Source organism: Clostridium sp. HGF2 (genome assembly GCF_964240115.1).
Classification (GTDB): Bacteria; Bacillota_I; Bacilli_A; order Erysipelotrichales; family Erysipelotrichaceae; genus Clostridium_AQ; species Clostridium_AQ innocuum.
Genome location: NZ_CAXSSO010000002.1, coordinates 115,343 through 173,013 on the forward strand (window position 1 = coordinate 115,343; position 57,671 = coordinate 173,013).

Below are 57,671 nucleotides of genomic sequence, written 5' to 3' on the forward strand. Positions count from 1 at the left end.
AAATTTCTTCTCAAAGATGTTTTAAATTCAGAGGGGCAGAGAAAAGCTGCCTCTTTTTTCACACAGAAACTTATTGTAGAAACCAGGTGTGTACAGTATAATGGGTACAGTTGCATTCACAGGAGGATACATGAAGGTCATAGAACACAAACACGTGATACCGATTATACGAAATACATTAAATGCACTGGATGCGCGGCTGGTGGATCATGGCTACCGTGTGGCTTTTTTGATGGAACAGACATTGCGTCATGCAGGACTCTTTAAAGGAAAGGAATTGCGGGATATTGTCATGACCTGCTTTCTTCATGATATAGGTGCTTATAAGACAGAGGAAATCGAGCAGCTGATTCAGTTTGAAACATGGGATATCTACCAGCATTCCGTATACGGCTATCTTTTCCTTAGAAATCTGTCCCCGCTCGGCCCGTATGCGGATATCATTCTATATCATCACATATATTACAGAAAGCTCAGAGATCATGATATTCCCTACCTTCTTGTGTCACAGCTTCTCAGCCTCTGTGATCGCCTGGATGTCTATCAGCTTGAGAAACCGCTTCAAAATGTGGAAGCCTTTCTTCGCCAGTTCGAGGAGGATTATTTCAGTAAGGAGGCGATTGATCTGTTCCTTTCCGCAGATGCACAATGCCACATGCTGGATCAGCTTTATGTGCAGCATCAGGAGGTAAAGGTAGCGGTCTTCGATGAAATACCGTTTACGGAATCAGAAGGAAAGGCATATCTGCATATGCTCAGCTATGCAATAGATTTCCGCAGTGAATATATGGTAGCACATACCATTACAACGACAAGTGTTTCCACAACACTTGCGGCGCTATGTGATTATCATCCGACAGAAATAGAAAAGGTGTATTACGGAGCCCTGCTGCATGATATCGGTAAGGTTGCCATACCGGTGACGATTCTTGACTTCCCGGGCAGACTCAGTCCGCAGGACATGGCAGTTATGCAGTCACATGTGACATATTCCATGAAAATTCTGCATGGTGTTGTCGATGAGGAAATCGAGCATATCGCTGTCCGTCATCATGAAAAGCTGAACGGCAAAGGCTATCCTCTGGGGCTGAAGGAGGAAGCTTTAACGACATCCGAACGCATTGTAGCAATTGCGGATATCATCAGCGCTCTCATAGGAAAGCGCAGCTATAAGGAAGCATATGACTTGGAGAAAATCAAAGAAATTTTACAGGACATGGCTGAGGGGCAGTATCTTGACGATAGGATTGTACAGATCGCCTGTGACAATCTTCCTCACATCCTGCAGACGGTGAAGCGCGATTGTACACCGGTAATCGCAATGTACCAGGAAATACGTCGTGATTATGAGCATAGGATAGCACAGCTTGACAGGTAAGCAGTACATAAATGTGACTGCATAGTTCAATAATTACAGCCACACAGAGCTGCTGCATATGGCTATGCCAGGAAGAAATGCGGAAATTAAGCAAATAATCTTATAAAAATTTCTTTTTGATTCTGTACATAAGGAAGAAAAGATGGTATAATAATCGCGGTCTCAGGGAAACGGTTCGTGAGAAAGCTATTTCCTTATTCTGCCGGAGTGGCTCAATGGTAGAGCAACGCACTCGTAACGCGTAGGTTGGGTGTTCGATTCACCTCTCCGGCACCATATGATATATTCAGGTTGTGTTCATTTCGCCGTATGGCAAAGACCTTAGAAAAGGGTTTGAAATGCATGACCTTTTTTTCTTGTATTTTGTATGTCCTCGTGCTGTGGAAGATGCTTTTTCTAAAGCGTTGTATATGTCGAAGGGATACGCTAAAACAAGAATAGATAAAGAGGATAGTTCCTTTTGAATATCATCAGCAACAAGAAAAAAAGAATCAATGCATCATTAAAGCGATGTACTTGATTCCTTTTAGCTTTCATGGGTAAAAGCTCTACCCATCTCTGATGAAACGAAACCGGAAGACTATTCTTTTTTTTGCTTGTGAAAGATACCCTGTGCTTATTCTCTAACATTGATAGAAGGGAAACCTGTATGTTTTTTTATGAGAAGAGGCAGCATGCATGTAAATACCCAATAAAAGCCTTTGGCTGATGAAACAGCCGAGGTATCGGGATAGGGAATTGTTGCTTACAGGTGCGAGCACAGCTCATAGGCATCCCAGATGCCCTCCATGATATCCTTTGGATGAGAGCTGTCACCGATATTATAAATATCCTTTGCCTTCAACAAAATCTGATCATACAGAGAACGATTGCTGCGATAGCCAAGGGCAAGGATCGTGCAGTCACTTGCCAGCTCCTGTATAGCGCCCTGTGTCTCAACCACGATTTCATGCTCGCGGATTTCCTGCAGCTTTGTCTGTAAGCGGATCTCAACCTGATGGTGCTCCAGTAATTCCAGTATCATCTGCTTGTTCATATCGGCAGGAGCTCCGGTAGACATCAGCGTATCCGCCATTTCAATGATGCGCACGCTTTTTCCATGCTGGGAGAGCCAGATGGCCAGCTCACAGCCAACAAGACCACCGCCGATAATCGTAGCTTCCTTCTTCGCGGTTACCGCTCCCTTTAATACATCGACAGCAGTTACGCCATATTCAATTCCCTTGATTGGCGGCAGGAAAGCGTGGCTTCCGGTGGCACAGATTACGACATCTGCGGCTTCGATTCGTGGATCCTGCGCCTGTACGTCACTGTTCAGCTCAACCTGTACCTTCAGACGCTCCATCTGATGCTCATACCAGGAAATCAGCAGCTTTCCATCATCCTTGAATTCCGGAACACTTGCCCAGCGATACATGCCACCAAGCTGCTTTTCTTTTTCTGCAAGTGTTACCGTGTGTCCGCGTAGTGCCAGAACTCTTGCGGCCTCCATACCGGCAGGACCTCCACCGATGACAAGACAGCTTTTCGTATGCTCTGCCTTACAGAAGGCAGCCTCTTTTTCACGGTTGCATTGCGGATTGACGGCACAGGACATCAGACGCATGGAGTGTGCCCGGTTAAAGCAGCCATCATGACAGGACAGACATGGGCGGATATCCTGAATATTGCCCTGGCGCATTTTATTAACAAATTCCGGATCTGCAAGCAGTGGTCTTCCCAATACCACTATGTCGCACTTTCCTTCCTGCAATGCCTCGGCGGCAAGCTGCGGATAGCCCATGCGCCCGGCTGTCAGCACCGGTACCTTTACAACCTTCTTTACCTTTTCGGCAAATGGCAGATACAGGCCGCGATGCTGAAAGAATGGTGGATGTGCCCAGTACCATGCATCATAGCTTCCGGCATCCACATTCAAAGCATCATATCCGGCCTCGGTCAGTATTTTGGCGAATTGCAGGCCTTCCTCAATATCTCTTCCCAGCTCCGGATAGGATTCACCTGGCAGGATGCCATGGCGCTCCGCACGGATAAAGCTCTTGAGTGAGAATCTCAATATCACAGGAAAATCCTTGCCGCATGCTTGTTTAACAGCCTGTAATATGGCGAGTGGAAACCGCAGTCGTCCCATTAGATCGCCGCCGAACTCATCCTCACGCTGATTGAAATATTCCATTGTGAAATTATCCAGCAAATAACCCTCATGAACTGCATGCACCTCAATACCATCTGCTCCTCCCATCTTTGCCAGCATGGCGCAGGTCGCAAAATCCTTGATCAGCTCATAGATTTCCTCTGTAGTCAATGCACGATGCTGAATGGAAGGATCCCAGCGATTCGTGGTAGCGCTCGGTGCAACAAAGGTATTATCCAGAATCATGGCAGGTATGGCAGAGCGTCCCAATCCGGCGGTCAGCTGGACAAACAGCTTGGAATTGTAGGCATGAATATTATCACTTATTTTCTTTAGCTGTGTCATGTAGCTTTGCGGGTCCTCCAGCGGACAGGGAAAGCTTGCCTTGCGGTGCTTTTCGATTCTGTTTTCGATAAAATTGGCACCGGTGATGATCAGACCGGTACCTCCACGGGCCCGTTCTGTAAAGTAATCAATGGATTCCTGCTTATATGCCCAATGGTCATCCAGCTGGCCCATCGCCATCGGAGCCATAGCAAAACGGTTTCGTATCTCCACATTACCGATACGAAGCGGCGTGAATAAAGCTTCATATTCCTTTTTCATGATGTCCCTCCTTTAAGTGAACATGTTCATTTAATTAAATGATAGCACTTACATAGAAAAAGTCAAGGGGTGGTTCACATTGTGTTTTTTAAGCGGATACGATACAATGAAGACACAAAGCAGGTGAGTCTATGAAAGAAAAGGAAATGCGGCGGCGGCCGAACCAGACGGAAAAAACAAGAAGAAAAATTGTTGAGGCGATTCATGTGAGTATGAAGGAAGCGGATCTCAGTGATATCACCATTCGAAGTGTATGTAAAAAGGCAGGTGTATCCATCGGCACCTTCTATTTATATTTTTCCTGTAAGGAGGCTGCTTTGCTGTATGGCTATCGTCAGGCGGATGAACAGTTTCTTGCATTACAGCTGGAGGAGGATGCATGGAGCAGCATTCGTAAAATCATGACCTGCTATCTGAAGATGGTCACGCTGGAAGACATGCATGCCGTGCGTCAGATTTATATCTGCCATATCAAATACCACGATACCTATTTCTTTGATGAACAGCGTCCGATTTTTCAGCTACTGGCGGCAGAGGTTGGAAAGCTGGTCTCAGAGACTGCAGTAAAGGATGTGACATGGGGACTGCTGACGACTGCCCGGGGTCTGATTTATCATGCCTGCTGTTTGAAGGATGAGCAGATAGCATTGGACTGGCATGAGAAGCAGCTGGAGGAGCTTATGGATTACCTTTCCTATCGTGTGCAGAAATTACAAAAAGGAAATACGTGATCGCTGGCTTCATAATCATGTTTAACGTATGGTGGAAAAGGCTATTGCGAATAAGAGGATTCAATATGTTAAATAGTAGCTCCTTTTGATTACAGGCTGTATGGACTAGGTTTGTTTTAAAGGAAACAGTGTTTTATAAATTGTAATTTCAGGAGGATTTTAAAATTATATCAGGCAGATATGATGAAGGTTTAAAACCAAAGGAGGACACATTTATGGAAAAAGCTAAACGCAATAGAGGTTATTATGAGAGAACTTATAAGATTGACTGATTATTGTAAATCCGATATATTTGAAATTTTTAAAATTGCTGATGATCTATTAAAAGGAAAATATATAAACTTTTTAAAAGGGAAGACCGTAGTTATGTTTTTTCCTAACACTAGTATCAGAACAAGAGTTACATTTGAAAAGGGCGTCTATTTATTAGGTGGACAAGCTGTTTTGTTTCCAACGGAGACACTTGATAAAAAAGAGGCATTGCAAGATGTTTTTGGATATTTAAGCAATTGGGCTGATGTTTTAGTCGTACGTCATAAAGATATTCATATCTTGGAAAAAATAGCAAGATATTCTTCGGTTCCAGTGATCAATGCAATGACTGATGTTAACCATCCATGTGAAATTATTTCTGATTTATATGCGCTTTCAAAAATAAGGGATCATTTCATAAAAGATAAATTTCTTTTTTGTGGAGAGAATAAAAATATAGGATATGCTTGGAAGGAAGCCTCTGAGGTTATGGGATTTGATTTAGAGCAATGCTGTGGTGAAGGATATGAAATGGAAGGAATCGTATCGCATCATGATATTGAAAAGGCCATTTTAGGTAAGGATATCATTTGTACTGATTCACTTCCTGCTACCACGTTAGATCATTTCAAGAAATGTAAAGTTACAACACACGTAATGAAAAAAGCAAACAAGGGAGCTGTATTGAATCCATGCCCGCCATTTTATAGAGGTGAAGAGATATCAGACGATATAATAGAATCTGAATTTTTCGTAGGATATGAATTTAAAAAATATTTATTATATATCCATCAAGCAATTATGATTTATTGTTTGATTTGAAATTAGAATTTGTATTAGAAACTTTACAGGAGGAATAAATTTTATGAATGATTTATTAAGAAGCGAAGAATATGATTTTGTTAATTCTAAGGATAAGCAATTTATAGTGGCTTTCGATTCTGAAATGTTAAAGTTAGGCTACACATGTAACCAAGCAATAGGGGAGGGATATTGTTGGGGAAGGAAAATGATTATTTACACAAAAGCAGGCGTAAAAAGCAAAAAATCATATGCTCGAATTTATTTACGTGATAATGACCTGATTCTCCGTATGTATTTCAGCAATGTAGATAAACATAAGCAGGCAATTGAACAAGCTCCTGACTATATTCAGCAGGCATTTACTGGTGATTATGGAGCTTGTAAGCATTGCCATAATATGAAAGAGGATGGGACATGCAATCATAGAAAAAGCTATACGGTTCATAATCAACATTATGAATTCTGTGACGGTTTTGCTTTTTGGTTCTTTTCTCCTGACCTTGCAAGAATACCAGATTACATCAAGCTGTTTCTAGACTTTTATCCTGATAAAAAGCGAAAAGTAAAAGTAATATCATAAGGGACTAAGGGTATTTACTAAATTAGAATTTGTGGAGGTATTTTATGTTTAATGAAATTTGTATATATGAGGCAAAATTAACAAAATTAGATGAAATTGAAGAGTTGATGAAAGAAGTCGCTGATTTTTATTTAAGTCAAGATGGCGTTATTGATGTACACTATATAAAACGAACTCATAGACAAAAAGATTTTAATGCAGTTAAGGAGGGCGAGTTGCCTGTTCGTCTAACAAGAAATGTGGGTAAAGTAACCTATGTTTTATACTGGGTATTAAAAGATGAAGAAGCTCATGCTAGAGTATCAAAATTAGGTGTAGAAAAATTTTATAAACGATGGAATAGATGTTTAACAACAATGCCTAAAATAATATTAGGAGAAAACATCGTATAAGTTACAAATTTCAGTTTGTTAAATTCTCGTGCGATATTGATTGAAAAAGTTGGTGGAGTTCTTCTTTAATATTCTCTATAATTTGATTATCAAAAAACAAGGAGGATAACACAATGAATTTAGGAAATAGTTTATTTCACGCAAGAAAGAAGAGTGGATTATCACAAGAGGAAGTTGCTGAAAAAATCGGCGTAAGCAGACAAACGATATCAAAATGGGAAACCAATGAAACAGTTCCAGATATTTACCAATCAAAGAAGATGGCGAAACTCTATAAAATTTCTTTAGATGAACTTATTGAATTTGATATTGATTTACAAGAAATTGAAGAAATGATTGATAAAAGTGATGAAAAACTAAATGAAAAAGTGAATTGGACAAATGCATGGGGAAAGAAATATCCTATACTCCTTAAATATCAGACAGAAGTGAATACTTCAAATTATGCTTTTCGAATTACAAAAATGTTTGATGAAATTAAGAATGAATATGGATATAGTAAACAAGACGCAATGTTAGTTCTAAAAGATATTTTGTATCAATCATATAAAATCTGGAACAAATAAATAACGATTTATCTTCAGCTAGAGATGATTTCCTTGAAAAGAAATGGGTAGCCGGGTTTCAGTATCTTGTGAAGAATTGTCAAAATCGTGTTGTAATCCTTTTCATCAAATACCAACTATGGTAAAATAGGGACAATGAGGTGAGATAATGAAAGATGTGACATTAGTTGTACTGGCGGCCGGTATGGGCAGCCGTTACGGAGGATTGAAGCAGATTGATCCGATTGGACCAAACGGAGAAATTATTCTGGAAATGTCTGCATTTGATGCAATTCGTGCAGGCTTCAACAAGATTGTTTTTATTATAAAGAAAGCGATTGAAGAAGATTTCAAGAAAGCGATTGGAAATAAGATTGCGGAGCATATCAAGGTGGAATACGTATTTCAGGAGATGGATGCGTGTCTGCCTGAGGGGTATGAGATACCTGCCGACCGTGTAAAGCCATGGGGAACGGCCCATGCCATTCTGTGCTGTAAAAACGTAATTCATGAACCGTTCGCCGTGATTAATGCGGATGATTACTATGGTATTGCTTCCTTCCAGAAGCTGCATGACTATCTGGTATCCAATGCGGATGAAACAGCATACAGCATGGTTGGCTTTGTTCTTGGAAACACCCTGACAGATCATGGCAGTGTTGCCCGCGGTGTCTGCAAGGTGGAAGACGGCAAGCTGGCAGGTGTTGATGAACGCACGAGAATTGAAAAACGCGAGGGCAAGGTACAGTATTACGAAAACGATACATGGTATGATGTGGATGCCAATTCTCTTGTTTCCATGAATATGTGGGGCTTTACTCCAAAATTCATGGAGGAAGTGGAAGAACGCTTCCCGACCTTCCTGCAGGAGACGGTGAAGGAAAATCCATTGAAGAGCGAATTTTACATTCCGGTGACAGTGGATACGCTGATCCGTGAAGGAAAAGCTACCGTAACTGTATTATCCAGTGATGACAAATGGTACGGTGTTACCTATCAGGAAGATAAGCCGATGGTAAAGGAAGGGATTCGCAAGCTGATTGAAGCTGGCAAGTATCCGGTACCGCTCTGGAGCAAATAACGAACAAGGGGAGCTTCCCCTTTTCTTTTGCTTACGAGCAAGCACACGGCAACTGGAAAGCACGAGTATTAAGGAAACTTGATAAGCGATAAATGCCTGTTATTCTGTGATAGGCTTGAATGCTTCTGCAAAAGAAGCATTCTGATGATGAAGAGCATAGCGAGGTGAACATGCATGCAGCAACAAAATGACTGGTACACGGGGATTGACTATTTTCAATCCTATAAGGAACAGGATATACAGGTGGAGGAACAAAGCCTTGCACAACCGGTTCCGCTCACACGGCATGAACGCGTGGAGCTCTGGTATGTTTTAAAGGGGGATGGCGATATTCTGGTGAACGGGGTTTTGCATACCGTTCAGCAGGATTCCTTTCTCTGTCTGTATGCTCATCATCTGTATGAGGTTTCCTGTGTGCGAAAGCCGCTGCGGGTATTGCGAATCCAGTTTTATATCGGTTTGTTCATGCATGCCATGTGGGAAAAACATCCCAGAGGAAGAAATGCCTCTCTGGTATATGAAACTCCGGCCTGTCTTCGCTGTTCGGATAGCGAGGTACTCCAGCTGTTTCATCGGGCACAGCAGGAATCTTACGGCAATGCCTTTGGTTCCCGCAATATGCTGATGTATATCGTCCTGCAAATTCATATGCTGTTCTGCCGCTATGCATTGCAGGAATCCATGGAGGAGGAACAGTCACCTGTCTGGAAGCTGATCAAGCGCACAATTGTAGCCTCACAGGAGCATACCACACTGCAGGATGCGGCAGCAAAGCTGCAGCTGCATCCACGCTACCTCAATCAGAAGATCAAGGATGCCTGCGGTTACAGCTTTACCCAGCTGCGCTCATTCGGCAAAATCATCAATGCCTGTGCACTGCTTCACTTTGAGGACCTATCCATTTCTTATATTGTGGATCTGCTTTCCTACTCCTCTACTGCTGCCTTTTACCGTCAGTTTCAGGCATGGACAGGAATGTCACCACTGGATTACCAGAAGCACCGGATTCTGGACAATGCTCATTTCTATTGCCGCAAGGATTTGTATTTGCAGATTATGCAATACCTCTATCTGCATTTTTCACAGGACATTATGCTTGAGGATATGGCGAGGGAATGCCATCGGAAAAGCTATGAGCTGGAACAGCTGTTAAAGCAGGAATATCATACGAGCTGGACACAGGAGCTGATGGCTGTTCGTGTGCATCAGGCGGCTGCCTTACTGACGGCGACGAAGCGTACCATCACATCGATTGCCATGGATTGCGGATTTTCATCTCTGGCTGTCTTTGAACGGCACTTTGCAGCCTGCATGGGCTGTACACCGGAACAGTATCGCAAACAGCAATCTGTATAAATGAGAAAAAGACCTTTGAATTTGAATATACGTTTTTCATGTAAGCGTTATAATTTAAGTATCAGGAGGTCTTTTTTATGTTTGAAAAACTATTTGAACCAATCAGAATTCGCGGAATGGAAGTGAAAAACCGCATTGTGCTGCCGGCAATGGGAACGAAAATGGCGGCAGAGGATGGAAACGTGACACAGCAGATCATCGATTATCAGGTAGCGCGGGTAAAGGGCGGCTGCGGTCTGAACTTATCGGAGGTATGTGCTGTCCATGCGCCGAGTGCTCCCCGAAAATTTCTGGCACTGCATAACGATTCCTATATTCCATCACACAAGGCATTCTGTGATGCCATTCATGAGGCAGGCGGGAAGTGCGGTGTGCAGCTGTGGCAGGGAAGTCTTGCCGCAAGCATGGATCCAAAGGCAAGAATCCTGGTGGCCAGTGATTTGCATGTGCACGGGCATACCATACCGGCTGTGGATGTGGAGACGATTGAAGATGTTGTCGCCTGCTTCGGCGCTGCGGCAATGCGCGCGGTGAAGGCCGGCTATGACTGTGTGGAATTCCATTGCGGACATAATTATCTGCCGCATTCCTTTTTGTCACCGGCATTCAATCACCGTGAGGATGCCTATGGCGGAACATTTGAAAAGCGCTGTAAATTCCCGCTGGACTGTATCCGCGCCATTCGTCAGAGCATACCGCAGGATATGCCGCTGCTGATGCGCCTGGATGCACAGGATGATTATCTGGAGAATGGCTTGACCATAGAGGATGTCATTGCGTTTTGCAGGCTGGCAAAAGAGGCCGGAGTAGATGTACTGGATATCTCGCGTGGTAATATGATAACAGCGGGGTTGAAATACGAGGTACCGCCGATTGATATACCAAAGGGCTTTAATGTGGATAACTGTGCCAGAATCCGTAGGGAAACCGGAATGCTGTGTATTGCGGTCGGACGTATCAACACACCGCAGCTGGCGGAGGAAATTCTGGAACAGAATAAGGCGGATATGGTTGTTATGGGACGTGCGCAGCTTGCCGATGCCGACTTCTGCGTAAAGGCGAAGGAAGGCAGACTGCAGGAAATCGTATACTGCATTGGCTGTGATCAGGGCTGCTATGACGGATTTACCGATCCCGCTGCTCCATTCATTACCTGTATGCGAAATCCATACCTTGGAAAAGAAGCACAGGATGTACTGGTACCGGCGCAGAAGCCGAAAAGGGTGCTGATCGCAGGTGGCGGTGTTGCCGGTCTGGAGGCAGCCTGCATACTGAAGCAGCGCGGTCATCAGCCTGTTGTATATGAAGCAAGCGACGAGCTGGGCGGTCAGTTTGTGACTGCGGGTAAGGCACCAAGGAAGATGGAAATGAAGGATGCGGCACTGTCCTATGGAGAAAAGGCGAAGCGTCTTGGCATTTTGATTCATCTCAACACACCGGTAGATGCGTCGCTGATCACAGAGGGCAGCTGGGATGAGGTTATCCTTGCGATCGGAGCAGAGCCGATTCACCTGTCCATTCCGGGGGCAGATCGGGAACATGTATACAATTCCCATGACATATTGAACGGAAAAGCAACCGCATCCGGTCATGTCGCAGTTATCGGCGGTGGTCTGGTCGGTGTGGAAACTGCAGAATATCTGAGTGAACAGGGGGCAGCTGTTACCGTTATCGAAATGCTGGACGGCGTCGCGAAGGACCTTGGCGCATTGCGTAAAATCTGTGTTATGGAATCGCTGTACATGCATCATATCGAAACGGTTGTCAACACCTCGGTAAAAGCCGTTGTGGAAAACGGAGTACTGGTGGAAAACGAAGGAGTCGAGCAGGTGATTCCTTGTGACAGTGTCGTTATGGCCGTAGGTGCACGCGCAAGAGATCATGAGGCGCTGACAGAAGCCTGTGAGAAAAAACAGATACCGTATCACATCATAGGAGATGCCAAAAAGGCAAGAAGGGCACTGCAGGCGATTGCGGAAGCACATGAAACTGCACGTTCCCTGTAACAGGAGGAAATATGAATAATTCAAAGCTTTTTCAGCCGCTGACGATTTCTACCATGAAGCTGCGCAATGCGACGTTTATGGCACCGATGTCTCTGGGATATGAAAGCAGTGACGGCTGTGTAAATGAGCGCATGCAGGCATACTGGCTCGAGCGTGCACGCGGCGGTGTCGGCTGTATTATTCTGGATGCGTTAAGCGTTGATCCATCCGTTCCCTATCTGGGGAATACACTGTGCTTTCGAGGTGAGGAAGCCATAGCATCCTATAAGGCCTTCACAGATAAAGTTCACGAAGCAGGTGCCTGCATCATACCGCAGATTACCCATCCGGGACCGGAGAGTATCTCAGCCTTTATGGGAATACCACCGGTTGCGAGCAGTGTCTATGTTAATTCGATGGGGCAAAAGACAAGAGCACTGGCAATTGAAGAGCTGTCAAACATCATTAAACAGTATGCACAAACCTCGTTGCAGGCGAAGCAGGCAGGCTTTGATGGAATCGAGCTGCACTGTGCACATGCATATATGCTGCTGGGCTCCTTCCTGTCACCAATGCGCAATAAGCGCTGTGATGCGTATGGAGGAAGTCTGGATCATCGTGCACGTCTTCTGTTTGAGGTGATCGATGCAATCAAAGAAGCCTGCGGCAGGGACTTTCCTATCGTTCTGCGCATCAGCGGGGATGAAAAGGATGCGCAGGGAAATACGGTGGAGGATATGTGCTATCTTGTGCCGAAGCTGATTGCACACGGTGTCGATGCCTTTGAAGTCAGTGGCGGTACACAGTATGAGCGCCCGAATAAGATCATTCCAAGTCACGGTGAGCATGAGGGAGTCAATGTTGCGCAGGCAGCAAGAATCCGCGAGGTCAGCAGTGTGCCTGTCCTTGTGGTAGGCAAGGTGCTGGATCCTGCCATGGCAATGGAGCTGGTTGATCAAAAAGCTGTGGATGGGGTCGTATTCGGTCGTGCACTGCTTGCTGATCCATACCTGGTTAATAAGGCAGCTGAAGATAAGCTGGAGGAAATTGCACCATGCACAGGCTGTGTGATCGGCTGTGTAGGGGAACAGACAAAGCGTCACCCGGCGAGCTGTGTTATCAATCCTGCCTGTGGTAAAGAGTTGGAAATGAAGCTGATTCCGGCTGATAAGAAAAAGCATGTCGCTGTAGCCGGCGGTGGTATCGCGGGTATGGCTGCCGCAAGGGTACTGGCTCTTCGCGGACATACGGTAACCTTATTTGAGAAAACAGACCGTCTGGGAGGACAGCTGCTGCTGGCCTGTGTGCCGCCGTTTAAGCAGCCGATCAGTAAGTGGGTTGTTTATCTGGAGCATGAACTGACACGCTTATCCGTTGATATCCGTTTGCATACGGAATTCTGCGAGAATATGAAGGATGCATATGATGCTTTAATCGTGGCAACCGGTGCAATGGAGGCAGTACCGCCAATCCCCGGACTCGCAGAGCATGGCATCGGTGCCTGGGAGGTGCTGAAAAACGAACAGCTCATTCCGGGCGGTAACGTTCTGGTAGTCGGTGGAGGAATGGTCGGCTGTGAGGTATGTGAACACCTTCTCCATAACAAGCGCGGACCGCTGTATATCACAATGATTGAAATGACGGATGAGATTGCGGCAGGTATGGTTGTAAATGAAAAGGTGCTGGTCATGGACCGTCTGCATAAGGCACAGGTACAGCTTCTGACCAATACCAGGCTGGAGGCTGTGGAAGCCGGCACAGTAAAGCTGAATGTTCATGGAGAGGCGCTGGAGCGACAGGATTTCACACATGTGGTGTATGCGACCGGCTCCCGCAGCAATACGGCATTGGCCTGTGCATTGACAGATCAGGATAATGTATATGTTGTTGGGGATGCCGCAACCGTAGCGCAGGCACTCGAGGCTGTGCGGGATGCAACCCTGGCAGCAATGGCTGTATAGCTTCCCTAAGAAAATCCGGGAGCCTGTGCGCTGAAATTGGATGTCCTCAGGATTCACTGTAACAGTGTAAATGATAAGGAGCGATTTTCTTTATACGGAATAGCTCCTTTTTCCATATCCGTCTTTCTGTCTTTAAATGAATAGCTGAAGCTCTTGATCTGTTATGAAGTCAGGCTATTGCGTTTCCTGCTGTGTCATTATACAATGGAGAAAAGTGCCTGTTCAGCAAATGGAAACAGGACAGGAGGTATTTATGGCAATACAGCATATCATATTTGATTTGGATGGAACCCTTATGGATACGGAAAAGGGAAATCTGTATGCATGGCAAAAGACCCTGCGCTATTATGTACCCTGGCGTACATTTTCTAATACGGAATTGAAAGCCATACTGGGAGTAACCACGGAGAAAGCATTAACCATGCTGCAGGTGGAGAATGTTGATGCAGCCCAGTTCGATGAATACTGGCAGCTGCAATATCAGACACAGGTTGAGCATATCGCGCTGTTCAGCGGGATGCTGGAGGTACTGGAAAATCTGCGTCATCAGGGATATACCTTGGGAATCGTTACCTCCCGTGACTGGCAGGAATACAGAGCTTACTTTTCATCCCCTTCCTTCGATGCGCTGTTTACCTGTATAATTTGCAAGGAGGATACCTTGCTTCACAAACCGGACCCGGAACCTCTTCTTGCTTATATGCGGAAGATGAATGCAGTAAAAGAGGACTGTATCTATATCGGAGACATGGACACGGATATGGAATGTGCTGCCAGAGCCGGTGTAAGCTCTGCACTGGCAGTTTGGGGTACAGATGGTCCGGTATCGCAGGGCTGTCTTTCTTCACCGCAACAGATATCTGCATTTGTACAAAACGTATAGATGAGGTGATGAGAATACGTCACTAAAAAGCATTTGAGTGAAATTGAAAAAGTTCAAAACACAGTACCGTGAATAGTGTATTTGTGACATTTTATTTATAAATTCAGGCAAATGTATGAAGAAGCTGTGGAAATGGATGCATGTTTTACATTTTCCTATCTCTTACTTTTTTGAAATAGTTTTAGGGAACACACAGTAAGTATGTTTCCCTTCGTTTTCGTTGACTTCCATACAAAATTCTTTTACAATGAAGAACGTCTGTGTTCCCGGGGCACGTTATCCGCAGGACACTTTGTTAAAGGAGTAATTATGGAAAATAAAAGAGAAAAATTATCCTCCCGACTCGGTTTCATCTTTTTGTCGGCAGGATGTGCCATCGGTCTTGGCAATATATGGCGGTTTCCTTATATGGTGGGAAAATACGGGGGAGGAGCCTTTGTACTCGTGTATCTGTTTTTTCTTGTGCTTCTGGGGCTTCCCATTATCGTTATGGAATATTCCGTGGGAAGAGGAAGCGGAAAAAGTGTGGCAAGAAGCTTTCATGTTTTAGAGAAGCCGGGTCAGCTCTGGCATCGGTTCTCCTATGTGGCTATGGCTGGCAACTATCTGCTTGTCATGTTTTACACAACGATATCCGGCTGGATGCTCGCATATTTTGCAAAGATGATCAGCGGGGAATTTAACGGTCTTGATCCGCAGGAGGTGAAGCATGTCTTTGCCTCTTTACAGCAGAATCCGCAGGCATCCTTGTTCTGGATGCTGCTGATTGTCGCTATCGGCTGCGGTGTATGTGCGCTTGGCCTGCAAAACGGTGTGGAAAAAATCACAAAAGGGATGATGGGACTGCTGCTGGCGGTTATGATCCTGCTGGTAGTAAAGTCCCTGAGTCTGGATGGTGCGATGAAGGGTGTCTCCTTTTATCTGATACCGGATTTTGATGAACTGATGAAAAACGGTATTTTCAATGCCATCTATGCGGCGATGGGGCAGGCCTTTTTTACACTGAGCATTGGAATGGGTGGTATGGCAATCTTTGGAAGCTATATTGACCGCAAGCATTCCCTGAGTGGTGAGGGTGTACGGGTTATGGCGCTGGATACGTTTGTGGCTTTTATGGCAGGTATGATTATCTTTCCCGCCTGCATGTCCTTCGGGGTAGCACCTGACAGCGGTCCCGGACTGGTGTTTGTGACGCTTCCCAATATCTTCAATGAAATGGCAAACGGACAGCTGTGGGGAACTCTGTTCTTCGTATTTATGAACTTCGCGGCGTTATCCACCATCATTGCCGTGTTTGAAAATATTGTTTCCTTTACAATTGATTTATGTAACTGGACAAGGCGGAAGAGTGTTCTCTTGAATTTTATTATTATCGCAGTGGGAAGCATCCCCTGTGCAATCGGCTTCAGTGTCCTGTCCGGATTTCAGCCTTTCGGTGAAGAAAGCGCTGTGCTGGATTTGCTGGATTTCCTTGTTTCCAATGTTATTATGCCGCTTGGTTCTCTGGTTTTCCTGTTCTTCTGTACGAGAAAGCTTGGCTGGGGCTGGAAAAATTTTGTGGCAGAGGCGAATGCCGGAAAAGGTCTTCGCTTCCCGGAAAAGGCAAGAGGCTATGTATCTTATGTTCTGCCGCTGATTGTAATGTTTATTTTTCTGTTTGGATTGTGGGAAAAATTCACCGGATAAGCAGTGTATTGCGCGCTGCTTTTTTTATGAGCCTCCCGCATGACTTGCGCCTTTGTTTGATTCGTTGTAAACTAATGACATATACAGGAGGTAGCTTATGGGCAATTTTACATTTTACGCTCCGACACGCGTGTATTTCGGTCGAAAAGAAGAGGAGCGAATTGGTTCTATATTGAAACAGGAGGGGTGTCACAGGGTACTGGTGCATTACGGTGGACAGAGTGCTGTGAAAAGCGGTCTGCTTGACCGTGTTTTGGCGTCCTTGAAGAAGGCCGGGATTTCCGCCGTCACATTGGGCGGTGTTGTGCCGAATCCGCAGCTTTCCAAGGTGCGCGAGGGAATCGCTCTTGCTAAAAAGGAACAGGTGGACTTCATTCTGGCAGTTGGGGGCGGCAGTGTGATTGATTCTGCGAAAGGCATCGGCTATGGCGTTGTGAATGAAGGCGATGTATGGGAGTATTATGCAAGAAGGAAAAAGGTAACCGGCTGCCTTCCGGTGGGTGCGATACTGACGATTGCGGCTGCCGGCAGTGAAATGAGTAATTCCAGTGTCATCACCAATGAAGACGGATGGCTGAAGCGTGGATTAAGCTCTGATTACGGACGATGCCGGTTTGCCATTATGAATCCGGAGCTGACTATGACACTTCCTCCCTATCAGACAGCAAGCGGCTGTACGGATATCATTTTACACACCATGGAACGTTATTTCATAAAGGAAAACAACATGGATATCACTGACGGCTTTGCAGAGAGTCTGATGCGTACGGTTATGAAGCATACCCGTATTCTGATGAAGGAGCCAAACAACTATGAATCCCGCGCAGAGGTGATGTGGGCAGGCAGTCTTTCTCATAACGATATAACAGGAAGCCGCAGCTTCGGTGACTGGGCCTGTCATCAGCTGGAGCATGAGCTGAGCGGGATGTACAAGGTTGCGCACGGTGCAGGGCTGGCTGCCGTATGGGGCAGCTGGGCACGCTATGTCTATCAGGAACAGCCATCCAGATTTGCGCAGTATGCCAGAAATGTAATGGGAATCCGGGAAGAAAACGATATCGAGTGTGCACTGGCAGGAATTGAAGCAACCGAACAGTTCTTTAAGGAAATCGGTATGCTGACATCCATTCATGAAATGGGAATTGCGTTAGGTGAGGAGGATATCCGAAAGCTGGCATGGAAGTGCAGCTTTGAGGACGAACGCACGATCGGGTGTTTCAAGGTTTTGAAGAAAGAGGATATGGAAAATATTTATCGTATTGCGAAATAAAAAAATATCATAAAACCATAACACTTTATAAAATGTTATGGTTTTATATTTAGGTGAATTTAGAGCATATTCGGAGCCAAAAATTATGTGTCTGATAAGTTTTTTTATTGATACGCCATTATAGCTAAAAAAGAATGATATATAGACATAAAAGGAAGATGATTCGAATATATTAAGATAATCATATTATCTAATAAATTGGAAAAGATAGTAATCGCTGACTGTGGTTAATTATAGCATTATAATTATATTATAACAAATTAATCAATGCTATGTAAGTCTTATATTTCTTCATTAGTTATTATATACTATATATATAGAAAGGATTTTACATTAAGTAAACAAGGGAAAGACCAATGGGGGATTAAAAACATTTCTAAAGCTAATAGATTATTCTTACGATATACTGTTGATTTCTGTTGCAAGGTAAGTCATTAAATGAGCGGTAATTTTAGAAAATATATATTTAAAATTTGCATATTATAAGGAGGATAATTGCATGAAAAAATAAGTAAAATAGTTATGACTTTTATTTTAACATCAGCGTTGTATACATGTGTTTTACCTACATCTATTGTACATGCAACAGAATTTCCTGTAGCATTTAGGGCAAGTAATCCTTACCCGGAGCACTCGTGGATAAATCTAGGAACGATTACTCTGGATCCTGTCACAATAAATAATGCTATAGATGTCAGATCTGTTTTTCTTACTGTACTTGGAGGAATTGTCGGTTCAAATTTTGGAGCTATAGGAGCAACATTAGTAAGTTCTGTTTCCGCACTGGTAAACAAGGGACATACAAAGTTTTATATTCGGCTTACACAATATGTATCGACAGATTATCAATGGCACTATTACTCTTATACTGTATATGAAGATGCTAAATGTACAAAAAAAGTCGGAAGTTATACATCTCAGAAGTGGAAAGATAGATATGCACGAAAATTAATGGAGCTTGGATTATCTATGCTGTCCTTATCATAGATAAAGAAAGGGGATAGAATGAATAAAAGAATAAGCCGTCTAATAAAAACCTTTATTGGCGTATGGATTGGCTGTTTGATTGCTTATTTTATTTCGCTGAATTTCGGTGGAAACGTAGATTGGTTTACAGGTGTGAATATATGTATCGCTATTCTGGTTTTTTTCCTGATACAGGAAATCATCTGTTTCAGACGGCATAAAGGACATAAGGATTAGGTTTTAAAATGAGCGTGTAGTTGCATCATGTTTTCATTAAAGTTATTTCTTTATACAATTTTAAAAGCATAAAAAAGAGCTGTAAAAATCTATACGAAAGACTTTGTCATAGACTTTACAGCTTCTTTTTCAACTACTTTATCGTATCACCATATGATTTACAAATGTGATAGCGGCTTCCGTCCCTGCTGCGATTCAACAGCTTATAATCCACCAGATACCGGCGCAGCTCTACAAAATCCTCGTACATTGGCTTGAGTAATTCATTCAATTCCCACTCACTGAGATCACGATCAGGCAGCTGTGCAGCCGCCAGTGCAAGTATTGATTTGCGTGGTTCCTGTTTTTTCGGCATCCGATGGATGGTAAATGGTTCTGCCTGATAAAATACGTCCCAATTTACACCTTTCATAAACACATCTCCTTTCTGTTTATTAAAACAATAAACTACAATATGATATTATCACTATTTGTTTATAAAATCAATAAACAAAAAGAGGAAATGCCTATCTTATTTCCTCTTTGCACAGTATTTCTGTATTCTTGTGATCAAATCCATATAATAGGTGTCGTTTTGATCATGGTTCTCTATGACCTTTGTGATTTTTCGTACGAAATCCCCTTTGGTAACCTTTTCCCTGATACTCAGCTCCACCTGACCATTGTCCGCATCCTTCATTTCAAATATGGTTTTGGTAACATGGACGCTGCTTTGAGCGAACGGATACCGCTCCATAACGATACGATCCTCACTCACCTCTGTAAAATAGAATTTCATTAGAAAATGATCGCCGTAATCTTCAATCCAGTTATCCTCATCCAGCTTTTTATATACCTGATAACCACGTATATTGCAGGTTTCCGGATGCAGAATAACAGAAGCGATCTGTTTTTTTGTATAGGGTAGAATTTTACTGTTTTCACTTTTCTTCATATAAAGATACCTCTCTTGCGTGTGATATAGTATAATGTATCACGAATCGGTAAGAAAGAAAAGATGAAGAATGTCATGGAAATGATAAACGGTGGCTGTAGAATATATGCTATACTGATGAACGAGGGAGGGCTGTCCATGATGAAAAAGCTATGGAAGCAGAATTTCTGGCTTCTGGCTGCACTTGGTGCCTATGCACTGGTGAGTCTTTATGTCTATGAGCGAAGCGGTATATTTATTCACAGAGCAATTGTATGGAATGTGTTTCTCGCTCTGTTACCCTATCTGTTTATGACGCTGTTTTTTGCGGCACAGCAGCGTCGTCATCACCTTGGTATGCTGGCTGCCTTTCTCTGCTGGCTGCTGCTGTTTCCCAATGTACCGTATCTGATTACGGATTTTATACATATCTCACCGCTGACCTTCTATATCTTTCAGGAAACCGGAAGTGTCTATGTCCGTGAGCTTCTCCCCTGGCTGGAGCTGCTGCATCTGGCTGTTGGTATCTTCTTCGGCATCATGAGCGGCTATCGTTCGCTCTATCTGCTGCACGAATTCACGGCGGAAAGGCTGGGTCAGCTGCGCACCTGGCTGCTTGCCGCCCTGATTTGTCTGCTGAGCAGCTATGGGGTGTATCTGGGACGGTTTCTGCGTCTGAATTCCTGGGATATCATGCATCCATCCTCACTGATTGAAAAAATCGTGCAGGGCAGCGATACCTTCAGTCTGCAGTTTACACTGGTATTCTTTCTGTTTCTGTTTATAACCTATGGTCTGTATTATTTCTGCTTTCATAAAAAAATAGGAGGTACGCGTCATGAAGACACTTTACGTCAGTGACCTGGATGGTACACTGCTCAACAGCAACACTGCATTAACCGATACAACGATTGAGACAATCAATGCTCTGGTGGAGGAGGGAATGGAATTCACCTTTGCGACAGCACGCTCCATAACGTCCGCTTCTCTGGTAACCAGGGGACTCCATCTTCGTACACCTTTAATCGTATACAATGGGGTCTATCTGCTGGATCCGGATTCTCATGATATCCTGTATTCGCATTCCTTTACCAGACAGGATGCACAGGATATTCTGAACTATCTGTTAAGGCATGATATGATACCCTTTGTTTATTCCTACATTGATGGAAGGGAAAGGGTCAGCTATATGGAGGAGGGGATGCATGAAGGTGGGAAATACTACATGGAATCTCGCCCCTATGACAAGCGTTTTCGTAAAGTGGATACCACAGAGCAGCTGCTGGAGGGGGATGTCTTCTACTTTACCTGTATTCACGACGGTTCCTTTTTAAAGCCGATGTATGAATATCTGGAGGAAACAACCGACTATGTGATTGTTTTTCAACAGGAGCTGTACCGGGAGGAATACTGGCTGGAGGTCATGCCACGAGGAGTTTCCAAGGCGCAGGCAATTCTGGAGCTGAAGGAAAAAGGCGGATATGACCGGGTGATATCCTTTGGGGATGCCATCAATGATCTGCCGATGTTTCAAATCAGTGATGAATGCTATGCGGTGGGAAATGCCATTGAGGAGTTGAAAAACACAGCAACAGCGGTGATCGGTGATCATGATGCGGATGCTGTGGCGATGTGGCTGAAGGCGAATTATCAGAAAAAGGCAGGAGGGAGCGCGAGTGTATAAGCTGATTGCATGTGATCTGGATGAAACACTTTTAAATACGGATAAGGAAATCTGCGCCAGAAATATAGCGGCCATCAAGCGTGCCGAGCGGGAGTATGGTGTGCGGTTTGTACCGGCAACCGGACGGGGCTACACCTGTATTGATAATGTGCTGCATACGCTGGGAGTCTATGATGCTGAACAGGAGTACACGATTTCCAATAACGGCGGTGTTGTGACGGAGAATAAGAACTACCGAAAGCTTTCCTTTCATGAGCTGCCTTATGAAATCGCTGAAAGGCTGTTTGCCTTCGGTATTGAACAGGATGTCTGCATACAGGTTTTTACAGCGGAGGATGTGTATGCGTTTCATCTGAATGAGGATGAGCGATCCTGGCTGTTTTCCTTCAAGCCGGATTCCATCGTATGTGAGGAAACGTCTCTTGCCTTTTTAAAGGGTACACCGATAACAAAGATTCTGTTTCAGAATACGGATATCCCCTATCTTCACACACTGGCTGACCAGCTGCATGCGCTTACCGATCAGCGGGTTGCCGTCTCTTTTTCCAGCAACCGCTATCTTGAGCTGAATCCATATGGTGTGGATAAGGGTCTTGGTCTGCGTGATTTGTGTGAGCATCTGCAGATTGACCTGTCGGAAACCATCGCCATTGGTGATAACTTCAACGACGTGGGAATGCTAAGGGAGGCAGGACTTTCAGCCGCTGTGGCAAATGCGGTTCCGGAAATCAAAGAAATGTGTGATTATGTCTGTACAGCCGACCATAATGAAGGTGCGGTAGCGGAGGTCATCGAGCGGTTTATTTTTGTCTGATACGAAAGCTCAGGTAAACAAGAGTCCTTTTCCCCGTTATGAAGAAAAGGATTCTTTTGTATTTTTACTGAAGGAAAGAGAAGCATTATAATGTTCTTGATGCTGCAAAAATGAAAAATGCTTTCACAGGAAAGCAGTATTCTTAATAGATTCGTTTTTGTGTAAGCTGCATGTTCAATCAGGACAGAGACTTTATAAGCAATACTGCTGATGCGTGGTGTTACCGATTGCTATGTATTACGCATTCCTCTCAGTACGATCATGTGCTCGCAGAGCATTTGCTTCATCCTTCCTTATATTTATTACGGACATCTGCATACACTGTCAGTGGCAATGGCGTATCACCGAAACGCTGAATTTGTGCACCCGTAAGGCTGTCTATATGTATTCTTTTCTCGGTTTCGGGATTCACCCTTTTAAAACAAGGAAAATTCTTGTATAATGTTACCTAAGTATTGCGGGGTGTATGAAATTGGAACTAGTGGAGAATAGATTTCGAAAGGGAATTCAGGATGGTGTGCCGATTGGGCTTGGCTATCTGTCTGTATCCTTTACCTTTGGTATGATGGCGGTTTCCAACGGGATTCCGGTGGAGGCTGCCGTTGTGATATCCTTAACGAATGTAACCAGTGCCGGGCAGTTTTCCGGTCTGACGCTGATGCTGGCGCACGGCTCCTATGTGGAGCTGGCTCTGTCACAGTTTATCATCAATCTGCGTTATGCCCTGATGTCCCTGTCACTGACACAGAAGGTCGACCGGCATATGAAAACACATGAGCGCGCCTTGATAGCCTATGGCGTCACCGATGAGATTTTTGCTCTTGCCAGCAGTACGTATGAGCGTGTCGGGAAATGGTATATGGCAGGACTTATCGCCTTTCCGGTATTCTGCTGGACACTGGGTACCTTTCTGGGGGGAGCGGCGAGTACGCTGCTTCCGGAAGCAATCCGGTCTGCCCTTGGTATCGCCATTTATGGAATGTTCCTTGCCATTATCATACCTCCGGCCAGAAAGCTGCGCTCCGTGCGTATCGTATTGCTTTTATCTGTGATTCTAAGCTGTCTGTTTGCCGCTATGCAGGCAGTTGTACCTGTCAGCTCCGGGTTCGTCATCATTATCTGTACAGTCGCCGCATCTGCGTTTGGGGCATGGTTCTTTCCGGTGGAGGAGGTGCAGCATGACTGAGTATCTTCCTTACATTCTGGTAATGGCAGTCGTTACCTATCTGATCCGTATGCTTCCGTTAACCTTTTTTCAGAAGGAAATCAAAAGTCCTTTTATAAAATCCTTTTTATTTTATGTACCCTATGCCGTGTTGGGAGCCATGACGTTTCCAGCCATCTTTACGGCTACCGGTCACACGCTGGCAAGCTGTGCCGGCTGCTTTGTGGGGCTGGTACTGGCATATCAGGGAAAAGGCCTGCTGAGTGTTGCGGTAGCGTCCTGTATTACGGCATATCTGGCAGCCTGTATCTTCTGAAGCAGGCTGGAGGCAGTCGTGCGCCTGTGCAAAAGCCGGCGCTTTTTTTAATGCGGACAGCTGTATTTCAACAAACGCTCTACGTAATCGTATACCATCTTTTTGCCTTTGTGATCCAGCTTCATTATATTTTTGTATATAATATGATCCAGATGATCCGGTATGTCCTTCTTTAAGCCAAGTAATACATAAATATCCAGACTCAGAATCTGGGATATGGCCACCAGATCATGTATATTCGGTGTTCTTTGGTTGTGTATGTAGCAGCTGAGCGTCTGCTGTGATATATGAAGAGCCTTTGCGAGCTGCTTTTGTGTCATATTGTTTAGTATGATGCCCTCCTTGATTGCGGCACCCAAATCCGTATCAATTTGATTTCTTTTCATGTCTTCCTCCTGTGGGCATGTACTCTCCCCGAATATGCCCGGCATTATTATATCTGAAAAAGTAACATTCATAAGAAAAAGTAATCAAATACGGAATTTTATCGGTCTAAAAATTCATGTTTTTAACATTACTTTCTTTTCTATAGGATAAAGGCCTAGATTTATGGAAGCAAACTGCATAGTACAGCATGAGGTGGAACGGATGGAACCCAAAAGAGAAGACATCATACTGGCTTACCTGACCCTGCTGCTTGTATTGCTGATCGGTTTGTTTCTGGTATGGGTCGTAGCGATGTTTTTGGAATGAGAGATGAAAAAAGGAATGGAAAGCAGTCCATTCCTACATAGCATCAGATACTGTAGCCGCCATCCAGCGGGATGCAGGCACCATTGATGTAATTCCCTGCAGCACTGCAAAGTACAAGAAGCAGACCGTCGAGATCCTGCCAGGTACCCCAGCGTCCTGCGGGAATTTCCTTTAAGACAGACAAATCATCATTCTGTCCATCTCCGCTTTGCAGCCGGTTTCCCTCATTCATGAAGCCCAGTGTGATTGCGTTGATCTGTATATCTCTGCCCGCAAACTCATGTGCCATATATTTCGTCATTGCTTCCACGGCACCCTTGCTGGTGAAATAGGCACAGTATTCGCTGGTACCATAGGGCAGGATTCCGGATGCATTGATGATTTTGCCTCCATGCCCCTGCCTGATAAACTGGCGTATAACCTCCTGGGAAAGTGTAAACGCCGCAGTTACATTGATATCCAGTGCGCTTTGAAATGCCTGTCTGCTGATTTCCAGAGTATCCTCCTTTTTCAGAATGCCTGCAAAGTTCAATAGAATATCCACATGTCCATAGGCGGCAAGCACTTCCTTCATGACATCATGAATGCTGCCGGGTGTCGTAAGGGATACGGTGAGGGAATGATACGATCTTCCCAGCGCCTCCACCTCTTTTTTCAACGCGGAATCATCACCGATACTGACGCCGAATATATCTGCACCATGTCTGGCCAGTGTGCGTACACAGGCATATCCAAGACCCTGCGAGCAGCCGCTGACCAGTGCGACTCTGCCATCTAGCTCTAAATTCATAAATAAAAACCTCCTGTCATACATAGTATGCCTTGTGCGGGAATACATAAACCTGCAGGTGCAAAAAGAAAAAGACTTTTTCAGAAACGGGAAAGGGTTTTCATGATATACTGAGAGTAAGAAAGGGGGAATCGTCATGAAGGTTATATTTCTTGATATCGACGGTGTACTGTACCCCTGCTTTTCCAGAAGGACAAGCTGTTTTCATGCGGAGGCTGTGCGAAGCAGATTACAAAAAGAAGGGATTTCCACGGAAGGGATAACAGACTGGGATTTGTGCAGTGTGGTCTGCGGTTTCCAGAAAGCTGCGGTAGAGCGGCTGCGCAGACTTTGTGAGCAAAGCGGTGCAAAAATTGTGCTGGAAACCTCATGGAAGTGCATGCGGAGTCTGGATGAAATGAAGCGGCTGTTTTCCCTGTGGAGACTGGACAGCTATATTGTTGACATGACAGATAATGAGGAAATGTTCTTCAAGGAAGGAGCTATACAGCGCTATCTGGATGCGCATCCGGCAGTGGAAAACTACGTCATTCTGGATGATATCTCCATGCGGAAGGCATTTCCCGGACATGATGTGGTTACGCCGGACATCCTTGATGAAGAAAGTTATCGGCAGGCGCTTCATATACTGAACCATTGGACAAAGGAGCTGGGGCATGAACATCATCTTCCTTGATATCGACGGCGTACTGATGCCGCTGGGTTCTCATGAATATCTGCGCAATGATGCAGCCGCATTAAAGGCCTACTATGTTTCACAGGATCAGCGCTTTGCACCGGTGAATGCCTATGACATCGCTGCTGTGGATCTGGACTGGTATCCAAAAGCCAGCCGTTATATACGGCAGCTTGCCGAAACCTGCCATGCATCCATTGTATTGACCTCCTCATGGCGGCTTCACCGTTCGCTGGAAACCTTGCAGCTGCTGTTTTCCCTGCATGGGCTGGACAGGTATCTGGTGGATGTAACGATGGATACCGGTAATAAAGCAGAAGAAATTCAAATGTATTTGTGGGGATATCCGGAAATTAAACGCTATGTGGTGATCGATGACCTGGATATGGAGCGCAGCTTCAAAGACCATTTTGTACAGGTTCGGGACAAGTATTTCAATGAGGATAATCTGAAAGAGGCTGTCTGTATCCTGAGAAAGGAATAGGCACTCTTTTTTTATTGACATATAGTATACAGTATAGTAGTATTAGGAAAAGAGGTGATGGTGTGGTATCCTCCATTGATTTGATTCTACTGGGTATGGTGTATGATCAGCCCCGCAGTGCCTATGATATCCAGAAGCATGTGGAATATCGTAATCTTTCTCACTGGGTGAAAATCAGCTCACCTTCTGTTTATAAAAAGCTGAGAGTGCTGGAGCAGAAGGGATATCTGATGACGAAGCGGCAGCGGGAGGGAAACATGCCCGAGAAAAGCATCTATTCATTGACTCGTGAGGGTCAAAAATATTTCCATGAGCTGATGCATGAAATCAGTGCACAGCCATTTGAAATCCTGTTTGATTTTAATGCTGTGGTTGTCAGTCTGAACAAGGTTGATAAGGAAGAGGGGCTGGAGTGCGTTCAGCGAATAGCGCAAAGTCTGCAGGATACACGTACATATCTGAGCATGCAAAGGGATGTGAAAAAGGAAATTCCCTATGTGGGAAGGAGTATTCTTGAGCAGCAGCTGAGCGTTTGTGAAACCCTGCTTACCTGGTGCCATACTCTGTGCGAGGAGCTAAAGAGCAGTGACGGCTTAGAGAAAATGAAGGAACTGCCTTAAGGCAGAGAAAGGAGTACAGGATGTGTTCATCAAGATGTGGTGTGGATTGTACAACATGTGAAAGAAAGGAAGCGGTGCATTGTCTTGGCTGCAATGCCATGAAGCAGCCGTTCTGGGGGAGTCCCTGTCAGGTAAAGACCTGCTGTGAGGAAAAGCATTTGCAGCATTGCGGGGAGTGTAAGGAGTTTCCTTGTGAAATGTGCGCCAACATGGGGAAGGAAATGGGCTTTGATCCTGAACCGCGCTTAGCAAATTTAAGAGCATGGGCGAATGAGAAAACAGCCGGCTGAAAGGCTTTCTTATGCAGAGACAGGATAACAGATTTAATGGGCTATGAGCTGATTTTTCATTTACCATACAAGGCTTGCCTGCACTTTATAATGATTACGGTGCAGGAAATGTACAGGTATAAGGCTACATGTAGTCTTTCGGTTTTTTGTGTGCAGAAAGGTATATAAGAAGGGCAGGAGAATAAAAGACTTCTGCTTTTTCTTGTTGATTCTTATAGATGCAATCAGGAAGTATGCTCTTTTTCTTAACATGAGCATGCGGGAAGAAATAAGGAGATTATGATACGTGATACTGGTCTTTCTTGATATCACAGGAAGCTATATATCCCATATATCGCATACGTTTAACCGACATGACGGAAAAAAAGCGGTGATGCTTATATAAATAAAGAAATAGGCAGGCAGGTTTATCCCTTTAGCACTTCATATAAGCTTGACGTAACATGAAACCGTAAAAATAATAAAAAAATTATGTTAAATTTAGGAGTTTTGCCCTTTCCATACGTATATAAGAGTGTATATGCAAAAAAGGAGGATGATACATATGCATAAATCGAAGGAAAGGGAGTATCCGATTCCCTTTCACAATGATGTATTTTTCAAGTATATGCTGATCGGTGAGGATGCGGGCTCTGCCATGCTGAGAAGCAGGATCATTGAAGAAATTTACGGATTGAAGGTTCAAAAGACACAGGTGCTGAATCCGGAGCTCCTGCCGGAAGCCTTTTTCGGAAAACGAGCGGTTCTGGATGTTGTATTGGAGGATGAAACAGGTCACCTCTATGATTTGGAAATGCAGGTATCCGGGTACACGAAGGAGGAACAGCTGCGTTTTCAGCAGTATGGCTACCGCCTGGCTGGCAGACAGCTGAAGCAGGGGAATGATTACACAAAGCTGAAGCCGTTTTATCAGATTATCTTTATGAATTACAAGCCCAAAGACACAGGGCGCATGATTCGACACTACACGGTAAAGGATGAAGATAATCGGGAGGAGCCCAACGGTACACTGCATCGCGCGATTGTGTTTTTACCAATGATCAGGCAGCGTGTATAGGAGGTTGGAGGCATAGAGAACCTGACGGAATTTGAAACCTTCTGCTATGTACTTGCATATAATCCGGATGATGCTATACTAAACATGAAGAGAAGGATGGTGAATGTGGCTATGGAAAAATATAATGAGATGCGCGAGGATGGCTCATTATTCAGCTGGGCGGAATCCGTGGAATTTGCACAACGTGCAGTACAGGCCAATTTGGAAGAGCAAACTGCAGAAGCTGAGAAGTCAGGACTTGAGCGGGGATTTAAACAAGGTCTTCAACAAGGTCTCCAACAAGGTCTTGATGAAGGGAAAAGGACATTGTTACAGTCACTTATAGTACACAAATATGGAATAGAGGATGAATGGGTGGAATCACTGTCAGATCAGCAGAAGGATGATGCAGTTATTCAAATTCTGGACTGTGATACGTATGAAGCTTTAAAAGAAAGGCTGAATAATAAAGAAATGAAATAATGCAGATATAACCTGATGAAAGGCTGATTCTACAGAAGTAGGATACAGCTTTTTTTATTCTCATAGGCAGGCAGCTCCTTTACGCGAAACAGCTTCTCCGGCATTGTAGTTTAAAAAGCTGACTACCCGCGTAATGTTTATGTATAACAGAGGATGTGCCAATGCTGTACAGCGTTAATTTTGCATCGCTTCATTCACCGCGATCAGGCTTTATGCTGAACAAGCGGCCATATACGAAATTGAAGCATTCAGCCGATAGGATAGGATTTGCGGATATAGTCTGGAGAATCCCCAGACTGCTAGTTAAAACTAAAGTATCCAGATTGTCGGATAATCCATCATCATTGGACTGCTATACGTGGTTTGCTGAATGACGCTCGGTGAAATAGAAAAACACGCCTTTTCCCTATAGCACTATGAGAGCCTGCGTGTCTTGATAGTATTCAAATTCATCATGTCATACCTCGTCAGTATGCATCCGTATCTAAATTCTGCTTTAGGATATTCAGAAATTCAGATAGGCTTCGTGCATGAAACAGCAGCTCCTGCAAGGGAGCATTATGCGTCATGGCGACAAAGGTATCGTACAGCTTTTCGATATCCTTCTTTGCATCGTCGGCAAGACCCAGTAACAGTATAATCTGAGCACTGTCTTTATCAGACCACAAGATCGGATGCCGCAAAACCCCGACAGCGATTTTACTTTTCAGTGAACAGATTTTGAGGGGATGCGGTATGGCAACCACACCATCCATCGCTGTAGAGATACGCTGCTCCCGCTCCAGAACACTGGCCTCAAAATCATCGTTGATGCAGTGCTCCTGATGCAGTAGGCTGCATAGGGTATGGATAATATCCTCCTTGCTGTCTGCAGCAGTATTGATAAACAGCTTTTCATCGAAAAACTGTGTAATCTTATCAATCGGATGCTGCTCGTCCATCGTGATAGCTCTTGCCACATTTTCAATATCTCTTCTGGACAGCGGGATATCCACAACCACAACCGGCAGCGCTGTCTGCTTGAGAGCAACGGTGGAAATTACGATATCCGCAGCCTGCAGCTTCTGTTCTTCGATTTCGTGTGACGGGTATCTGCCGATGATTTCCAGCGTTTCCTTAAACAGCGTATTCAGCTTGGAAGCAAGAAAGCTGCCGGCTGCATATCCGCTGTCATATACGATAACAGCCTTCTTGTGCTTGAGATAACGGGAATCAAAATAGCGCTCAATGGCTGCTCCGATGTGTAAAGAGATATAGCCGATTTCATCATCATTCAGCTCAAACGGTTCATTTGCGAATGCCTGCTTGATTGCCGTTCCACTGATTTCATAGGCAAGGATATAGTTGTTGCGAATGGTATTCAGCAGCGGATTCTTTTTGTTTAGATGATAATACCTGGCATTCAGAATGGATTGCAGATGATGTGTCAGATCATGCTCCAGAATCAAATCCGAACGCAGGTCGAAGTGATAGGATTCAAAGATGGAATCCAGAATATTTGCGACCAGATTATGGATGTATTCCGTGTTTTTTTGCGCATCCAGAAGCTCGTTTGTGTTGGATACATAATGGGAGTAAATGTAATTTTTTTCATTCGCAGTAAAGACAACCTGAAAGTCAAGCTCAATCTCTGCAATGAGCGGCTCCAGCAATGTACGAAGCGCTTCATGCTCCGGTATGGCATACTCCTCGATTGGTTTGGCTACAAGCAGTCTGGATATGGACAATGCGATATGCAGAATCAGATTTTTCAGATTATAGTCTGAGAAGTGCAGATCGTTCTTTCGATTGAACTCCATGACAATATCCTTGATCTGTTCCAGGTTGACATGATTCAGCAGGGCTGTCTGTTCCTGAGAAAACCGGAATTCATAATGCTGATAATTGGTCGTAATCAGATCAATGATACAGCGGCGCTTATCCGCCTCTTCACCAGTTACAATATAGCCAAGGTTTGCCTTTGTCTGAAGTGTGAGCTGATATTTGGAGAGAATCAGACGAATTGTTTTCAGATAATTGATTATCGTATTGATGGATACGAACACCTCATCCGCCAGCGCATCCTGTGTGAGATAGGTGTTGGCATACAGCATCTTGATAATGATATGGTTGATTCGCTTGTCGGCAGAATCCAGCTGCTTTTCCTCCTCATTAACCAGCATATTCTCCAGTAGTGCCCGTGTCTGTCCCTCTTTGATCTTTAAGGCATAGCCCTGAGAGCGTTTCATGATGATTTGAGCATCAAAGCCGGATAGCTCCTCATTCAGATTGTGGATATCGCTGCGCAGTGTTCGCTGGGATATTTGAAAGTGTCTGGTTAACACAGACGGAGACATGTAGCCTTGATGTGACAGAAAGTAGTCAAGTAAGTCCTGTAATCGCGTGTACTGAAACAAGCGCATCCACCTCCTCATCCTTACATCCCCCTGGTACCCTTATTATATAGATTTTACTATCCGGAAGCAACATAAGGCTTCGCCGTTTCCGCTGGCAAAGCGAAAGGCAGAATATTTGAAGAAGCTGCCGTTTGAAACGGAAACAGCTGCTGAAGCACAATGGTTTAAGGCTGCCGTTTCATATGGAAAACGGTTGTCTTCTCTTTTTTTTAATCCGGATCTACAATGGAGTCAGAAATTGAAAGAGATTTCAAGGCAGCGAATCATGCTGTAGGAGAGGAGGATTTTTATGAGTAAAATCAACGTTGGTGTTATCGGTGTAGGACAGATGGGAACCTATCATGCCCAGATTTATCAGAAGCTACCACAGGTGGAGCTGTGTGCATTGTGTGAGTTTAATGACAGCCGCAGAAAGGAACTGGAAACAGAATTTCCGGGAATCACAATGTATAAGGATTATAAGGAGCTGTTAAAGGATACCGCAATAGAAGCGGTGAGTATCGTACTTCCGGACAATCTGCATCGGGAGGCTGTGGAGCTGGCAGTGCAGGCAGGTAAGCATATACTTCTGGAAAAACCGCTGGCAAAGGAGTTGGAGGATGGGAAAGCCCTATATGAAATTACAAAGGATTATGATAAAGTATTTACAACAGGCTTCCTGCTTCGCTTCGATCCGCGCTTTGCCATGATCAAGGAGCGGCTGGACAGCAATGAGCTGGGGGATATCATTCACTGCTACGTGAGAAGAAACAGTCCGATTATCGGACCGCGGCGTTATATCGGCGCAAGTGATTTGAGTATGCATGTTATGATTCATGATATTGATTATATCAACTGGTGGATGGATTGTCAGCCGGTGAAGGTATTCGCGAAAAATCGCAGTGTGCTGTTGAAGGAAAACGGTATGAATGATGTGATCTATGCATTGGTTACCTATGAAAACGGTGCTGTAGCCTGTATGGAGGCATGCTGGACACTTCCGGAAAACTCTCCGACAATTATTGATGATAAAGTAGAGCTTGTTGGCACAAAGGGCGTTGCCTATGTGGATTCCTGTGATCACGGTGTCCGCTTCGTTACCGGAAAGGGTGTTCAGTATCCGGACAGCCGTCACTGGTACTACGTTAACGGTGAAGTATGCGGGGATTTGGCAGAAGAGGTTATGGCGTTTGTAAACAATGTTGCGACAAATACGAAATCTGTCATTACTCCAAAGCAGTCCTATGATGCACTGCGGGTTGTTGATGCCATCGAGCGTTCCATCGTGGAAGGAAAAGAGGTAGCGCTTTAAGCTGCGAATGTATGCTTCCTATAAATAGACTGTCTGTGTTGAACAACGCAATCGTTTATGGGGGCATGCGCAAGTATCATGCGTTAAATTTTAGCGAACGTAAGCTTACATTATATGAAGAGGAGAATAAGAACATGTCAAACGATGTATCTTTGCGTGTGAAGGCTCAGCGCCTTGGCGGAAAGCTCAGTGCCATGGTGCTTCCGAATCTGGGAGCGTTTATGGGCTGGGGCATTCTAACCGCTTTGGGAATCTGGTTGTCCAACGATATGCTGAAGGCCTTTATTTCACCGGTACTCACGTACCTGCTTCCGCTGTTAATCGCAATTTCCGGGGGAAAAATGATATATGGAGAAAAAGGTGCTGTTATCGGTGCCTTTACCACAATGGGGGTTATCATCGGAGCGGATATTTCCATGCTGCTGGGAGCCATGATAATCGCACCGCTGTCCGCATGGCTGTTGAAAAAGCTGGATGCGGTTGTGGAGCCGCTGATTCCTGTCGGCTTTGAGCTGCTGATTGGAAATTTGACTGTTGCCCTGCTTGGTGCGGTTATTGCAATCATCGGCTGTGTCTGGATCGCTCCGGCCATTACGTCACTGTCTGCTGTGTTCTCCGCAGGTGTTTCCACCTTGGAAAACAACAATCTGTTACCGCTGACAGCGATCTTCATCGAGCCGGCGAAGGTGCTGTTTCTGAACAATGCCATCGGACAGGGAATCCTGACGCCGCTTGGTACGACACAGCTGAATGAATTCGGGAAATCGGTGTTGTTTCTGCTGGAATCCAATCCCGGACCGGGACTTGGTATACTGCTGGCATATTGCTTCTTTGGCAAGGGAAATGCAAAAGCAAATGCCTATGGAGCCAGCATTATCCACTTCTTCGGCGGTATTCATGAAATTTACTTCCCGTTTATCCTGATGAATCCGCTGACCGTTCTGGCTGCAATTGCCGGAGGGATTACCGGCACCTTCCTGTTTACACTGTTCAATGTCGGTCTGGTGGGAGTCAGCTCTCCCGGAAGTATCGTCACCATTATGATGATGGCCTCGGCTGGAGATCAGCTGCTGATTCTGCTTGCCGTTCTTGCTTCAACAGCCGTCAGCTTTCTGGTTGCCGCTGTCATTGTGAAGCATTCCAAACAGAATGATGAGGATGTAAATAAGAACCTGAAGGAAGCCGCAAAGCAGATGGAGTCTTTGAAGGGAAAGAAATCCCGGATATCCTCTGTGTTTGAGGAAAAGGAAGCTGTGACGGATTTCCGTACAGTAAAGCGTATTGTGTATGTATGTGATGCCGGGATGGGATCTTCTGCCATGGGCGCGAGTGTGATAGCCAAGCGGCTGCGAAAGGCCGGAATCACAGATATCACGGTGGAGCATGCCCGGGTAATGGAGCTGCCGGATCCAAAGGCGGATATCATTGTGACGCACGTGTCTTTGCGGCAGGTGGCACATGAGAAACAGCCGGATATCGAAATCATATCCATTGAGGATTATTTGAATGCACCGGAATATGATGAGCTCGTAAACAGCATCAAGGCAGCGAGATCATAAGCTGAAAAAGGAATCTGAGCGTATATGAGGATTCCTTTTTTAAAAGGAGGGTTCTATGTTAAAGGCACTCGTATTTGATTTTGACGGTGTTATTGTCGATACCGAAACACAATGGTACTATATATACAGAGATTGGCTGAAAAAGGTCTATCATTATGATTTAAGCATACAGGATTATCTGGTGTGCGTCGGCTCCAGCAGTGAGCGGCTGTTTGCTTTCCTGAAGCAAAAGCTTGGTACGGATGAGGATATCCGTGAATTTGAGAAACAGGCAATGGCAGAGTTTATTGAGCGTACCCGTACTCTTCCGGCAATGGAGGGCGTTACAGAACTGGTCACAGCGGCGAAGAAAAAAGGACTGCGCCTGGCAATTGCGACCTCTGCGACCAGAAAAAAACCGCAGGTGCATCTGGAGCGGCTGCAGCTGCTGGATTATTTTGATGCATTTTCCACAGCGGAATTAAGCAGACACATCAAGCCTGCACCGGATATATTTTTGAAAGCCGCAGAGCTTCTTGGCTGCTCCTGTGCAGAATGTCTGGCAATAGAGGATTCCCGCAACGGCCTGATCGCAGCTGATAAAGCAGGTATGCCGTGTCTGATCGTACCAAACAAAATTACAGAGTCAAGTGATTTTACAGGCTGCTATCGTAAGGTTTCCTCTTTGAAGGAGCTGAAACTAAAGGAACTCATTGCGGATTTTCAATCCTCATAGCAAAGGAGAAACATCATGTTAGAACTGATAAAAGAAGAAAATGTCGAGGTAGGTGTTCATGCCGCAGATTGGGAGGATGCAATCCGCAGGTCAGCACAGCATTTGCTGGAAACCGGAAAAATCGAGGAACGCTATATCCGTGCAATGATTGACGCGGTGCATCGCGTAGGTCCTTATATCGTATTGGGAAATCATGTTGCTTTGGCACATGCCCGACCGGAATGTGGTGTCAATGAGCTTTCAGTGCATTTCACAACCTTAGAGCCGCCGATACCGTTTGGCAGTGAGAAATTTGATCCCGTATCGCTGATTATCACGCTTGCTGCAGTTGATGCCGACAGTCATCTGGAGCTGATCAGTGAGCTTGCGGATATCCTCATGGAAGAAACACATGTCGAGCGTCTGTCAAGCTGTACAACCGAGCGGGAATTTGTTGAGCTGCTGCGGAGGATGAAGGAGGAATCGAATGCTTATTACATTTGATATCGGAGGAACTTCCATCAAGTATGGTATCCTTACACTGCGAAAGGGCCAGCCGGTGTTTGTGATGCAGGATGAGGTGAGCAGCGATGCCAGAGTATTGAAGGGGCCTGGCATCCTGCATCGTGTTGAGTCACTGATTGCAAAGGCTATGCGGCAGGATATCAAAGGTATTGCTATTTCAACAGCAGGGATGGTTGATGCGGAAAAGGGATGTATTCAGTATGCCAATGATAATATTCCGGAATATACCGGATTGCAGTTTAAACAGCAGCTGGAAGCCCGCTTTCATATCCCCTGCTGGGTGGAGAACGATGTGAACGCCGCTGCTTTGGGAGAAGCAGTCTTCGGTGCCGGAAAGGGTGCTGCTCATGTACTGATGCTGACAATCGGAACAGGGATCGGAGGAGCTGTGGTAATCGATCATACCATCTACCGTGGCTGTAGCGGAAGTGCTGGAGAAATCGGCTACATGTGGGTAAAGGATCATCACTTTCAGGATATCGCAAGCACCACAGCACTGGTTCAGCATGTGGAGGCACAGACAAAGGAAGCTGATTTGAATGGAAAAATCATATGTGCACGGGCAAAACGCGGTGATGCTGTGTGTATGCAGGCAATCCGGGAGCTGTGCAGCCATATCGCTATTGGCGTAAGCAGCTGTGCCTGTCTGATGAATCCGCAGATCGTTATTCTTGGAGGCGGTATCATGACACAGAAGGAATTGTTTGCACCGCTGATGGAAACATATCTAAAGCAGTATATGAATGAAGAAATCTATGCGCATACACAGCTTGCTTTTGCACAGCTGGGAAATCGTGCCGGAATGGTTGGCGCTTGTGCTTACTGGATGAAACAGGAAGGAATCCGGTTCGCTTGATATGACTTGAGAACGATCTGGCTGCGAGTGTGCTGCAGGCTGATTGGCGCAATATACAGAAATCAATGCCACATACCAATTTACACCTTCATAAGGACCTCGGATGATGTTCAGTAATTTGCTGAATACTTCGAGGTTTTTTAGAATAGGTATGTTTTCACTTAGTACAGGCTTCTTTGAATCTTTGTAGCTGCGAAACATATCAAACGATGAAAGTCTGCGCTTCATGATTTGCAAATCAATTCCACGGTCTCATCACAGGGATATCAGTGCCTGTCTTTATCTGTAAAATAATGCAGAATTTTTGCAGATTTGAAACGTATAGAAGTATGCAGGAGGTTCTGGATGCGTAGACAATACACGTTTATAGCACCAAAAGGAAAGGCGTCCAAGGTCCGAATGGGCCGTCATCTGTTTAACATTCATTGTGATACTCAACGTATCCTGCATGAAGCAGGGGAAATCATTCTGTAGCATTAGAAAGCTGCGCAGATAGACAGTAAGAACAGGGAAAGGAGGTGAAGAAACACATCAGCCATTTTCCGGGACTGGTGCCTACTATGTAAAAAAGAGTAATTGCACGAACACTCCTGCTTGAATCAAAAGACCCGAGGCTGGTTAGCCGGATTATACCTCAGTCCATAGGGGGTTCAATAGATACCCGGCATTAGAGCATAATCATGCAGATAGGGATACAGAGTAAAAAATGTTTAACAAATAACAGGCAGAAGTCCCCCATCTCTGCGACGATAAGCAGATGGTGGGATGAAAGCAGCCATTTTCCTTTATCCCTCACACTAGATAAATACGATTAAATTTCTTAGATTCAAAAAAAGCAAAACATTTGAGAAAGGATTTTGCTCATGCTTTTTATGACTGTTGAGTAAAAAAAACAAGAGATGAGCACAATTGATATGACTTTGTTAAATAAGGAATGCCTGAATAAATTTCCATCTATATCTTAAGTCAAATAAATGCGTAAGTCCTATCCTTTTTCTTTATAAATATGGTAAATCAGACCGCCTTGTGGTATAATATGAGTATAAAAATAGTTTCGGTCGATATTATGAAATGAGGTGTATTTATGCTAGATTTAGACAGTAATGCTCATTCAGTATTTGCTCTCCGTTATCATTTGATCATGACAACTAAATATCGGCGTCGTGTGTTCGATGATGTCATCAGTGATCGTGCAAAAGATATCTTTCTTCATATTGCCAGATCCTATAACATCTCTCTTCAAGAATGGAATCATGATGTCGATCATATTCATATCCTGTTCTCTGCTCACCCTAACTCTTGTCTTACGAAATTCATCAATGCGTATAAGAGTGCCAGCTCACGTTTATTGAAGAAGGAGTTTCCTGAAATTCGTGAAAAGCTTTGTAAAGAAGCATTTTGGAGTCAGAGCTTCTGTTTGATCAGTACAGGAGGTGTCACCACCGACATCATCAAAACTTATATCGAAAGTCAAGGTGAGAAGAATGGTGTCAAGAAAAGGGTATCAGTTTAGAATCTATCCAAACAGGGAGCAAGAGAATTTCTTTACCAAAACATTTGGTTGTGTCCGTTTTTTATACAATCATATGTTAGATGACAAAATCAAATATTATGAAGAAACTAAGAAAATGAAGCAAACGACACCTGCATCCTATAAGTAGGATCATCCATTTCTCAAGGAAGTAGATTCTTTGGCATTAGCAAACGCTCAACTACATTTAGAAGCTGCTTTCAAAAAGTTCTTCAAAGAAACAGATATCGGTTTTCCCAAATGGAAATCAAAGCATCAGGCGAAACAAAGTTACACGACAAATATGGTCAACGGAAATATCCGATTGTTTAGTACGATACAAAACCAAACGACCTATCTACGTTTACCAAAGGCAGGTGATGTAAGGATCCATATGCATCGCATACCACAGGGGATATTAAAAGCAGTGACGATAAGCAAACAGCAGGACCGTTATATTGCGACATGTCTGTTTGAATATGAAAATAAAGTAGAAAGTAAAGAAGTAGTACATGTGTTAGGTCTTGATTATTCGCAAAAACATTTATATGTAGATAGTGAAGGTCAGGTATGTGACTATCCCCATTTTTACTGTGCGAGTGAGAAGCGATTAGCAAGAGAACAACGCAAACTTTCCAAGATGGTCAAAGGAAGTAATAACTATAAGAAGCAAAGGAACAAGGTAGCCAAGTTGCATGCCCATATAGGACAGCAAAGAAAAGATTTTCTACATAAAGAAAGCAGGAAGATAGCCAATTCCTGGGATATGGTAGTTGTAGAAGATATCGACATGAAAGCAATGAGCCAAGGATTACAGCTAGGAAAGAATCTTATGGATAATGGCTTTGGCACCCTGAGAAATTATTTAAGATAAGCACTGCTCGCCAATGGCGTAAGTTAGAAGATGAAGGGAAATGGTTTATAAAGGTCGATAAATGGTATGTCAGTACGCAGATATGTAATCGCTGTGGAGCAAAGAGAAAGATAGGACTGAATGAAAGAATCTATCAATGTCCGAAGTGTGGTCATATAGAGGATCGTGATATCAATGCAGCGAAGAATATACGTGATGAAGGTATACGATTACATAGAGGTTAGAAAATAAGGATTACAAAGAACCGCTGGACGAGCGGGGATAGCTTGCTTATGCTTAGGATATTGGTTCTATCGAACACACTCTGCGCACCCGAAGGGTGAGAAGCTCCCACTTCTATGCTAGTCATAGTATATGTGGTGAGAGTACGTCACCTGTTTCTAATCCACCAGATCCATACGAATATAGGTCACGTACCGAGTATGATCCTTTTGTGCGATATCGGCAATTAGATATTCCTCGTAGGCGTAGGGACCGATTATTAAATTGCATTGCTCAGCATACGCAAGCATCCGCTCGTAGGTATTCTGAATCGTATCATAGGAACCCTTATGCCATGCACACAGATAACTCCCTTCTTCACGGATATGTGTGTTCCGGCGGATATCCTTTTCAATCTTCATAAAAAGATAAGAGAAATTGAGATAATCTCTGTTACGTATATTGTCTGTCTTGATCATACAGCCCACTGATTCCTGAACCAGTACATTATGCTCCTTGCAGAAGCTGATATATTCCTCCATGAAGGAGGCAAAGCTGCGGCTGGAGGCATTTTCCAGATCATCGCTGCAAAGCAGAATCTCTCTGGGATATTGGCGTATGGTGATATCCTCATCCTCATGCGTTACCGCAAACAGCGTGCTTTCCTTCATATAGACCATCATTCGCTTCAGGGCAAGCAGCTTTTCAATCTCCCGGTCCACCTCCTCAAACTTATCCTCCAGCAGCTGCAGAAACACTGCAGGACTGCGCTGCTCCAGAAATACCTTGATATCCTTCAGCGGCATTCCCATTTTTTTCAGCTTGGTGATGACGGAAAAGGTATCGTACTGATGATAGGAATAATACCGGTAGCCGTTCTCGTTGACCATGACCGGCTGAAAGAGCCCGATCTCATCGTAATGAAACAATACATGCTTTTCCACCCCGCAGATTTTCGCAAACTGTCCTGCTGTCAGATATTTCTTTTCCTTCATATATACATTCTCCTCTTGACTGTAAGGTTACCTTATAGTTTATGATAGTATAGCTCACGAACGACGTCAAGAAAGGAAGGGATATTTTGAAACTTATTTTGCATTATCTGAAACGATATAAAAAACTATTCATTATCAATGTCATCTCCGTTTTCGGATTTGCATTGGTGGAACTTGGCATCCCGACCATAATCGCGGATATGATCGATGTCGGTGTTATGAATGCCGATACGGATTATATCATCCGCATGGGATTTGTCGTACTGCTGATCTCACTGATCGGCGTCAGTATGACAATTCTTCTCGGGTATTGCTGTGCAAAGATTTCCACGGCAATTACCAGAGATATCCGAAATGATATCTTTGATCATGCACAGCGCTTTACTGCGTATGAATTTAACAGGTTCGGGATTTCTTCCATGATTACCCGTACCAACAATGATGCTTTTCAGATTCAGATGTTTGTCAATGTGCTGCTTCGTACTGCATTGATGACGCCGATCATGTTCGTTGCAAGTATTATCATGACGGCCAGAGCATCACTGCCTTTGAGCGGTATCATTGTGGCAACCATCCCGTTGATTATCATCGGAGTCTTTGTGGTTGCGAAGATCAGTAAACCGATTTCCGAAAATCAGCAGGCATCCCTGGATAGTCTGAACCGGATTTCCCGTGAGAACTTAAGTGGAATCCGTGTGATTCGTGCATTTGACAACGACGCCTATGAACAGCAGCGCTTTGATGATACCAACGAGAAATTCACAGGCTATTCCAAAAAGCTGTTTAAGCTGATGATGATGACCTCGCCGATTTTCTTCCTGCTTATGAACGTAGCAGGCCTGTGCATTTACTGGGTGGCTGCTTTACTCATTCAGGGTGGCGATTTGCCGCTTGGTCAGCTGGTGGCCTTCATGGATTATCTGTTCCACGCCATGTTCTCCATTATGCTGTTTTGCACAGTCTTTATGATGTATCCGCGTGCAGAGGTCAGTGCCAAGCGTATTGAAGCAGTATTTGATACGGTACCGCTGGTGCACAATGACGGAAAACGCATGGATGGAAATCAGCAGGGAACGATCAGCTTCGAGCATGTGACCTTCGTCTATCCGGATGGGGAAGAGCCGGTGTTGAAGGATGTCAGCTTTTCTGCGAAAAAGGGTGAAACGATTGCCTTTATCGGAAGTACCGGGTCGGGAAAAAGTACACTGGTCAATCTGATACCGCGGTTTTACGATGTCAGCGAGGGAAGTATCCGGATCGACGGTGTGGATATCCGCGACTATGATTTATTTGAGCTGCGCTCCCGCTTAGGTGTGATACCGCAGAAAGCCTTTCTGTTCAATGGAACGATTGCGGACAATATCCGCTTTGGAAAACCGGACGCAACCATGGAAGAGGTTATACAGGCGGCAAAAACCGCGCAGGCATATGACTTCATCATGGAAAAGGAGCATGGCTTTGAGGAAGAAATCACCGAGGGAGCGACCAATGTTTCCGGTGGGCAGAAGCAGCGTCTTTCCATTGCCCGGGCGCTGGTGCGCAAGCCGGATATCTATGTGTTTGATGATTCCTTCTCCGCACTGGACTTCAGAACGGATGCAACACTGCGCAAAGAGCTGAAAAAAGAAACCGGTGATGCCATCGTCATGGTTGTCGCACAGCGCATTTCCAGCATTATGGAAGCAGACCGCATTGTTGTGTTAAATGAAGGAAACGTCATCGGTACCGGAACTCACCGGGAATTGCTGAAGAACTGTGAAATCTACAAGGAAATCGCATTGTCTCAGCTCAGTGAGGAGGAACTGGCACATGAATAAGAAGCTTTCATCACTCAAACGGATCGTATTCGGACTGAAACCATTCATCTCTCCATATAAATGGGAATTTGCAGGTGCTGTCCTTATGGTCATTATCAGTGTGGTTACCATGGTCAGTGCGCCAAGTGTGGAGGGTATGATTACCACACAGCTGGCAAGCGATTTGTCACTTGCCGAAAGCATTGGAAAGCTGCAGGTGAATTTCGATGAAATAACGAAGATCATGCTGATGCTGGCCTTCATTTATCTGGCGAAGACCCTGTCTCAGGTATTTGCCGTTATCTGGCTGACAAACGCGATTCAGCATGCGATGCAGGATTTAAGAAATGCGCTGCAAAGTAAGATTCGCCGCCTGCCGGTACGCTACTTTGACAGCCACCAGTTCGGTGATGTGCTGAGCAGAATCACCAACGATGTGGACGCAATCAGCAATGCCCTGCAGCAAAGCTTTGTCAATGTGGTTACCGGTGTTCTAACCATCATTCTGGCACTGATCATGATGTTTCGTATCCATGTTCTCATGGCATGCATCGCCTTTATGATCATTCCGTTATCCTTGTTGATTACCGTCTTTATCGTACGGCACTCCCAGAAGCGCTTCAAGGCGCAGCAGGATGCCCTCGGCGCATTGAATGGCGCTATCACGGAGCTGTATACCGGCTACAACGAGATTCTGCTCTTCAATAAGCAGCAGGAATCTATTGAAAAATTCCGCAATCTGAATGAGAATCTTCGACAGAATGCATGTACCGCACAATTTGTATCCAGTACCATCGGACCATTGAATGCGCTAGTTACCTATCTGACTATCGGCGGTGTTGCGGTTGTTGGTACAATACAAATCATACATGGTAACCTGAGCGTTGGAAATCTGCAGGCCTTTGTCCGCTATATCTGGCAGGTCAATGATCCGTTATCTCAGATATCCTCCCTTTCCTCACAGATTCAGTCGGCCTTTGCGGCGATTGCGCGTGTTCTGGAAATTCTGGAGGAGGAAGAGGAGATTGCAGAGCTGAACCCGCCGAAGCATATTGAACAGGTAAAGGGAAATGTCACCTTCTCGCATGTTCGCTTCGGATATGGTGAGGAGCCGTTGATGAAGGACCTTAACGTGGAAGTGAAAAGCGGACAGATGGTCGCAATCGTCGGTCCTACCGGTGCCGGTAAAACGACACTGATCAACCTGCTGCTTCGTTTCTATGATGTCAACGGAGGAAGCATCTGCATCGACGGTGTGGATATCCGCGACATGAAGCGTGGGGAGCTACGGGATATGTTCGGTATGGTATTGCAGGATACCTGGCTGTTCTCCGGAAGTATTTACGATAATATCCGATACGGGCGTCTGGATGCCCGCAAGGATGAGATCATTCACGCAGCAAAGATGGCGAATGTTCATCACTTTATCCGTACCCTGCCGGACGGCTATCATTCCGTGATCAATGAAGAAGCCAACAATATTTCACAGGGAGAAAAACAGCTGCTTACGATTGCCCGTGCTATATTAAAGGATCCGCAGATTTTGATTCTGGATGAGGCGACAAGCTCTGTCGATACCCGTTTGGAAAAAATGCTGCAGGAGGCGATGCACCGTGTAATGGAGGGAAGAACCAGCTTTGTCATTGCGCACCGTTTGTCAACCATTCGCAGTGCCGATCTGATTCTGGTGATTAACGATGGGGATATCGTTGAACAGGGAACGCATGAGGAGCTGATGGAAAAACAGGGCTATTATGAAAAGCTCTACAATTCACAGTTTGCGGACAAAGAATAGGTGTGCAGCCATAGCTTGGGTAAATGAGGAAACAACAACGAATCAGCGCAGACGATAGTTACATGCTGCATTGCGTTCCTGTTCAAACTGAAAAAGGATAGGCAGGCTTTTCATAAAGTCTGCTTAAAAAGAAGCCTCCATACTATTGTAAACTGTCAATCGTATGAGAAGCTTCTTTTTCTATGCTTATATGTATGCTGTTCTTATATTCGTATATTCGCTGAAAAGCTCGATACTCGCTGTGATATTGTATAAGCTTACGCAAGATACTGCTTCAGCTTTTTTTGAAGCCTGCGGGCATGCTCTACCATTTCGTAATAATCCAGATTTCCCCTTATGAGCACCTGTTCATTCATAAGAATGTCCTCATAGCCTCGCAACAGGTGGATGCGAACGATTATATGAACCTGTTCATTGCCGTTGGCTATACTGTTTGTCATAGCATTGGCCACCGCATTTGCTACTGTGGCACCGGCTTTTTTCAATACCGGACGAATCAGCATCTCTGTGCGTTTCATAACATTTATGGAGTAATCTCTACCGCTTTGCATGAAATAGATTCTATTGCTTTGAACTCTGAAAAAATCACTGGACTTCATAAGAAATCACCTCCCGGCATACAGCCTCTTCTATCTATAATATAACACAAAGCACAGGTAAAAGGCAGATGAGGAACAACGGATTTTTAAAATTCGTAAAAGTTTGTATAGTAAAAGGGTTTTGTATTCTTGTAAGAATGCATAAAATACGGTATAGTAATGGAAGAAAGAATTATATTGACAGAAAACACAGGAGGTAGTGTACCATCACATAAACAATTATTTTTCATGAGGAACCTTTTTTGTATTTTCAACATATAATTGCATAAGCTATTAAAAAGATAATGGAGGAATCAATGAATGAGAATCAAGAATGACGATGTTCTGGCACATTTGCGCAGTTTTGGCTTTACTATGCAGGAAAATAATGCTCAGGGATTTATCCGCTGGCAGAAACGTATCGGAGATATGCTTGTCACCATTGCGAACGGACAGTTTGAAAATAAGATCCGGGTGTCCCTTTTACAGGACAGAAACGGTAATATCCGTACATCTTATAAGGATATACTCGCGTATACGGAGCTGATCTGTTCTTTGCAGGATGCAGGACTGACCGGTATGAGTCAGGATTGCACCTGTTATCAGGAGGAGGATGTCGTGGAACCGATGGATAATCCGCTCATTTCCTTTCCACGCAAACCGGAAGGCTTTATGGCACAGTAATCACGGCTGCAGGGGGAATCGGTTGCAATCACGCTTTTCTGCAAGTATAATGTAGGAAATAAAAAGGGGTGATATCGTGATTGACGGACATATGCATCTGGAGAATGGTCCGCTTACTGTGGAGTATGCGATGAAATATGTGGAAGCCGGTGTAAAGGCAGGTATGGATACCATACAGATTCTGGATCATACCCATCGGTTTCTGGAGTTCAAGCCGATGTATGACAATCTGAAGCAGGCTTCTGTTTACCAGAAGGACTGGTTTGAAAAGAAAAAGCTGGAGCCGCTGCAGAGCTATTTTAACCTGATTGAGGAAATGAAGAAAATGGAGCTTCCGATTGCGGTTCGTTTTGGTCTTGAGGTATGCTATGCACCACAGGATAAAGCATTTCTTCGTGATTTGCTGGCAGGCTATCCTTATGATTTTCTGATTGGAAGCATTCATTCCATTGACGGACTGCTGTATGATATGAATGGATTTTCCCGGGAAATATTATGGGATAAATATGATACCAATGCCATTTACAGGCGGTATTATGAAATTATGGAGGATATGATCGAGAGTGATTTGTTTACACAGATCGGGCATCCTGACCAGCTGAAGATTTTTCATTATGAACCGGATTATGATCTGAAGCCGACCTATGAAAGACTGGCAGTGCTGGCTAAGGAGCATGATGTATATATGGAAACCAATACCGGCTGTCATTACCGTTACCTGCATGAGGATGTCGGTACCAATCAGGTGTTTCTGGAAATCCTGAAGGCACACGGTGTTAAAATTATGACGGCAAGTGATGCGCATCAGCCGCAGCATGTGGGAATGCATATTGCAGAAATAAGCAGGCAGCTGGGGCTGGACTAGCGGAAAGGACAACAGGGAAATGGGTTTATATTTTGTAAGACACGGGCAGACGGACTGGAATGTAAGGGGAAAGCTGCAGGGGAAGAGTGATATTGCATTGAATGAGACCGGACGCCTGCAGGCTGTGGAAACAAGAGAAAAGCTGAAGCAGGTAGCCATGGATGCCATTTATTGTTCACCGCTGATGCGTGCGAGAGAAACGGCTGAAATTATCAATGTGCTGTGGGAGCTCCCCATACAGTGCGATGACCGCCTGATGGAGAGAAGCTTCGGTGATATGGAAGGTGCATTGCGAAAGGATGTTCCCTTCGATGACCTGTGGGCATTTTCTTCCGCATCCATGTTTGCGGGCGGTGAGGATACCGCACATTTCTATGAACGGGTAGAGAGCTTTTTAAAGGAGATTCTCCCGTATGCGCAGGAAAAGGAAATTCTGATTGTAGCACATGGCGGAGTCAGTATTCCCTATCAGTGCTTCTTCGAGGGCTATGCGTGTGTGGTAAATCTGAGTGATCTCATCATCGCAAATTGTGAAGTCAGGCACTATGCCGCAAAGCAAATACAGGAGTTGGTAAAGGGATAAGCATCCCTTTTTTTTGATCTCGATAACGAGGCGGCTGTATGCAAGCAGTCTATGCAGGGGAAATCAAGCATGCAGGTAGGAATATTATACGATACCGCAAAAGGAGTCCTCGTATTTTATATCTGCATCCTCCTTTGTCATGTCTGTGGACAGTCAATTTTCTTGCTTGTTTACGGGCTAAAAACGATGGTAAGCATTGACATAGTCATGGAAAAGAATTACAATAAAATGGTGGGTAACGATTTCTTGTGAAATATTGCACGAATAAGAAAACCGTACATATCCGCACTTGCAAATGTTGTTTGATAGAGGAGATGACATTGCAGAAGCAGCTACAGCTTTCCTGAAGGGGAAGGTGGCATAAAGGTAAATCTATCATGGATTATGAGAAAGGAGAAATGACATGATTTATTCAAAAGAAGTTGAAAACATGTGCACTGTAAAGTGTGGTGCGAGCCATGGATGTGCACCTATTCCTGAAGAAGGAAAATGGGTTTATTCAAGAGAAATCAAAGACATCTCTGGTTTGACACACGGTATTGGCTGGTGTGCTCCTCAGCAGGGTGCCTGCAAACTGACATTAAATGTAAAAGAAGGTATTATTGAGGAAGCACTGATTGAAACAATCGGATGCTCCGGTATGACTCACTCTGCTGCTATGGCGAGTGAAGCAATTGTTGGAAAGACACTGCTGGAAGCTGTTAATACAGACCTTGTTTGTGACGCAATCAACACTGCTATGCGTGAATTGTTCTTACAGATCGTCTATGGACGTACACAGTCTGCATTCTCTGAAAACGGACTTCCTGTAGGAGCTGGTCTGGAAGACTTAGGTAAGGGAACCCGTTCTCAGGTTGGTACTGTTTACTCTACCAAGGTTAAGGGACCTCGTTACCTGGATCTTGCAGAAGGATATATTCTGAAAATGGGTCTTGACGAAAATGGGGAAATCATCGGTTACGAATATGTAAACATGGGTGTCTTCATGGATGCTGTCAAGAAGGGTGTAAACGCTGAAGAAGCTTTAAACAACGCTAAGAAAACATACGGTCGTTACGCAGATGCTGTTAAGTACATCGACCCGCGACACGAATAGGAGGAAAAATCATGGCATTATTTGAAAGTTACGAAAGACGTATTGATACGATCAATAAAGTTTTAAACTCATATGGTATTTCTTCTATCGAAGAAGCAAAAAAACTGTGTGACGATTTAGGTGTAGATGTATACAACATCGTGAAGGAAATCCAGCCAATCTGTTTTGAGAATGCTTGCTGGGCTTACATCGCTGGTGCTGCAATCGCAATCAAAAAAGGCGACAAGAGCGCATATGAAGTAGCAAAATCACTGGGTGAAGGTCTGCAGAGCTTCTGTATTCCTGGATCCGTTGCAGATGACCGCAAGGTTGGTATCGGGCACGGTAACCTGGCTGCTATGCTGCTGAGCGATGAAACAAAATGTTTTGCATTCCTTGCAGGACACGAAAGCTTTGCTGCTGCTGAGGGTGCTATCGGTATTGCACGTAATGCAAACAAGGCTCGTAAAGAACCGCTGCGTGTTATCCTGAACGGTTTGGGAAAGGATGCTGCAAAGATCATTTCCCGTATCAACGGATTTACCTATGTAGAAACTCAGTTTGACTACTTCACAGGAGAACTGAAAGAGCTGTCCAGAACGGCTTATTCTCAGGGAGAAAGAGCTGCTGTAAACTGCTATGGTGTGGACGATGTTCGTGAAGGTGTTGCAGTTATGCATCACGAGGGTGTTGATGTTTCCATCACTGGTAACTCTACGAACCCTACACGTTTCCAGCACCCGGTTGCAGGTACATACAAGAAAGAATGTATCGAACAGGGCAAGAAATACTTCTCTGTAGCTAGTGGTGGTGGTACCGGACGTACTCTGCATCCGGATAACATGGCTGCTGGTCCTGCTTCCTATGGTATGACAGACACAATGGGACGTATGCACTCTGATGCACAGTTTGCCGGTTCCTCTTCTGTTCCTGCTCACGTAGAAATGATGGGTCTGATCGGTATGGGTAACAACCCTATGGTTGGTGCCAGTGTAGCTGTAGCTGTAGCTGTTTCTGAAGCAATGAACAAATAAATAAACAAGAAAGCCTTTGAAAAAGGGCTTTTTTTCATTTGTGGGACAATGGCAGTACCTACAGCATTCCTACATTATTCATACATCTGTATTTCTGCTTAGGCAACAGGAGCGAACGCTATTTTCAATGGTTCCTGCTTTCTAATCACCTCCTGAATACAGGGTCCATAAGAGAGAAGCACAGACTTAAAATGATGAAGCTGTCTTTTTAATCTGGACTACGAAATTATCCATTTCCTTCGCCAAACTTTCCTGGCTTAAGGCTTGTCTGCGGTAACCTGCTGCATACGGATTGATACCATTTGTGAGCAGGCGGTAACCGTGGCTGACAGTTACCGTAAACTATATGCAGGATGTCCTTCAGCTGACTTCGCAATACGGTGTATTGCAGTATCCAAAAGCCGGTTTTCTGATATCTGTAATTTTATCGGTATTCTATGATGTTTCATTGGCTGCGCTGGTTTCTGCTTCCAATTTTTCTTCCTGTTCATAAGACTGTACTGGTTTGCACGAGCGGTTTTTGGGCATACTGAGACACATAGAAGGGGTTTTTATCTATGGCTAAGTTTGTAAAAGTAAAAATTTATCAAAAAGATTCTTGTTTCTTTGCTTTTACTGGTAAGAAATGGTATATTATTATTGGAAATTCGACAATGCAGGATATGAAAGAAGGTTAAACATGGCAAGAAAAATTGGAATTGACTTGGGAACAACAAATTTACTCATTTGTGTAGATAACAAAGGAATCCTGGTGGATGAACCTTCCATCATTACAGTAGATGCTACAACTAAGAAATGTATAGCGGCAGGTCTTGATGCGAGAGATATGCTGGGACGTACACCGAAAAACATGATATGTATCCGTCCGTTAAAGGACGGTGTGGTTGCTGACTTTGAGGCAACTGACATGATGCTGAACTATTTTCTAAAGAAATGCGACCTAAAGGGCATGTTTAAAAAGAACGTGATTTTAATATGTCATCCGACAAAAATCACTTCTGTTGAAAAAAATGCAATCCGGGACTGTGCATACCGTGCCGGAGCAAAAAAGGTATATCTGGAAGAGGAACCTAAAATAGCAGCACTCGGTGCAGGACTGGATATCGGTAAGGCAAGTGGAAATATGGTGCTGGATATCGGGGGAGGTACGAGCGATATTGCAGTGCTTTCTCTTGGGGATATCGTATGCTCTACCTCAATCAAAACTGCAGGAAATAAGATTACACAGGATATTCTGGAAAATGTACGCATTCAGAAGAAAATGTATATCGGTGAACAGACGGCGGATGAAATCAAACGCCGTATTGCGAATGCGCTGGTTGTTAAAGAACCGGAAACCATTACCATTTCTGGACGTGATGTGGAAACCGGGCTGCCACATTCCATTGACATCAACAGCAATGAGGTGGAAAGCTACATAAGAAGCAGCTTACAGGAAATCGTTCATGCCACGAAGACGATTCTGGAGGTGACACCACCGGAGCTGGCAGCGGATATTGTTCAGCATGGGCTTGTCCTTACCGGAGGCGGTGCATTATTGAAAAATCTGGATCAGCTGATGCGCAATGAGCTTCAAATTCCTGTATATGTTGCTGAAAATGCATTGAAATGCGTTGTAGACGGCTGTACCATTATGCTTCAGAATTTATAATTGCATATCCTATAAGAACCGCGGGCTGCGGTTCTTTTTAGTTTTCTATTCAACTGCTGAAAAAAAGGAAGAAAGCAGTTGTTGCGGATGCCTGTATAAAGAGGGAACTCTAGATATGCAACGGGCTTTATAAATATATAAGTGCTGTCTTTCTGATGTTCGTTATACTATGCAAATTCCCTTTCATACCGTGATTTCAGGCTTTATTCTAAATTCACGGTGAACACTAGCCCTGCACATTGAAATGAACGCTTCTTTTGACGGCGAAGGTTTAAAAATTGAAGGAGAATGTGTATAATGGAGATAAAGGAAGTGATACGATGTTAAGTAAAGCATATATCGTTCCGCACCCTCCGATTATCCTTTCGGAAATCGGCAGGGGGCAGGAGCGGGTTATTCAGAATACAGTGAATGCCTATCGCATGATTGCCCATGATATAGCGTCTGCAAAGCCGCAGACAATCGTTGTGTTTTCTCCGCATGCCCCAAGCTATCGGGACTACATTCAGATATCCGATGGCGCACAGGCGTTTGGCAGCTTTGAGGCCTTCGGTGTGAAGGATGTGGATATGAAGGTGTTGTACGATGAAGATTTTGTCGATATGCTCTGTCATGCGGCAGCTTCCCAGGGACTGCCGGCCGGTACGCTGGGAGAGCAGAGTCAGACACTGGATCATGGAACCATGGTGCCGCTGCATTTTATTTTACAGGAATACACCGGTTTTCGGCTTGTGCGTATTTCAGTCAGCGGACTGGATCGTGATACACAGGTGGCCTTTGGAAACTGTCTGCGCAGAGTTATTGATGAATCACAGCGCAATGTTGCAGTAATTGCCAGCGGAGATCTATCTCATAAGCTGAAGGAGGACGGACCGTATGGATTTCATCCGATGGGGCCTGTATTTGATGAACAGATCGTAGATATTATTAAAAGCAATGATTATGCACGCTTGCTGACTATGGATGAGCAAATCATCGAAGAGAGTGCAAACTGCGGCTATCCTGCATTTGTGATGCTGCATGGTGTGCTGCAGGCATATCCCATTGATTCTCAATTTTTATCCTATGAGGGACCGTTCGGTGTGGGTTACGCAACGGCAATCATCAGCGTATTGAAAAAGGATCCGTATGTCGCACTTGCCCGGGAATCACTGGAGGTATACATTCGTTCACGTACAGTGCTGCCGTTACGGAAATCTCTGCCCAAAGACCTGCTTACCTGCCGGGGCGGCGTCTTTGTCTCTCTGAAAAAATTCGGTGAGCTGCGCGGATGCATCGGTACAATTGCACCGGTACAGGAAAATCTGGCACAGGAGATCATTTCCAATGCGATATCCGCAGGTACCAGAGATCCTAGGTTTCTTCCGGTTGAAGAAAAGGAGCTGCCCTATCTGGAATACAGTGTGGATGTATTGAAGGAGGCGGAACAGATTGACAGTCTCGAGCAGCTGGATGTCAGGCGATATGGAGTAATTGTCAGTGACGAGCATCGCCGGGGCTTACTGCTTCCTGATCTGGAGGGGGTGGATACACCGCTTCAGCAAATCAGTATTGCATTAAACAAGGCCGGTATGGATCCGGATGAGCCGTTTTTGCTGGAACGCTTTGAGGTTGTCCGTCACCATGAGTGCCGTATGTGAGCTTTGTCCGCATAACTGCTGTATACCGGAGGGAAAACGTGGATTCTGCGGTGTAAGAACATGCAGAAACGGCCGTATTGTTTCCACTGCCTACGGGAAGATATCATCCATGGCTCTCGACCCGATTGAGAAAAAACCGCTTCGCCGTTTCCACCCGGGCTCACAGATTCTGTCAATTGGCAGCATGGGCTGTAATATGCGTTGTCCGTTCTGTCAGAATTATGAGATTTCAATGCAGGAGGACGCTGCATTTTGTGTCCGGCTACAGCCGCAAAAGCTTGTGGACATCGCCCTGCAGCAGAAGCAGAGGGGCAATATCGGTATCGCTTATACGTATAATGAGCCTTTGATCAACTTTGAATTTGTTCTTGCCTGCTGCAAGCTGGCACGGCAGCACGGGCTGAAAAACGTCATTGTTACAAATGGCTATATACAGGAGCAGAAGCTGCTTGAGCTGCTCCCCTATGTCGATGCAATGAATATCGATGTGAAGGCCTTCGATGAGGAGGGCTATCGCAGACTGCAGGGAGATTTTACAGCCGTACGCCGCAGTGTGGAGCTGGCTGTTCAGCATACACATGTTGAAATCACCTCCCTTATGGTGCCGGGACTGCATGATGATGTAGATCGAATCGAGGAGGAAGCGGCATGGCTTGCTTCTTTGCATCCGGATATACCGCTCCATTTAACAAGGTTTTTTTCCATGTATCACATGTACGGGGAGCAGCCTACAGCAAAGCAGCTGATCCTGGAGGCGGTGAAAGCAGCATCCGGATGGCTGCGATATGTCTATGCTGGAAATATATGACAGGAAACAAACATGAAAACATGCATATACTACTATGGAACAAGGGTGTTCTTCTGTAACGGGGAGGACCCCTTTTTTAAGGAGGACGGGTTATGTGTGGTATTGCAGGAATCGTAGACGGGGAACACCGGATGAAGTATCGAAATCAGCAGGCGGTGGAAGACATGCTGGATACGATGAAACGACGAGGACCTGATCAGCAGAATATATATACGGATGAGGCGGTTACTCTGCTGCATGCACGACTGAGTGTTATGGACTTGCAGCATGGAAAACAGCCTATGCAGCTGAAAAGCGACCCCCGCTACGTAATGGTTTATAACGGGGAGCTGTATAATACGGAGGAGCTGCGCAGAGAATTGCAGAAAAAAGGATATGCATTTCAGGAAACCAGCGATACGGAGGTGCTGTTACAGGCCTTTATAGAGTGGAAGGAAACCGTGGTGGAAAGGCTGAACGGCATCTTCGCCTTTGCCGTATGGGATAAAAAAGCACACAGATTGTTTATGGCAAGAGATCGTATGGGAGTAAAGCCGCTGTTTTATACGCTGCAGGAAGGGGCGATGCTGTTTGCTTCGGAAATGAAGGCACTGCTGGCGCATCCGCAAATCCCTGCGATTCTGCATGCGGACGGCATTGCGGAAATCATGCTGCTGGGTCCGGGCAGAACACCGGGCTATGGAGTATTTCATAATATACGGGAGCTTAAGCCGGGACAGTATGCATGGTATGACCACAAGGGGATGCGGCTGACAACCTATTTCCACTTACAGGATAGAGAGCATCCGGATGATTTTGCGACTACGGTACAGACGGTGCATGATCTAGTGACAGATTCCATACGGCGGCAGCTGATCGCCGATGTGGATGTCGCAACGTTTCTCTCAGGGGGGCTGGATTCCAGTATCATATCTGCAGTGGCAGCTAGGGAATTCAAAAAGCAGGGAAAAACACTGCACACCTTTTCGGTAAACTATGAGGATAATGAGAAATACTTCCACTCAACAAAATTTCAGCCCAATTCCGATCAGCATTATATTGAGGTTATGCAGAACTTTCTGCAAAGTGATCACCACAATATTGTCCTGAAAACAGAGGATTTGGTTGACGCATTGTATACGGCAGTGGATGCCAGAGATTTACCCGGTATGGCAGATGTGGACAGCTCCTTACTGCTGTTCTGTAAGGAAATACGCAAATACTGTACGGTCGCCTTGTCCGGAGAGTGTGCGGATGAGATATTCGGCGGTTATCCGTGGTACCGCGATCCGAAGATTCGCGCCACCTATGGCTTTCCATGGGCACAATCCACAAAATACCGCATGGGCTTTCTGAATGAGGAGCTTGCGGAGCAAATCAACGCAGTCACCTATGTCGATCAGCGCTATCAGGAGACACTGAAGCAAAGTGACATCCTGTGCAATCGCACAAAGGAAGAAAGGCGCCTTCGTGAAATGGTGAATCTGAACATGAAATGGTTCATGCAGACGCTGCTGGATCGCAAAGACCGTATGTCCATGTACAATTCTCTGGAGGTGCGGGTTCCTTTTTGCGATATGCGCATTGCGGAATATCTGTATAGCGTTCCATGGGAATTCAAAGATTATCAGGGCTATGAAAAGGGATTACTGCGGGAAGCGGTCAAGGGTCTGCTTCCGGATGAGGTGCTCTGGCGGAAAAAAAGCCCGTATCCGAAGACCTGGCATCCGAAATACCGTGCGCTTGTCAGCAGACAGATGGAGGAGCTGCTTGCACAGGGCAATGAGCCCCTGCTGCAAATTGTAAAAAAGGAAAAGCTGCAGGAGCTGCTACGTGAGGATCGCTCGATTCCATGGTATGGACAGCTTATGAATACACCGCAGACGATTGCATATCTGCTGCAGGTGAATTACTGGCTGAAAAAGTATCACGTTCAGATTCAGGTTTAGAAGCTGTAAACGCATAATGGATGAAAAAGCAGTGAGGAAGGAGATATGGTTCTTTCTCGCTTGTGGGTAAACTTAACATAGGAAGACTTCAGTACTATTGTAGTTACAATAGAAGTTGAAGTCTTCCTTTTGCAAACACCCTAAAGTAAGAAAGAACCGGAAATATCCAATCACTGCTTTTTTTGCAGGCATGTACGAGCCGGAAGTGCAGTATACTGTGTGTTTTCCAAGCAGTATAAAAAACGCATTCACATATGGAGAATGCGCTGTGATTGTTAAAGTAATTTATTTGTGTGAGCGTATCTGATGTATGATCAGATATACAAAAGCAACTGCACACAGGGCGATAAGTATATACGAAATGATTTCACTTCGCTGCGACGTGTATTTACCGCCGATTTCTGCTATACTGGCAAGGTTTAATGGTTCCATGGGACTCCTTCATAAATAAGCTGTTTTCTGTTTTCATTATATCATAGTTTTTACCGATTCCCATATCATCATGCAAAATCGGGTAAATTTTAAGAAAACTTAAGAAGAAGCCGCTGTATGCTGATCCCTGCTCATGATGATCAGCGCTGTAAAGATAATGCAGCATCCTATGATCTTTGCCGGTGTCAGGGCTTCCTTTAGAAACAAGGCTCCGCAGACAACTGAGGTAACCGGTTCAAACAGACAAAACAGTGAAGCTGTACTGGAGCCAAGGTACTGAATCCCCTTCTGCAGCAATACCACAGCAAGAAAGCTGGATACCAGCGATAGCAGCAAAATCAGCCCGTATGCATTCCATGGCAGAATAAATTGTATGGAGGAAAACAGCAAATGATACACAAGTGTTTCAAGCAAGATAAAGATGGCAAGATAAAAGGATATTTTATAGGCATTCTGATGAGAAAGCCGTGTTTTCTCCAGCTGGACCATGTAAAAGGCGTAGGTAAGTCCCGAGCCAGCTGCCAATAACAGACCCAGCATGCTGCCGGAATTGCTCAGATCGAAAAAGCAAAGTGCTCCCAGCAGTGCAAGAGAGAGTGCCGCAAGCTTACGCCTGCCGAGTATTTCGTGATATACAGCAAAGCAGAGCAGCGAAACAAATACCGGATATAGAAAATGCAGTGTCGTGGCACAGCCGACATCAATATAGGAATAGGAGGAAAACAGCAGAATGGTCGTCAGTCCGCTTCCGAATATGGCAATGATACCGGTATTGCGCAGATCGTGTGCAGAAATGGAAAATGAGATGTGCCTGCCCTTCATGATTGCCGCAAGCATGGGAATAACAAATAGAGACCGGTAAAATACCACGGTCATGGAGTTCGCTCCGTATCCGTAAACCGCTCTTGTAATCAGCGGTGTGATGCCGAATAAAACGGCGGATAAGACTGTATATAGAATACCTTTTGTATGCATTGTATCACCCTCACGTCATCCTATTATATATCATATGGTATATGTGTGGAAGTATTTTTCAACTTATGGTATTCTAAAAATGTAAAGAAAGGATACGGAAAATTATGTTTGAACTGAATAATGTTACATTTAAGCATATTCTTCATATACAGCATGTATGCCTGGACCGCTGTGCTACCTGCATCATCGGTCCCAGTGGCAGTGGAAAAACCACGATGCTGCGTCTGTTGAATCGTTTGAATGAGGCTGAACAGGGAACTATTTTGTACAATGGGGAGGATATTCAGAAACTGAATCCGATGGAGCTGCGCAGACGGGTCGTCATGCTGGGGCAGACACCGGTGATCTATCCGGGAGATATCGAGGATAATCTTCAAATCGGATTACGACTGAGCGGCCGGCTTCCTGCCACGAAGCAAAAGCTGAAGGAATACCTGGAAAAAGTGGATTTGCATAAGGAGCTGCAGGAGAGCTGTGAACGTCTGTCAGGGGGAGAAAAACAGCGGCTCTGCCTGGCACGGGTGATGCTGATGGATGCAGAGGTCTATCTGGTGGATGAGCCAAGCTCGGCTCTGGATAAGGAAACGGAGAGCTTTGTCATTGAGAATCTTGTACACTTTGTGACAGAACGAAAGCGGCAGCTGATCATGGTTACGCATTCCGCAGAGGTATCGGCAAAGTATCCGAAGAGTCTTTTGCGTATAGAAAACGGTGATACGAGGGGGTATGTGTATGAATGATTCCGTTATGGATCTTTCCATTGTTAATCTGGCCATCGCCTATATCTTTGTGTTGCTTTTGCTTATCATCTTTCGTGCAAGAGGTATTCGCAGGGAGAATATGATTCTGATTGCTACTACGCGAATGACGGTACAGCTGACGATTATGGGGTATATACTGCTCTATGTATTTAAAAATCCAAGCTGGTGGCTTACACTTCTCATGCTGCTGATCATGCTTGGCTTTGCCATCTACAATGCCGCAAAAAGAGTCCGCTATGATATGAGCGATGATTTAAAGCGGCTGATGGGCGTTTCTATGACGATCGGCTATCTCTGTACGGCAGTTGTCTTTATGCTGCTGGTACTGCAGGTTCGCCCCTGGTTCAATCCGCAGTATTTTATACCGATTTCCGGTATGATTATCGGCAATTCCATGACCGGTATTGCGCTGGGGGCAAACCGTCTTTGTGCAAATATGCAGGATCACCGGGAGAAGATTGAAAATTCACTCATGCTGGGAGCATCTCCAAAGCTTGCTGCTCATGAGGAAGTAAATGATGCCTTTGACAGCGCCATTCTGCCAACCATGAACAATATGATGACAATGGGGATCGTATCACTTCCCGGTATGATGACGGGTCAGATGCTGTCCGGAACCTTCCCCTTGACGGCGATCAAGTATCAGATTGGTATTATGCTTGCAATCCTGGGCTGTACGGCTGTTACTGTTGTTGTCTTTGTGACTCTGGGATATAAGACGTTTTTTACTCGTCATGCTTCTTTAAAATAATATTCATTCCTTGCAGTATCCTTATACAGGGCATTCCGTGGAAAGCGAAAGATGATGTGTTTGCCGTATACTCTAGGTGGAGGTGATGCTTATGCAGGCATGGGAAGCAATACAGAAGACCCTGGATTATATGGAGGAGCATTATGAGGAGGAACTGACAATCGAACAGCTTTCGTCAATTGCGCATCTGTCGAGGTTTTACTATCAGCGGCTGTTTTACCGACTGACAGGATATACGGTCAGTGAGTATCTGCGCAGCGTACGGCTGAAAATGGCGGCAGGACTGTTGAAGGCGGATAACGGAAAAATCATGGACATTGCAATGCAATGCGGATTTTCCAGTCACAGTACCTTGACCAGAGCATTTCGGCAGTGCTATGGAATGTCTCCGGCGGAGTATCGTGCATCATCGGATATCCATCTGGATCATGTGATCAAGCCGGAGCTGCGCATGCAATATACCCTGGTGGATGAAGGTGTGCCTTTGATCTGTGACGATATGGTTCTGGAAATTCAACGCAGAGTACAAAAGGAACCACTGTGGTTCAGCGGCTACACAAAAGAGGATGAAAGTGCTAAAATTGCGCAGCCGAAGGAGAATAC

General features: G+C 44.8%; 59 protein-coding genes, 1 tRNA gene and 1 pseudogene (2 of these 61 running past the window's edge). 51 read left to right on the top strand and 10 right to left on the bottom strand.

Annotated elements, in window-relative coordinates:
• From ACESPQ_RS04345 to ACESPQ_RS04355, 3 genes are all read left to right on the top strand, one after another.
• Positions 1 to 25, top strand: the end of a protein-coding gene (locus tag ACESPQ_RS04345) for a hypothetical protein (RefSeq protein WP_002607977.1). The gene continues 2,141 nt to the left of window position 1, outside the view; the window shows 25 of its 2,166 coding nt (coding positions 2,142-2,166); its start codon lies off the left edge, out of view; the stop codon is at positions 23 to 25.
• Positions 26 to 130: 105 nt separating this feature from the next.
• Positions 131 to 1,378, top strand: a complete 1,248-nt coding sequence (locus ACESPQ_RS04350) for an HD-GYP domain-containing protein (RefSeq protein ID WP_002607978.1) — start codon at positions 131 to 133, stop codon at positions 1,376 to 1,378.
• 201 nt (positions 1,379 to 1,579) lie between these two features.
• Positions 1,580 to 1,654, top strand: a tRNA-Thr gene (locus ACESPQ_RS04355).
• A 469-nt stretch (positions 1,655 to 2,123) separates the two neighbouring features.
• On the opposite strand, the gene ACESPQ_RS04360 is transcribed toward ACESPQ_RS04355, so the two are convergent.
• Positions 2,124 to 4,118 (bottom strand): FAD-dependent oxidoreductase, encoded by a 1,995-nt coding sequence (locus tag ACESPQ_RS04360; RefSeq protein ID WP_373143979.1) that lies wholly within the window; start codon positions 4,116 to 4,118, stop codon positions 2,124 to 2,126.
• A 131-nt stretch (positions 4,119 to 4,249) separates the two neighbouring features.
• On the opposite strand from ACESPQ_RS04360, the gene ACESPQ_RS04365 reads away from it, so the two are divergent.
• From ACESPQ_RS04365 to ACESPQ_RS04430, 14 genes are all read left to right on the top strand, one after another.
• Positions 4,250 to 4,849, top strand: coding sequence for a TetR/AcrR family transcriptional regulator (locus tag ACESPQ_RS04365; RefSeq protein ID WP_002607980.1), 600 nt, complete (start codon positions 4,250 to 4,252; stop codon positions 4,847 to 4,849).
• 246 nt (positions 4,850 to 5,095) lie between these two features.
• Complete coding sequence (locus ACESPQ_RS04370) at positions 5,096 to 5,923, top strand: ornithine carbamoyltransferase (protein WP_118002661.1); 828 nt, start codon at positions 5,096 to 5,098, stop codon at positions 5,921 to 5,923.
• A 43-nt stretch (positions 5,924 to 5,966) separates the two neighbouring features.
• Positions 5,967 to 6,485, top strand: a complete 519-nt coding sequence (locus ACESPQ_RS04375) for a hypothetical protein (RefSeq protein WP_002607982.1) — start codon at positions 5,967 to 5,969, stop codon at positions 6,483 to 6,485.
• 44 nt (positions 6,486 to 6,529) lie between these two features.
• A complete protein-coding gene (locus tag ACESPQ_RS04380; protein WP_118002660.1) occupies positions 6,530 to 6,877 on the top strand; it encodes a hypothetical protein in 348 nt (115 codons plus the stop codon).
• A gap of 113 nt (positions 6,878 to 6,990) precedes the next feature.
• Positions 6,991 to 7,443, top strand: coding sequence for a helix-turn-helix domain-containing protein (locus ACESPQ_RS04385; RefSeq protein ID WP_002607985.1), 453 nt, complete (start codon positions 6,991 to 6,993; stop codon positions 7,441 to 7,443).
• A gap of 148 nt (positions 7,444 to 7,591) precedes the next feature.
• On the top strand, positions 7,592 to 8,503 hold the full coding sequence (locus tag ACESPQ_RS04390) for a nucleotidyltransferase family protein (protein WP_002607986.1): 912 nt from the start codon (positions 7,592 to 7,594) through the stop codon (positions 8,501 to 8,503).
• Positions 8,504 to 8,677: 174 nt separating this feature from the next.
• Positions 8,678 to 9,859, top strand: a complete 1,182-nt coding sequence (locus ACESPQ_RS04395; protein WP_373143980.1) for a helix-turn-helix transcriptional regulator — start codon at positions 8,678 to 8,680, stop codon at positions 9,857 to 9,859.
• Positions 9,860 to 9,936: 77 nt separating this feature from the next.
• Positions 9,937 to 11,865, top strand: a complete 1,929-nt coding sequence (locus ACESPQ_RS04400) for an FAD-dependent oxidoreductase (protein WP_373143981.1) — start codon at positions 9,937 to 9,939, stop codon at positions 11,863 to 11,865.
• An 11-nt stretch (positions 11,866 to 11,876) separates the two neighbouring features.
• On the top strand, positions 11,877 to 13,805 hold the full coding sequence (locus tag ACESPQ_RS04405) for an FAD-dependent oxidoreductase (RefSeq protein WP_373143982.1): 1,929 nt from the start codon (positions 11,877 to 11,879) through the stop codon (positions 13,803 to 13,805).
• Positions 13,806 to 14,058: 253 nt separating this feature from the next.
• Positions 14,059 to 14,688: an HAD family hydrolase gene (locus tag ACESPQ_RS04410; RefSeq protein WP_008727202.1), complete on the top strand. Its 630-nt coding sequence runs from the start codon at positions 14,059 to 14,061 to the stop codon at positions 14,686 to 14,688.
• A 309-nt stretch (positions 14,689 to 14,997) separates the two neighbouring features.
• A complete protein-coding gene (locus ACESPQ_RS04415) occupies positions 14,998 to 16,374 on the top strand; it encodes a sodium-dependent transporter (protein WP_002607991.1) in 1,377 nt (458 codons plus the stop codon).
• 97 nt (positions 16,375 to 16,471) lie between these two features.
• Complete coding sequence (locus ACESPQ_RS04420; protein WP_373143984.1) at positions 16,472 to 17,644, top strand: iron-containing alcohol dehydrogenase; 1,173 nt, start codon at positions 16,472 to 16,474, stop codon at positions 17,642 to 17,644.
• Between the two features lie 495 nt (positions 17,645 to 18,139).
• Complete coding sequence (locus ACESPQ_RS04425; RefSeq protein WP_109771135.1) at positions 18,140 to 18,631, top strand: hypothetical protein; 492 nt, start codon at positions 18,140 to 18,142, stop codon at positions 18,629 to 18,631.
• Positions 18,632 to 18,649: 18 nt separating this feature from the next.
• Complete coding sequence (locus ACESPQ_RS04430; RefSeq protein WP_008819650.1) at positions 18,650 to 18,847, top strand: hypothetical protein; 198 nt, start codon at positions 18,650 to 18,652, stop codon at positions 18,845 to 18,847.
• A 133-nt stretch (positions 18,848 to 18,980) separates the two neighbouring features.
• Here ACESPQ_RS04430 and ACESPQ_RS04435 read toward each other — a convergent pair whose 3' ends face one another.
• Both ACESPQ_RS04435 and ACESPQ_RS04440 read right to left on the bottom strand, forming a co-directional pair.
• A complete protein-coding gene (locus ACESPQ_RS04435; protein ID WP_109771134.1) occupies positions 18,981 to 19,259 on the bottom strand; it encodes a DUF2087 domain-containing protein in 279 nt (92 codons plus the stop codon).
• A gap of 99 nt (positions 19,260 to 19,358) precedes the next feature.
• The gene (locus ACESPQ_RS04440; protein WP_002607996.1) at positions 19,359 to 19,781 is read right to left on the bottom strand and encodes a hypothetical protein; all 423 of its coding nucleotides are present in this window, start codon (positions 19,779 to 19,781) and stop codon (positions 19,359 to 19,361) included.
• A gap of 138 nt (positions 19,782 to 19,919) precedes the next feature.
• On the opposite strand from ACESPQ_RS04440, the gene ACESPQ_RS04445 reads away from it, so the two are divergent.
• The 5 genes from ACESPQ_RS04445 (at position 19,920) to ACESPQ_RS04465 (ending at position 23,739) form a co-directional block, all read left to right on the top strand.
• Positions 19,920 to 20,621, top strand: coding sequence for a DUF1361 domain-containing protein (locus ACESPQ_RS04445; protein ID WP_002607997.1), 702 nt, complete (start codon positions 19,920 to 19,922; stop codon positions 20,619 to 20,621).
• Positions 20,599 to 21,444 carry a Cof-type HAD-IIB family hydrolase gene (locus tag ACESPQ_RS04450; protein ID WP_002607998.1) on the top strand — a complete coding sequence of 282 codons (846 nt, stop codon included), beginning with the start codon at positions 20,599 to 20,601 and terminating at the stop codon, positions 21,442 to 21,444. Before ACESPQ_RS04445 ends, ACESPQ_RS04450 begins: the two co-directional genes overlap by 23 nt.
• Positions 21,437 to 22,258: an HAD family hydrolase gene (locus ACESPQ_RS04455; protein WP_242408784.1), complete on the top strand. Its 822-nt coding sequence runs from the start codon at positions 21,437 to 21,439 to the stop codon at positions 22,256 to 22,258. The genes ACESPQ_RS04450 and ACESPQ_RS04455 overlap by 8 nt, the downstream gene beginning before the upstream one ends.
• 466 nt (positions 22,259 to 22,724) lie before the next feature.
• Positions 22,725 to 23,444, top strand: a complete 720-nt coding sequence (locus tag ACESPQ_RS04460; RefSeq protein ID WP_257376835.1) for an AzlC family ABC transporter permease — start codon at positions 22,725 to 22,727, stop codon at positions 23,442 to 23,444.
• Entirely contained in the window at positions 23,437 to 23,739 is a 303-nt protein-coding gene (locus ACESPQ_RS04465; RefSeq protein WP_002608001.1) for an AzlD domain-containing protein, read from the top strand. Before ACESPQ_RS04460 ends, ACESPQ_RS04465 begins: the two co-directional genes overlap by 8 nt.
• Positions 23,740 to 23,786: 47 nt before the next feature.
• On the opposite strand, the gene ACESPQ_RS04470 is transcribed toward ACESPQ_RS04465, so the two are convergent.
• Both ACESPQ_RS04470 and ACESPQ_RS04475 read right to left on the bottom strand, forming a co-directional pair.
• A complete protein-coding gene (locus ACESPQ_RS04470) occupies positions 23,787 to 24,125 on the bottom strand; it encodes a helix-turn-helix domain-containing protein (RefSeq protein WP_002608002.1) in 339 nt (112 codons plus the stop codon).
• A 350-nt stretch (positions 24,126 to 24,475) separates the two neighbouring features.
• The gene (locus tag ACESPQ_RS04475; protein ID WP_002608004.1) at positions 24,476 to 25,222 is read right to left on the bottom strand and encodes an SDR family oxidoreductase; all 747 of its coding nucleotides are present in this window, start codon (positions 25,220 to 25,222) and stop codon (positions 24,476 to 24,478) included.
• Between the two features lie 136 nt (positions 25,223 to 25,358).
• On the opposite strand from ACESPQ_RS04475, the gene ACESPQ_RS04480 reads away from it, so the two are divergent.
• The 5 genes and pseudogenes from ACESPQ_RS04480 to ACESPQ_RS04500 all read left to right on the top strand — a co-directional run bounded on the left by ACESPQ_RS04480 (position 25,359) and on the right by ACESPQ_RS04500 (position 28,811).
• On the top strand, positions 25,359 to 25,898 hold the full coding sequence (locus ACESPQ_RS04480; RefSeq protein ID WP_044905803.1) for an HAD domain-containing protein: 540 nt from the start codon (positions 25,359 to 25,361) through the stop codon (positions 25,896 to 25,898).
• Entirely contained in the window at positions 25,879 to 26,382 is a 504-nt protein-coding gene (locus tag ACESPQ_RS04485; RefSeq protein WP_002608006.1) for an HAD domain-containing protein, read from the top strand. The genes ACESPQ_RS04480 and ACESPQ_RS04485 overlap by 20 nt, the downstream gene beginning before the upstream one ends.
• A gap of 62 nt (positions 26,383 to 26,444) precedes the next feature.
• Positions 26,445 to 27,002, top strand: coding sequence for a PadR family transcriptional regulator (locus tag ACESPQ_RS04490; protein ID WP_118002654.1), 558 nt, complete (start codon positions 26,445 to 26,447; stop codon positions 27,000 to 27,002).
• 20 nt (positions 27,003 to 27,022) lie between these two features.
• The gene (locus tag ACESPQ_RS04495; protein ID WP_002608008.1) at positions 27,023 to 27,292 is read left to right on the top strand and encodes a DUF3795 domain-containing protein; all 270 of its coding nucleotides are present in this window, start codon (positions 27,023 to 27,025) and stop codon (positions 27,290 to 27,292) included.
• A gap of 544 nt (positions 27,293 to 27,836) precedes the next feature.
• Positions 27,837 to 28,811 (top strand): annotated as a pseudogene (locus ACESPQ_RS04500) (PD-(D/E)XK nuclease family transposase).
• Positions 28,812 to 29,278: 467 nt separating this feature from the next.
• On the opposite strand, the gene ACESPQ_RS04505 reads toward ACESPQ_RS04500, so the two are convergent.
• On the bottom strand, positions 29,279 to 31,213 hold the full coding sequence (locus ACESPQ_RS04505) for a BglG family transcription antiterminator (protein ID WP_373144118.1): 1,935 nt from the start codon (positions 31,211 to 31,213) through the stop codon (positions 29,279 to 29,281).
• 283 nt (positions 31,214 to 31,496) lie between these two features.
• On the opposite strand from ACESPQ_RS04505, the gene ACESPQ_RS04510 reads away from it, so the two are divergent.
• The 10 genes from ACESPQ_RS04510 (at position 31,497) to ACESPQ_RS04555 (ending at position 38,740) form a co-directional block, all read left to right on the top strand.
• On the top strand, positions 31,497 to 32,498 hold the full coding sequence (locus ACESPQ_RS04510) for a Gfo/Idh/MocA family protein (RefSeq protein WP_002608013.1): 1,002 nt from the start codon (positions 31,497 to 31,499) through the stop codon (positions 32,496 to 32,498).
• Between the two features lie 134 nt (positions 32,499 to 32,632).
• Positions 32,633 to 34,057 carry a PTS mannitol transporter subunit IICB gene (locus ACESPQ_RS04515; protein WP_009588024.1) on the top strand — a complete coding sequence of 475 codons (1,425 nt, stop codon included), beginning with the start codon at positions 32,633 to 32,635 and terminating at the stop codon, positions 34,055 to 34,057.
• 55 nt (positions 34,058 to 34,112) lie between these two features.
• Positions 34,113 to 34,772 carry an HAD family hydrolase gene (locus ACESPQ_RS04520; protein ID WP_002608015.1) on the top strand — a complete coding sequence of 220 codons (660 nt, stop codon included), beginning with the start codon at positions 34,113 to 34,115 and terminating at the stop codon, positions 34,770 to 34,772.
• A gap of 15 nt (positions 34,773 to 34,787) precedes the next feature.
• A complete protein-coding gene (locus ACESPQ_RS04525) occupies positions 34,788 to 35,255 on the top strand; it encodes a PTS sugar transporter subunit IIA (protein WP_002608016.1) in 468 nt (155 codons plus the stop codon).
• A complete protein-coding gene (locus tag ACESPQ_RS04530; RefSeq protein ID WP_175627927.1) occupies positions 35,239 to 36,132 on the top strand; it encodes an ROK family protein in 894 nt (297 codons plus the stop codon). Before ACESPQ_RS04525 ends, ACESPQ_RS04530 begins: the two co-directional genes overlap by 17 nt.
• A 345-nt stretch (positions 36,133 to 36,477) precedes the next feature.
• Positions 36,478 to 36,606 carry a hypothetical protein gene (locus ACESPQ_RS04535; RefSeq protein WP_002608018.1) on the top strand — a complete coding sequence of 43 codons (129 nt, stop codon included), beginning with the start codon at positions 36,478 to 36,480 and terminating at the stop codon, positions 36,604 to 36,606.
• 610 nt (positions 36,607 to 37,216) lie between these two features.
• Positions 37,217 to 37,645, top strand: coding sequence for an IS200/IS605 family transposase (gene tnpA / locus ACESPQ_RS04540; protein ID WP_109771124.1), 429 nt, complete (start codon positions 37,217 to 37,219; stop codon positions 37,643 to 37,645).
• Positions 37,617 to 37,793, top strand: a complete 177-nt coding sequence (locus ACESPQ_RS04545; RefSeq protein ID WP_373143987.1) for a helix-turn-helix domain-containing protein — start codon at positions 37,617 to 37,619, stop codon at positions 37,791 to 37,793. The genes tnpA and ACESPQ_RS04545 overlap by 29 nt, the downstream gene beginning before the upstream one ends.
• 30 nt (positions 37,794 to 37,823) lie before the next feature.
• Positions 37,824 to 38,516: an RNA-guided endonuclease InsQ/TnpB family protein gene (locus ACESPQ_RS04550; protein WP_373143988.1), complete on the top strand. Its 693-nt coding sequence runs from the start codon at positions 37,824 to 37,826 to the stop codon at positions 38,514 to 38,516.
• Positions 38,517 to 38,596: 80 nt separating this feature from the next.
• Positions 38,597 to 38,740 (top strand): transposase, encoded by a 144-nt coding sequence (locus tag ACESPQ_RS04555; RefSeq protein ID WP_233105760.1) that lies wholly within the window; start codon positions 38,597 to 38,599, stop codon positions 38,738 to 38,740.
• 156 nt (positions 38,741 to 38,896) lie between these two features.
• On the opposite strand, the gene ACESPQ_RS04560 is transcribed toward ACESPQ_RS04555, so the two are convergent.
• A complete protein-coding gene (locus ACESPQ_RS04560) occupies positions 38,897 to 39,712 on the bottom strand; it encodes a MerR family transcriptional regulator (protein WP_002608021.1) in 816 nt (271 codons plus the stop codon).
• An 86-nt stretch (positions 39,713 to 39,798) separates the two neighbouring features.
• On the opposite strand from ACESPQ_RS04560, the gene ACESPQ_RS04565 reads away from it, so the two are divergent.
• Positions 39,799 to 41,529, top strand: coding sequence for an ABC transporter ATP-binding protein (locus tag ACESPQ_RS04565; protein ID WP_002608022.1), 1,731 nt, complete (start codon positions 39,799 to 39,801; stop codon positions 41,527 to 41,529).
• Positions 41,522 to 43,303, top strand: coding sequence for an ABC transporter ATP-binding protein (locus tag ACESPQ_RS04570; protein WP_257379363.1), 1,782 nt, complete (start codon positions 41,522 to 41,524; stop codon positions 43,301 to 43,303). The genes ACESPQ_RS04565 and ACESPQ_RS04570 overlap by 8 nt, the downstream gene beginning before the upstream one ends.
• Positions 43,304 to 43,560: 257 nt before the next feature.
• On the opposite strand, the gene ACESPQ_RS04575 is transcribed toward ACESPQ_RS04570, so the two are convergent.
• On the bottom strand, positions 43,561 to 43,902 hold the full coding sequence (locus tag ACESPQ_RS04575; RefSeq protein ID WP_109770521.1) for a Tat (twin-arginine translocation) pathway signal sequence: 342 nt from the start codon (positions 43,900 to 43,902) through the stop codon (positions 43,561 to 43,563).
• Positions 43,903 to 44,202: 300 nt separating this feature from the next.
• Between ACESPQ_RS04575 and ACESPQ_RS04580 the strand changes: the two genes are divergently transcribed.
• The 9 genes from ACESPQ_RS04580 (at position 44,203) to asnB (ending at position 54,149) form a co-directional block, all read left to right on the top strand.
• Complete coding sequence (locus ACESPQ_RS04580) at positions 44,203 to 44,565, top strand: hypothetical protein (RefSeq protein ID WP_002608025.1); 363 nt, start codon at positions 44,203 to 44,205, stop codon at positions 44,563 to 44,565.
• A gap of 76 nt (positions 44,566 to 44,641) precedes the next feature.
• Entirely contained in the window at positions 44,642 to 45,430 is a 789-nt protein-coding gene (locus tag ACESPQ_RS04585; protein WP_021420097.1) for a histidinol-phosphatase HisJ family protein, read from the top strand.
• A gap of 19 nt (positions 45,431 to 45,449) precedes the next feature.
• Positions 45,450 to 46,013: a histidine phosphatase family protein gene (locus ACESPQ_RS04590; protein WP_257379364.1), complete on the top strand. Its 564-nt coding sequence runs from the start codon at positions 45,450 to 45,452 to the stop codon at positions 46,011 to 46,013.
• A gap of 403 nt (positions 46,014 to 46,416) precedes the next feature.
• On the top strand, positions 46,417 to 47,109 hold the full coding sequence (locus tag ACESPQ_RS04595) for an iron-sulfur cluster assembly scaffold protein (protein WP_002608028.1): 693 nt from the start codon (positions 46,417 to 46,419) through the stop codon (positions 47,107 to 47,109).
• Between the two features lie 11 nt (positions 47,110 to 47,120).
• A complete protein-coding gene (locus ACESPQ_RS04600; protein ID WP_002608029.1) occupies positions 47,121 to 48,122 on the top strand; it encodes a GGGtGRT protein in 1,002 nt (333 codons plus the stop codon).
• 679 nt (positions 48,123 to 48,801) lie between these two features.
• The gene (locus ACESPQ_RS04605) at positions 48,802 to 49,773 is read left to right on the top strand and encodes a rod shape-determining protein (protein ID WP_002608031.1); all 972 of its coding nucleotides are present in this window, start codon (positions 48,802 to 48,804) and stop codon (positions 49,771 to 49,773) included.
• A 320-nt stretch (positions 49,774 to 50,093) separates the two neighbouring features.
• Complete coding sequence (gene amrA, locus ACESPQ_RS04610; protein ID WP_373143990.1) at positions 50,094 to 51,413, top strand: AmmeMemoRadiSam system protein A; 1,320 nt, start codon at positions 50,094 to 50,096, stop codon at positions 51,411 to 51,413.
• Entirely contained in the window at positions 51,397 to 52,221 is an 825-nt protein-coding gene (amrS, locus tag ACESPQ_RS04615) for an AmmeMemoRadiSam system radical SAM enzyme (protein WP_373143991.1), read from the top strand. Before amrA ends, amrS begins: the two co-directional genes overlap by 17 nt.
• A 92-nt stretch (positions 52,222 to 52,313) precedes the next feature.
• Positions 52,314 to 54,149 carry an asparagine synthase (glutamine-hydrolyzing) gene (gene asnB / locus ACESPQ_RS04620; RefSeq protein ID WP_109770517.1) on the top strand — a complete coding sequence of 612 codons (1,836 nt, stop codon included), beginning with the start codon at positions 52,314 to 52,316 and terminating at the stop codon, positions 54,147 to 54,149.
• Positions 54,150 to 54,434: 285 nt separating this feature from the next.
• Here asnB and ACESPQ_RS04625 read toward each other — a convergent pair whose 3' ends face one another.
• A complete protein-coding gene (locus ACESPQ_RS04625; protein WP_002608036.1) occupies positions 54,435 to 54,581 on the bottom strand; it encodes a hypothetical protein in 147 nt (48 codons plus the stop codon).
• 99 nt (positions 54,582 to 54,680) lie between these two features.
• Positions 54,681 to 55,556: a DMT family transporter gene (locus tag ACESPQ_RS04630; protein ID WP_109770516.1), complete on the bottom strand. Its 876-nt coding sequence runs from the start codon at positions 55,554 to 55,556 to the stop codon at positions 54,681 to 54,683.
• 104 nt (positions 55,557 to 55,660) lie between these two features.
• Here ACESPQ_RS04630 and ACESPQ_RS04635 point away from each other — a divergent pair, with 104 nt between their 5' ends.
• The 3 genes from ACESPQ_RS04635 to ACESPQ_RS04645 form a co-directional block, all read left to right on the top strand.
• Positions 55,661 to 56,296, top strand: coding sequence for an ABC transporter ATP-binding protein (locus ACESPQ_RS04635; RefSeq protein ID WP_373143992.1), 636 nt, complete (start codon positions 55,661 to 55,663; stop codon positions 56,294 to 56,296).
• The gene (fetB, locus tag ACESPQ_RS04640; RefSeq protein ID WP_002608039.1) at positions 56,289 to 57,068 is read left to right on the top strand and encodes an ABC transporter permease; all 780 of its coding nucleotides are present in this window, start codon (positions 56,289 to 56,291) and stop codon (positions 57,066 to 57,068) included. Before ACESPQ_RS04635 ends, fetB begins: the two co-directional genes overlap by 8 nt.
• A gap of 91 nt (positions 57,069 to 57,159) precedes the next feature.
• Positions 57,160 to 57,671, top strand: partial view of an AraC family transcriptional regulator gene (locus tag ACESPQ_RS04645; RefSeq protein ID WP_008727218.1) — the 5' portion only. 385 nt of this gene lie beyond the right edge of the window; the window shows 512 of its 897 coding nt (coding positions 1-512); its start codon is at positions 57,160 to 57,162; the stop codon falls past the right edge of the window.

Bases quoted from the DNA above. Each gene is read 5' to 3' on its own strand.
- ACESPQ_RS04440 (WP_002607996.1), bottom strand. From the start codon at position 19,781: ATGAAGAAAAGTGAAAACAGTAAAATTCTACCCTATACAAAAAAACAG.
- ACESPQ_RS04535 (WP_002608018.1), top strand. From the start codon at position 36,478: ATGCGTAGACAATACACGTTTATAGCACCAAAAGGAAAGGCGTCCAAG.
- ACESPQ_RS04575 (WP_109770521.1), bottom strand. From the start codon at position 43,902: ATGAAGTCCAGTGATTTTTTCAGAGTTCAAAGCAATAGAATCTATTTC.
- ACESPQ_RS04595 (WP_002608028.1), top strand. From the start codon at position 46,417: ATGATTTATTCAAAAGAAGTTGAAAACATGTGCACTGTAAAGTGTGGT.
- ACESPQ_RS04385 (WP_002607985.1), top strand. From the start codon at position 6,991: ATGAATTTAGGAAATAGTTTATTTCACGCAAGAAAGAAGAGTGGATTA.
- ACESPQ_RS04480 (WP_044905803.1), top strand. From the start codon at position 25,359: ATGAAGGTTATATTTCTTGATATCGACGGTGTACTGTACCCCTGCTTT.
- ACESPQ_RS04530 (WP_175627927.1), top strand. From the start codon at position 35,239: ATGCTTATTACATTTGATATCGGAGGAACTTCCATCAAGTATGGTATC.
- ACESPQ_RS04580 (WP_002608025.1), top strand. From the start codon at position 44,203: ATGAGAATCAAGAATGACGATGTTCTGGCACATTTGCGCAGTTTTGGC.
- tnpA (WP_109771124.1), top strand. From the start codon at position 37,217: ATGCTAGATTTAGACAGTAATGCTCATTCAGTATTTGCTCTCCGTTAT.
- ACESPQ_RS04375 (WP_002607982.1), top strand. From the start codon at position 5,967: ATGAATGATTTATTAAGAAGCGAAGAATATGATTTTGTTAATTCTAAG.
- amrA (WP_373143990.1), top strand. From the start codon at position 50,094: ATGTTAAGTAAAGCATATATCGTTCCGCACCCTCCGATTATCCTTTCG.
- ACESPQ_RS04470 (WP_002608002.1), bottom strand. From the start codon at position 24,125: ATGAAAAGAAATCAAATTGATACGGATTTGGGTGCCGCAATCAAGGAG.
- fetB (WP_002608039.1), top strand. From the start codon at position 56,289: ATGAATGATTCCGTTATGGATCTTTCCATTGTTAATCTGGCCATCGCC.
- ACESPQ_RS04635 (WP_373143992.1), top strand. From the start codon at position 55,661: ATGTTTGAACTGAATAATGTTACATTTAAGCATATTCTTCATATACAG.
- ACESPQ_RS04460 (WP_257376835.1), top strand. From the start codon at position 22,725: ATGAAATTGGAACTAGTGGAGAATAGATTTCGAAAGGGAATTCAGGAT.
- ACESPQ_RS04400 (WP_373143981.1), top strand. From the start codon at position 9,937: ATGTTTGAAAAACTATTTGAACCAATCAGAATTCGCGGAATGGAAGTG.
- ACESPQ_RS04560 (WP_002608021.1), bottom strand. From the start codon at position 39,712: ATGAAGGAAAAGAAATATCTGACAGCAGGACAGTTTGCGAAAATCTGC.
- ACESPQ_RS04395 (WP_373143980.1), top strand. From the start codon at position 8,678: ATGCAGCAACAAAATGACTGGTACACGGGGATTGACTATTTTCAATCC.
- ACESPQ_RS04590 (WP_257379364.1), top strand. From the start codon at position 45,450: ATGGGTTTATATTTTGTAAGACACGGGCAGACGGACTGGAATGTAAGG.
- ACESPQ_RS04435 (WP_109771134.1), bottom strand. From the start codon at position 19,259: ATGAAAGGTGTAAATTGGGACGTATTTTATCAGGCAGAACCATTTACC.
- ACESPQ_RS04495 (WP_002608008.1), top strand. From the start codon at position 27,023: ATGTGTTCATCAAGATGTGGTGTGGATTGTACAACATGTGAAAGAAAG.
- ACESPQ_RS04365 (WP_002607980.1), top strand. From the start codon at position 4,250: ATGAAAGAAAAGGAAATGCGGCGGCGGCCGAACCAGACGGAAAAAACA.
- ACESPQ_RS04360 (WP_373143979.1), bottom strand. From the start codon at position 4,118: ATGAAAAAGGAATATGAAGCTTTATTCACGCCGCTTCGTATCGGTAAT.
- ACESPQ_RS04475 (WP_002608004.1), bottom strand. From the start codon at position 25,222: ATGAATTTAGAGCTAGATGGCAGAGTCGCACTGGTCAGCGGCTGCTCG.
- ACESPQ_RS04525 (WP_002608016.1), top strand. From the start codon at position 34,788: ATGTTAGAACTGATAAAAGAAGAAAATGTCGAGGTAGGTGTTCATGCC.
- ACESPQ_RS04625 (WP_002608036.1), bottom strand. From the start codon at position 54,581: ATGGAACCATTAAACCTTGCCAGTATAGCAGAAATCGGCGGTAAATAC.
- ACESPQ_RS04350 (WP_002607978.1), top strand. From the start codon at position 131: ATGAAGGTCATAGAACACAAACACGTGATACCGATTATACGAAATACA.
- ACESPQ_RS04390 (WP_002607986.1), top strand. From the start codon at position 7,592: ATGAAAGATGTGACATTAGTTGTACTGGCGGCCGGTATGGGCAGCCGT.
- ACESPQ_RS04430 (WP_008819650.1), top strand. From the start codon at position 18,650: ATGAATAAAAGAATAAGCCGTCTAATAAAAACCTTTATTGGCGTATGG.
- ACESPQ_RS04380 (WP_118002660.1), top strand. From the start codon at position 6,530: ATGTTTAATGAAATTTGTATATATGAGGCAAAATTAACAAAATTAGAT.
- ACESPQ_RS04605 (WP_002608031.1), top strand. From the start codon at position 48,802: ATGGCAAGAAAAATTGGAATTGACTTGGGAACAACAAATTTACTCATT.
- ACESPQ_RS04370 (WP_118002661.1), top strand. From the start codon at position 5,096: ATGAGAGAACTTATAAGATTGACTGATTATTGTAAATCCGATATATTT.
- ACESPQ_RS04410 (WP_008727202.1), top strand. From the start codon at position 14,059: ATGGCAATACAGCATATCATATTTGATTTGGATGGAACCCTTATGGAT.
- ACESPQ_RS04450 (WP_002607998.1), top strand. From the start codon at position 20,599: ATGAAGACACTTTACGTCAGTGACCTGGATGGTACACTGCTCAACAGC.
- ACESPQ_RS04515 (WP_009588024.1), top strand. From the start codon at position 32,633: ATGTCAAACGATGTATCTTTGCGTGTGAAGGCTCAGCGCCTTGGCGGA.
- ACESPQ_RS04445 (WP_002607997.1), top strand. From the start codon at position 19,920: ATGATGAAAAAGCTATGGAAGCAGAATTTCTGGCTTCTGGCTGCACTT.
- ACESPQ_RS04405 (WP_373143982.1), top strand. From the start codon at position 11,877: ATGAATAATTCAAAGCTTTTTCAGCCGCTGACGATTTCTACCATGAAG.
- ACESPQ_RS04505 (WP_373144118.1), bottom strand. From the start codon at position 31,213: ATGCGCTTGTTTCAGTACACGCGATTACAGGACTTACTTGACTACTTT.
- ACESPQ_RS04420 (WP_373143984.1), top strand. From the start codon at position 16,472: ATGGGCAATTTTACATTTTACGCTCCGACACGCGTGTATTTCGGTCGA.
- ACESPQ_RS04545 (WP_373143987.1), top strand. From the start codon at position 37,617: ATGGTGTCAAGAAAAGGGTATCAGTTTAGAATCTATCCAAACAGGGAG.
- ACESPQ_RS04520 (WP_002608015.1), top strand. From the start codon at position 34,113: ATGTTAAAGGCACTCGTATTTGATTTTGACGGTGTTATTGTCGATACC.
- ACESPQ_RS04485 (WP_002608006.1), top strand. From the start codon at position 25,879: ATGAACATCATCTTCCTTGATATCGACGGCGTACTGATGCCGCTGGGT.
- ACESPQ_RS04415 (WP_002607991.1), top strand. From the start codon at position 14,998: ATGGAAAATAAAAGAGAAAAATTATCCTCCCGACTCGGTTTCATCTTT.
- ACESPQ_RS04465 (WP_002608001.1), top strand. From the start codon at position 23,437: ATGACTGAGTATCTTCCTTACATTCTGGTAATGGCAGTCGTTACCTAT.
- ACESPQ_RS04630 (WP_109770516.1), bottom strand. From the start codon at position 55,556: ATGCATACAAAAGGTATTCTATATACAGTCTTATCCGCCGTTTTATTC.
- ACESPQ_RS04600 (WP_002608029.1), top strand. From the start codon at position 47,121: ATGGCATTATTTGAAAGTTACGAAAGACGTATTGATACGATCAATAAA.
- asnB (WP_109770517.1), top strand. From the start codon at position 52,314: ATGTGTGGTATTGCAGGAATCGTAGACGGGGAACACCGGATGAAGTAT.
- ACESPQ_RS04570 (WP_257379363.1), top strand. From the start codon at position 41,522: ATGAATAAGAAGCTTTCATCACTCAAACGGATCGTATTCGGACTGAAA.
- ACESPQ_RS04510 (WP_002608013.1), top strand. From the start codon at position 31,497: ATGAGTAAAATCAACGTTGGTGTTATCGGTGTAGGACAGATGGGAACC.
- amrS (WP_373143991.1), top strand. From the start codon at position 51,397: ATGAGTGCCGTATGTGAGCTTTGTCCGCATAACTGCTGTATACCGGAG.